The 47227-nt window shown below is 70.7% G+C and carries 44 protein-coding genes (1 of these 44 cut by a window edge); 31 read left to right on the forward strand and 13 right to left on the reverse strand.

Annotated elements, in window-relative coordinates; translation table 11 throughout:
• Positions 1 to 82 carry the 5' portion of a hypothetical protein gene (locus IRX98_RS15130; protein ID WP_224278124.1) on the reverse strand. 569 nt of this gene lie to the left of the window's left edge, so only the first 82 of its 651 coding nucleotides appear in the window; its start codon is at positions 80 to 82; the stop codon falls past the left edge of the window.
• A gap of 203 nt (positions 83 to 285) precedes the next feature.
• Here IRX98_RS15130 and IRX98_RS15135 point away from each other — a divergent pair, with 203 nt between their 5' ends.
• Together IRX98_RS15135 and IRX98_RS15140 are read left to right on the forward strand one after the other, a co-directional pair.
• Complete coding sequence (locus IRX98_RS15135; RefSeq protein WP_224278125.1) at positions 286 to 1275, forward strand: MauE/DoxX family redox-associated membrane protein; 990 nt, start codon at positions 286 to 288, stop codon at positions 1273 to 1275.
• 27 nt (positions 1276 to 1302) lie between these two features.
• Positions 1303 to 3186, forward strand: coding sequence for a glycosyltransferase family 2 protein (locus tag IRX98_RS15140; RefSeq protein WP_224278127.1), 1884 nt, complete (start codon positions 1303 to 1305; stop codon positions 3184 to 3186).
• A gap of 62 nt (positions 3187 to 3248) precedes the next feature.
• Here the strand turns inward: IRX98_RS15140 and IRX98_RS23555 are convergent, their stop codons facing one another.
• Positions 3249 to 4451, reverse strand: coding sequence for a glycosyltransferase (locus IRX98_RS23555; protein ID WP_224278129.1), 1203 nt, complete (start codon positions 4449 to 4451; stop codon positions 3249 to 3251).
• 367 nt (positions 4452 to 4818) lie between these two features.
• Between IRX98_RS23555 and IRX98_RS15150 the strand changes: the two genes are divergently transcribed.
• Complete coding sequence (locus tag IRX98_RS15150) at positions 4819 to 6696, forward strand: ABC transporter ATP-binding protein (protein ID WP_224278131.1); 1878 nt, start codon at positions 4819 to 4821, stop codon at positions 6694 to 6696.
• Here IRX98_RS15150 and IRX98_RS15155 read toward each other — a convergent pair.
• Positions 6674 to 7546 (reverse strand): glycosyltransferase family 32 protein, encoded by an 873-nt coding sequence (locus IRX98_RS15155; protein WP_224278133.1) that lies wholly within the window; start codon positions 7544 to 7546, stop codon positions 6674 to 6676. The genes IRX98_RS15150 and IRX98_RS15155 overlap by 23 nt on opposite strands.
• Complete coding sequence (locus IRX98_RS15160) at positions 7543 to 8328, reverse strand: glycosyltransferase family 2 protein (protein ID WP_224278203.1); 786 nt, start codon at positions 8326 to 8328, stop codon at positions 7543 to 7545. Before IRX98_RS15160 ends, IRX98_RS15155 begins: the two co-directional genes overlap by 4 nt.
• A gap of 252 nt (positions 8329 to 8580) precedes the next feature.
• On the opposite strand from IRX98_RS15160, the gene IRX98_RS23560 reads away from it, so the two are divergent.
• The 13 genes from IRX98_RS23560 (at position 8581) to IRX98_RS15225 (ending at position 22692) form a co-directional block, all read left to right on the forward strand.
• On the forward strand, positions 8581 to 9372 hold the full coding sequence (locus tag IRX98_RS23560) for a class I SAM-dependent methyltransferase (RefSeq protein WP_224278135.1): 792 nt from the start codon (positions 8581 to 8583) through the stop codon (positions 9370 to 9372).
• Positions 9357 to 10241 carry a glycosyltransferase family 2 protein gene (locus tag IRX98_RS15170; RefSeq protein ID WP_224278137.1) on the forward strand — a complete coding sequence of 295 codons (885 nt, stop codon included), beginning with the start codon at positions 9357 to 9359 and terminating at the stop codon, positions 10239 to 10241. Before IRX98_RS23560 ends, IRX98_RS15170 begins: the two co-directional genes overlap by 16 nt.
• A gap of 123 nt (positions 10242 to 10364) precedes the next feature.
• Complete coding sequence (locus IRX98_RS15175; protein WP_224278140.1) at positions 10365 to 11216, forward strand: glycosyltransferase family A protein; 852 nt, start codon at positions 10365 to 10367, stop codon at positions 11214 to 11216.
• 98 nt (positions 11217 to 11314) lie between these two features.
• Positions 11315 to 11851 carry an acyltransferase gene (locus tag IRX98_RS15180; RefSeq protein ID WP_224278204.1) on the forward strand — a complete coding sequence of 179 codons (537 nt, stop codon included), beginning with the start codon at positions 11315 to 11317 and terminating at the stop codon, positions 11849 to 11851.
• 5 nt (positions 11852 to 11856) lie between these two features.
• Positions 11857 to 12861 carry a glycosyltransferase family protein gene (locus IRX98_RS15185; protein WP_224278142.1) on the forward strand — a complete coding sequence of 335 codons (1005 nt, stop codon included), beginning with the start codon at positions 11857 to 11859 and terminating at the stop codon, positions 12859 to 12861.
• Positions 12846 to 13910, forward strand: coding sequence for a hypothetical protein (locus IRX98_RS15190; RefSeq protein ID WP_224278144.1), 1065 nt, complete (start codon positions 12846 to 12848; stop codon positions 13908 to 13910). The genes IRX98_RS15185 and IRX98_RS15190 overlap by 16 nt, the downstream gene beginning before the upstream one ends.
• Positions 13907 to 14578 (forward strand): acylneuraminate cytidylyltransferase family protein, encoded by a 672-nt coding sequence (locus IRX98_RS15195; RefSeq protein WP_224278146.1) that lies wholly within the window; start codon positions 13907 to 13909, stop codon positions 14576 to 14578. The genes IRX98_RS15190 and IRX98_RS15195 overlap by 4 nt, the downstream gene beginning before the upstream one ends.
• A 72-nt stretch (positions 14579 to 14650) precedes the next feature.
• A complete protein-coding gene (locus IRX98_RS15200; protein WP_224278148.1) occupies positions 14651 to 16924 on the forward strand; it encodes an N-acetylneuraminate synthase family protein in 2274 nt (757 codons plus the stop codon).
• A complete protein-coding gene (locus IRX98_RS15205) occupies positions 16915 to 18003 on the forward strand; it encodes a glycosyltransferase family 4 protein (RefSeq protein WP_224278150.1) in 1089 nt (362 codons plus the stop codon). Before IRX98_RS15200 ends, IRX98_RS15205 begins: the two co-directional genes overlap by 10 nt.
• A complete protein-coding gene (locus IRX98_RS15210; RefSeq protein WP_224278152.1) occupies positions 18000 to 19151 on the forward strand; it encodes a hypothetical protein in 1152 nt (383 codons plus the stop codon). The genes IRX98_RS15205 and IRX98_RS15210 overlap by 4 nt, the downstream gene beginning before the upstream one ends.
• Positions 19144 to 20166 carry a glycosyltransferase family 4 protein gene (locus IRX98_RS15215; protein ID WP_224278154.1) on the forward strand — a complete coding sequence of 341 codons (1023 nt, stop codon included), beginning with the start codon at positions 19144 to 19146 and terminating at the stop codon, positions 20164 to 20166. Before IRX98_RS15210 ends, IRX98_RS15215 begins: the two co-directional genes overlap by 8 nt.
• The gene (locus IRX98_RS15220; RefSeq protein ID WP_224278157.1) at positions 20163 to 21275 is read left to right on the forward strand and encodes a glycosyltransferase; all 1113 of its coding nucleotides are present in this window, start codon (positions 20163 to 20165) and stop codon (positions 21273 to 21275) included. Before IRX98_RS15215 ends, IRX98_RS15220 begins: the two co-directional genes overlap by 4 nt.
• A gap of 1 nt (position 21276) precedes the next feature.
• Complete coding sequence (locus IRX98_RS15225; RefSeq protein ID WP_224278158.1) at positions 21277 to 22692, forward strand: sugar transferase; 1416 nt, start codon at positions 21277 to 21279, stop codon at positions 22690 to 22692.
• A 17-nt stretch (positions 22693 to 22709) separates the two neighbouring features.
• Here the strand turns inward: IRX98_RS15225 and IRX98_RS15230 are convergent, their stop codons facing one another.
• Positions 22710 to 24251, reverse strand: coding sequence for a tyrosine-protein kinase domain-containing protein (locus IRX98_RS15230; protein ID WP_224278160.1), 1542 nt, complete (start codon positions 24249 to 24251; stop codon positions 22710 to 22712).
• Between the two features lie 81 nt (positions 24252 to 24332).
• On the opposite strand from IRX98_RS15230, the gene IRX98_RS15235 reads away from it, so the two are divergent.
• Entirely contained in the window at positions 24333 to 25190 is an 858-nt protein-coding gene (locus IRX98_RS15235; RefSeq protein WP_224278162.1) for a nucleotidyltransferase family protein, read from the forward strand.
• Positions 25187 to 25477 (forward strand): PqqD family peptide modification chaperone, encoded by a 291-nt coding sequence (locus IRX98_RS23565; protein WP_224278164.1) that lies wholly within the window; start codon positions 25187 to 25189, stop codon positions 25475 to 25477. The genes IRX98_RS15235 and IRX98_RS23565 overlap by 4 nt, the downstream gene beginning before the upstream one ends.
• Here the strand turns inward: IRX98_RS23565 and IRX98_RS15245 are convergent.
• Positions 25413 to 25853 (reverse strand): VanZ family protein, encoded by a 441-nt coding sequence (locus tag IRX98_RS15245; protein WP_224278206.1) that lies wholly within the window; start codon positions 25851 to 25853, stop codon positions 25413 to 25415. The two genes, IRX98_RS23565 and IRX98_RS15245, sit on opposite strands and share 65 nt — an antisense overlap.
• Positions 25854 to 25885: 32 nt before the next feature.
• Between IRX98_RS15245 and IRX98_RS15250 the strand changes: the two genes are divergently transcribed.
• The 5 genes from IRX98_RS15250 (at position 25886) to IRX98_RS15270 (ending at position 32149) form a co-directional block, all read left to right on the forward strand.
• On the forward strand, positions 25886 to 26968 hold the full coding sequence (locus tag IRX98_RS15250; protein ID WP_224278166.1) for a hypothetical protein: 1083 nt from the start codon (positions 25886 to 25888) through the stop codon (positions 26966 to 26968).
• A gap of 154 nt (positions 26969 to 27122) precedes the next feature.
• On the forward strand, positions 27123 to 28283 hold the full coding sequence (locus IRX98_RS15255) for an acyl-CoA dehydrogenase family protein (RefSeq protein ID WP_224278168.1): 1161 nt from the start codon (positions 27123 to 27125) through the stop codon (positions 28281 to 28283).
• A 202-nt stretch (positions 28284 to 28485) separates the two neighbouring features.
• Entirely contained in the window at positions 28486 to 29436 is a 951-nt protein-coding gene (locus tag IRX98_RS15260) for a type IV toxin-antitoxin system AbiEi family antitoxin domain-containing protein (protein ID WP_224278170.1), read from the forward strand.
• A 178-nt stretch (positions 29437 to 29614) separates the two neighbouring features.
• Positions 29615 to 30142 (forward strand): type 1 glutamine amidotransferase domain-containing protein, encoded by a 528-nt coding sequence (locus IRX98_RS15265; RefSeq protein WP_224278172.1) that lies wholly within the window; start codon positions 29615 to 29617, stop codon positions 30140 to 30142.
• Between the two features lie 90 nt (positions 30143 to 30232).
• Positions 30233 to 32149 (forward strand): pectate lyase-like domain-containing protein, encoded by a 1917-nt coding sequence (locus IRX98_RS15270; protein WP_224278173.1) that lies wholly within the window; start codon positions 30233 to 30235, stop codon positions 32147 to 32149.
• 7 nt (positions 32150 to 32156) lie between these two features.
• On the opposite strand, the gene IRX98_RS15275 is transcribed toward IRX98_RS15270, so the two are convergent.
• Positions 32157 to 32834 carry a dihydrofolate reductase family protein gene (locus tag IRX98_RS15275; protein ID WP_224278174.1) on the reverse strand — a complete coding sequence of 226 codons (678 nt, stop codon included), beginning with the start codon at positions 32832 to 32834 and terminating at the stop codon, positions 32157 to 32159.
• A gap of 30 nt (positions 32835 to 32864) precedes the next feature.
• On the opposite strand from IRX98_RS15275, the gene IRX98_RS15280 reads away from it, so the two are divergent.
• Positions 32865 to 33767, forward strand: coding sequence for a dihydropteroate synthase (locus IRX98_RS15280; RefSeq protein ID WP_224278175.1), 903 nt, complete (start codon positions 32865 to 32867; stop codon positions 33765 to 33767).
• 13 nt (positions 33768 to 33780) lie between these two features.
• Here the strand turns inward: IRX98_RS15280 and IRX98_RS15285 are convergent, their stop codons facing one another.
• On the reverse strand, positions 33781 to 34545 hold the full coding sequence (locus IRX98_RS15285; protein WP_224278176.1) for an N-acetylmuramoyl-L-alanine amidase: 765 nt from the start codon (positions 34543 to 34545) through the stop codon (positions 33781 to 33783).
• The gene (gene galE / locus IRX98_RS15290) at positions 34542 to 35555 is read right to left on the reverse strand and encodes a UDP-glucose 4-epimerase GalE (RefSeq protein WP_224278177.1); all 1014 of its coding nucleotides are present in this window, start codon (positions 35553 to 35555) and stop codon (positions 34542 to 34544) included. The genes IRX98_RS15285 and galE overlap by 4 nt, the downstream gene beginning before the upstream one ends.
• 42 nt (positions 35556 to 35597) lie before the next feature.
• On the opposite strand from galE, the gene gmd reads away from it, so the two are divergent.
• Positions 35598 to 36578, forward strand: coding sequence for a GDP-mannose 4,6-dehydratase (gene gmd, locus IRX98_RS15295; protein ID WP_224278179.1), 981 nt, complete (start codon positions 35598 to 35600; stop codon positions 36576 to 36578).
• Positions 36575 to 37510, forward strand: coding sequence for a GDP-mannose 4,6-dehydratase (locus tag IRX98_RS15300; protein ID WP_224278181.1), 936 nt, complete (start codon positions 36575 to 36577; stop codon positions 37508 to 37510). The genes gmd and IRX98_RS15300 overlap by 4 nt, the downstream gene beginning before the upstream one ends.
• A 114-nt stretch (positions 37511 to 37624) precedes the next feature.
• On the opposite strand, the gene rfbA is transcribed toward IRX98_RS15300, so the two are convergent.
• Positions 37625 to 38491 (reverse strand): glucose-1-phosphate thymidylyltransferase RfbA, encoded by an 867-nt coding sequence (gene rfbA, locus IRX98_RS15305; RefSeq protein ID WP_224278183.1) that lies wholly within the window; start codon positions 38489 to 38491, stop codon positions 37625 to 37627.
• A 55-nt stretch (positions 38492 to 38546) separates the two neighbouring features.
• On the opposite strand from rfbA, the gene IRX98_RS15310 reads away from it, so the two are divergent.
• The 4 genes from IRX98_RS15310 to IRX98_RS15325 all read left to right on the forward strand — a co-directional run bounded on the left by IRX98_RS15310 (position 38547) and on the right by IRX98_RS15325 (position 44820).
• On the forward strand, positions 38547 to 40439 hold the full coding sequence (locus IRX98_RS15310; protein ID WP_224278185.1) for a DUF4012 domain-containing protein: 1893 nt from the start codon (positions 38547 to 38549) through the stop codon (positions 40437 to 40439).
• Between the two features lie 70 nt (positions 40440 to 40509).
• Positions 40510 to 42393, forward strand: coding sequence for a DUF4012 domain-containing protein (locus tag IRX98_RS15315; RefSeq protein WP_224278188.1), 1884 nt, complete (start codon positions 40510 to 40512; stop codon positions 42391 to 42393).
• 10 nt (positions 42394 to 42403) lie between these two features.
• The gene (gene rfbB, locus IRX98_RS15320; protein WP_224278190.1) at positions 42404 to 43402 is read left to right on the forward strand and encodes a dTDP-glucose 4,6-dehydratase; all 999 of its coding nucleotides are present in this window, start codon (positions 42404 to 42406) and stop codon (positions 43400 to 43402) included.
• On the forward strand, positions 43399 to 44820 hold the full coding sequence (locus IRX98_RS15325; protein ID WP_224278192.1) for a sugar nucleotide-binding protein: 1422 nt from the start codon (positions 43399 to 43401) through the stop codon (positions 44818 to 44820). Before rfbB ends, IRX98_RS15325 begins: the two co-directional genes overlap by 4 nt.
• A gap of 4 nt (positions 44821 to 44824) precedes the next feature.
• Here the strand turns inward: IRX98_RS15325 and IRX98_RS15330 are convergent, their stop codons facing one another.
• The 3 genes from IRX98_RS15330 to IRX98_RS15340 form a co-directional block, all read right to left on the reverse strand.
• Positions 44825 to 45118 carry a DUF2516 family protein gene (locus IRX98_RS15330; RefSeq protein WP_224278194.1) on the reverse strand — a complete coding sequence of 98 codons (294 nt, stop codon included), beginning with the start codon at positions 45116 to 45118 and terminating at the stop codon, positions 44825 to 44827.
• A gap of 100 nt (positions 45119 to 45218) precedes the next feature.
• Entirely contained in the window at positions 45219 to 45941 is a 723-nt protein-coding gene (locus IRX98_RS15335; RefSeq protein WP_224278196.1) for a hypothetical protein, read from the reverse strand.
• A 49-nt stretch (positions 45942 to 45990) separates the two neighbouring features.
• Positions 45991 to 46407, reverse strand: a complete 417-nt coding sequence (locus IRX98_RS15340) for a helix-turn-helix domain-containing protein (RefSeq protein WP_224278198.1) — start codon at positions 46405 to 46407, stop codon at positions 45991 to 45993.
• Positions 46408 to 46592: 185 nt separating this feature from the next.
• Between IRX98_RS15340 and IRX98_RS15345 the strand changes: the two genes are divergently transcribed.
• Entirely contained in the window at positions 46593 to 47012 is a 420-nt protein-coding gene (locus IRX98_RS15345) for a VanZ family protein (RefSeq protein WP_224278199.1), read from the forward strand.
• Positions 47013 to 47227 lie beyond the last annotated feature (215 nt).

A 47227-nucleotide genomic window follows, 5' to 3' on the forward strand; every position in this document is an offset into this window, starting at 1 on the left:
CCACCGGCAGCAGCGCGGTCCTGTTCGCGCACGGGGACGCCGCGAACGCGGGAGCCGTGGCAGCAACGGCGACCACAGGCACGCTCCACGCCGCTCCCCTCACGACGCTGCGTCGGGACGGATTGACGTGCTGAACCATCGATGTCCCCCCGGACCATCCGCATCGAACGAACCGTCAAGATTTTACTAAGGAGCCCTAGGTCGCAACAGCCGGAAAGCGCATGACCTCGCTGCGCCTGGCCGCTTCGCCCGCCGCTGCGGCGGACACCACCTACGATCACGCCCATGTCATCTGCTCCGGTCGCCGCGGTCCTGGTCGCGCTGACCCTCGCGGCGGTGCTGGCGACGAGCGGCGTCGCCAAGCTGCGCGACCGGGTCGCCACGCGGGACGCCTTCGACGCACTGCGAGTGCCGGGCGTCGTGCCGAAGGACGCTGCGGCCGGGGCGCTCCCCTGGGCGGAGCTCGCCCTCGCCGCCCTGCTGCTCGTGACCCCCGCTCCCCAGCTCGCGCCGGTCGCGGTCGCCGTGCTCGTGCTGATGCTCGCCTACACCGCTCTCATCGCCCGCGCGCTGGGCTTCGAGGAGCCGGTCGCCTGCTCGTGCTTCGGCAGCATCGGTCGCCATGACGTCGACCGCACGACCCTCGCCCGCAACCTGCTCCTGACCCTCCTGGCCGCAGCCCTCACCTGGTTCGCGTTCGCGGGCGTATCGGTCCCGGCAGCCGCGGTCGACCTCGACACCGGCGGGTGGTGGGCGCTGCTCGCCGCTGCAGCGGGGGCCACGGTCGCCGTGCTGGTGGTCGGCGCTCCGTCGCCCTCCGGCGCCGCGCCCGAGGCCGAGCTGCTCGACTACGAGCGGCAGGCCATCCCCTACGGCGTGCTCGCGCTGCCCGACGGGCGGACGTCCTCGCTGGTCGAGCTGGCCTCGACGCAGGCGCGCCTGCTCGTCGTGCTCAGCCCCGGCTGCGGTCCCTGCGTCCGCACCGCCGAGCACCTCGACGACTGGGCCGCGCGTCTCGCCCCGGCCGTCGGGCTGCTGGCGGTCTATCCCGACGTCGCCTCGGCGGCCGCGGCCCCGCAGCACGCGCGCGAGCTCTCGGCCTCCGAGCCCGAGCTCAACGTGCGCCGCGTCTTCTCCGCGGGGACGCCCTCAGCGGTCCTCCTCGGCGCCGACGGCTACCTCGCCGGCGGCCCCGTCGCGGGCGAGGACGCGGTCGCGGAGTTCGTCGAGGACGTGCTGTCCGTCCTGGCCGACGAGCCCAGTCCGGCCGAGTAGCCGGCCGCGGCTCCCTAGGATCGTCGCGTGCCCGAGCCTGCCCTGTCCGTCGTCGTCCCCACCCGGGGCGGCGTACGCCGGCTCCCGGTGCTGCTCGACGCCCTCGCCGCCCAGTCGCTCGTCGAGCCCTGGGAGGTCGTGGTCGTCCTCGACGGTGACGTCGACGGCAGTCGCGCGCTCCTCGAGTCGTACGCCGACCGCGTCCCGCTGCGCATCGTCGAGCACACCGGCGGGACCGGCGTCGGCGCGGCGCTGGCCGCGGGCTACGAGGCAGCTCGCGGCGAGATCGTCATGCGCTGCGACGACGACCTCACCCCCCGGCCAGGCTTCCTCGCCGCCCACCTCGCGCGCCACCGCTCCCGACCGTCCGGGTCGCCCCCGCTGGGCGTCGTCTCGATGACGCGCGACGTCTTTGCTGACACGGCGTACGCCGCGGCGTACGGCCGACCGGCCAACCAGCGCCTGCTCGCGCAGGCCTACGCCCGCCCCGCCGACGAGCGCTGGCGGCACTGGGCGGCGTGCAACTCCGTGCCGCGCGCGGCCTACGAGGCGGTCGGCGGCTTCGACCCCACGCTGGGCTACCGCGAGGACTCCGAGCTCGGACTGCGGCTCGCGCAGGCGGGCGTCGAGATCGTCGTCGACCCCGACCTGGAGGTCGAGCACCGCGCTCCCGCGCCCGACACCGCGACCCGCGCCGCGCGCGCCTTCACCTCCGGCGCCTCGACCGTCGCCTTCGACGAGCGGCACCCCGGCACGCACACCGTCACGAGCCACGCGCCGCGCGATGCATGGGGTAGGGCGGTCGCTGCGGCAGCCGGTCGGATCGGGTCGCGCGAGCGTGCCGCCGCCCTCGGTCGCCACATCGACCACGTCCTCCCCCGCCTCCCCGAGGCGGCACGCGGCAAGGCGATCGCCTGGGCCGTCGAGGCGGCCGCCGTCGCCGGTCGACGGGTCGGCGACACCATCTGGGTGCGCGACGTGCCCGGCGCCCCGCTCGACACGGTGAGCGTCGTGGTGCCGCACCACGGCGACCCCGCGCCCACGCTCGCGCTGGTCGAGCAGCTGCTCGCGCAGACGCACCCCGTGCAGGTCGTCGTCGCCGACGACGCCTCACCTGTCCCCTTCCCCGACCGCGAGGGGATCGAGGTCGTGCGGCGCGCCACCAACGGCGGCTTCGGCGCCAACGTCAACGCCGGCGCGGCCGCGGTCACCGGCGAGGCGATGCTGGTGCTCAACAGCGACCTCGACCTCGAGCCGACCTTCGTCGCCGACTTGGTCGCCGCGGCGCGCACCCACCCGCGCGCTGTGCTCGCGCCGCGCATGGTCGACGAGCGCGGCACAGAGGCGTGGGTCGGCCGCGACTTCCCTCGCGTGCGCCACCAGGTCGCCGCCTGGCTGACCCCGCTCGCCCGCTTCCGCAGCACGACCGCCTGGCACCGGGCAGTCGGCCACGACGTACGCGCCCACCGCACCGAGGCCGAGGTCGACTGGGTCGTCGGTGCCGCGATGTGGATCCCGGTCGCGGACTTCCGCGCCGTCGGCGGCTTCGACGAGCGCTTCTTCATGAACTCCGAGGAAGTCGACCTCCAGCGGCGCCTGCGCGAACGTGGCCTGTCGGTCGTCGCGCTCCGCTCACCGACCGTCGTGCACGCCGGCGGCGGGTCGTCACCGTCGGAGTCTCGACGGCGGTGGCTCGTCGAGGGCCAACTGCTCTACGCCGACAAGTGGGGCTCGCGTCGCGCGCTGCAGGCCGCCCTCGGCGCCGCGACCGGGGTCAATCTCGTGTTCAACGCGGCGCGACGCGCGGCAGGCAGCGAGGTACGACCCCTCGAAACGGCGCGCCACGAGATGTCGATGACGCTTGGCGACCGAACGCACCAGCCGCGTTGCGCATCCCGTCCCGAGCACTGACGGCAGTTATGCAGGAGCACATTGCCGATCCAGTCGACAATCCGAGCGTACGTCGACTTTCTTCAGCTCGGCCACGCTTTGCGCAGGTCGGCGTCGAACGTGTCGACCGAGTAAAGCGACCACGCCCATTGTTGCGCTCGGTCGGCCCGCTCTTGGTGGTCGGAAGGACTACGCAGGACGTCGCTGATCGCCGCTCCCATGCCCGCGGCCGAATCAGTGCAACGTACGAACAGCTCGGCGCCTCCCACCCCTTCAGCGCCGACGGAGGTCGTCACCACAGGAACGCCGTGAAGAAGGGCTTCCACCGTCTTGAACTTGACCCCCGCGCCGCGCATGACGGGGACAAGCACAACAGTCGCCCGCCGATACTCAGCCGGCAGATCTTCGACGTACCCCGCGATCTCCACGGACGGGTAGCCGGCGGAGCGCTCCCTGAGTACCTCACTGGCGCCCTTGCCCACGAGACGTAACCGCGCCTGCGGATGGTCAACGACGACGTCAGGCCAGACGTGTGTCAAAACCCATTGTGCTGCCTCGTCGTTCTCGGGTCGCGACAGATAACTCACCACCAGCACGGTTTCCTGCTCGCCCGGACGGTGCTCGACCGGGGCACCCAGCCCCAGCGGCGGCCTGATGACCCGAGCGTGTGGCGGATGGTCCAGAAGAGCAGCATCCTTGTCACTGAACACCACCACCTCGTCCAACCGGTCGACCATTCGACGCTCGTGTCGGCGCGCCTGCCACGTGAGGAATCTCCTTCGCACGGCTGAGGAGCGCCCGGAGACAGGCCTCCGGGACAAGGACTGTGAGAGCACGTCGTGGAAGGTTCCCGAAACGAACGCTCGAGAGTTGATCGACTGGACGAGACGAAGCAAACGGATCGAGTCGGCCCACTGCAGATCAATGACATCGGCACTCCGCAGCGCATCTCGGGCGGATCGAGACGTCAACAGCTCGGCGACTAAGGGCAGGTAAGGCATGCCGGGATCGAAGCGACGTAGCCACGTGTCTAGATTCAGGGAGAGCCGGTTCATCGCTGCTTGGCGCCTGGTCATGGCTGGCGTCAGGCCCAGGGGAACAACACACTGGGGCGCGCCGGGCTGTAGCGCGGCCTCACGGTTGGTGCGCGTTCCAGGGACGAAGACGGTCAAGTCCGCGTCCGACTCCACTGTTCGTGTCCATTGCGACAGATACCTCCCTCCAGCATGGGGAACTTCGTCGTACCCCAAGGTCGAAGCCAGTTGGACCACCTTGATGCGCGCCACGTGATTCATGCTGACAGGCTGCGGCGGCCGGCGCTTCGGTTTACGTGTTCCCCGCAGATCGCCGCGCGCTCACAGAAGGGTCGGCTACCTCTCAACACGCTCCGCAAGCTACCAGCGCGCCGGCGACGCGACGTGCTGCTGTCGAGCCCTTAGTAGCACACGTGCCTATCGATGCATCGACATCGCAGAGACGATGACGACAAGGAATCGATGTGTCGCACTGCGAAGCGAAGACCCCTGATAGGGCACGGCAAAGCGTTGTTGCTGCTTCAGTCAGGAGTCGACAGGGCTACCGCCATGAAGCGGATCACGTCTCGATTCGAGCAGGATGCCCCGGCGGTGAGAGGCCAGCAGGCAGACTGTCCACGTGCTCAGCCTCTCTGGAACCCCGCTCCGCCGTCTGGCTGGCCTCCTCGGGTTTCCTCCTGGGACCGGCGAGCTGATCGACCATCCCACCCGGCGCCGCCTGATGCTGTCGATCGTCCTGTCCGTGGTGCTCGCGCTGCTGGACATGCTGGGCGTCGTCGCGATGTTGCCGATGATGCAGTACGTGACGGGCCAGTCTCCGGACTCCGGTGCACTCGGCTGGGTGAGCACGCTGCTGGGCGACCCGTCCGCGCGCGTGCTTGTGCTGTCGCTAGCGCTGATCATCTTCGGCACCTTCGTGGTGAAGGACGTCGCTGCGCTGCTCGTCAGGAGCTGGCAGTTGCGCTTCATGGCCACGCAAAACGTCAAGATCTCGACCGCGCTGCTGGAGGGATACCTCACAGCTCCGTACTCATGGCACCTCCGACAGAACACCGGCGACAAGCTGTGGACCGTCCAGGGCGCCGTGTCGATGGGGTACTCCGGCGGCCTCACCTCAGCGTTATCCGTCCTCACCGAGCTCATGACAATCGTGTTCGTCTTCGGATCGCTCCTGCTGATCTCCCCCACGATCGCGGTGTCGGCGGCGGTCTACTTCGGGGTCGCCGCGTTCGTCATCCAACGCGTCATCCGGCCCCGGATCCAAGCGGCTGGCGAGCGCACGCGTGAGGCCTCCCAAGCCGTTTCGAAGTCGAGCCTGCAGTCGCTCAGCGCCGTCAAGGAGATTCGACTCCGACGTGCACACCAGGCGTTCGTCGACGAGTTCAGCGAGAAGAGCGCCCAGGGCGCCGAGGCGGACGTGCGTGCGTCCATCCTCACCTCGATCCCCTCCTACTTCCTGGAAATCGTCTTCGTGCTCGGCATCGGCGTACTTGCCGCGGTCGCGACTACCGGAGGGTCGGCAGAGGAGGGTCTTGTTCTCCTGGGGCTGTTCGTAGCAGCCGGCACACGAGTGCTACCGAGCTCAGTCCGGCTCATCAGTGCTTTGGCCGGCGTGCGATATGCGCATGCACCGCTGGAGCACCTCATCCGGGTTAGTCGTGCCATGCGCACGAGCGCCGTCGAGGAGACGGCGCGGGTCGTCACGCAGGAGGTTCCGTCGGGCGACATCTCGATCACAGGTCTCCGCTACGCCTACCCGGACCGACCGGACGTCGAGGTGCTTGCGGGTGTCGACCTGGACATCTCGCACGGTTCTTCCATAGCCGTGATCGGCATGAGCGGCGCTGGGAAGAGCACGCTCGTTGACCTGCTGCTCGGTCTCCACCTTCCTACGGCCGGAGACATCACGGCTGGCGGGACCTCGGTCTTCGACAACCTGCCCGGCTGGCAGCGCCAGCTCGCCGTCGTTCCTCAGGAGGTAATGCTCCTGGACACAAGCATCCGCGAGAACATCGCGTTCGACGAGGAGCTGGCCCCAGACCGGCTTGCATTGGCCATCGAGCGCGCCCAGCTCGACGACCTGATCGATGATCTGCCCGACGGCCTCGACACATCCGCAGGCGAGCGGGGCATGCGCCTGTCCGGCGGACAACGCCAACGCATCGGCATCGCCCGAGCCCTCTATCGCAATCCGTCGCTGCTCGTGCTGGACGAGGCGACGTCCGCGCTGGACAACGAGACCGAGCGTCGCATCACCGACACGATCGAGGGTTTGCACGGAATGGTGACGGTCGTGGTCGTGGCCCACCGCCTCTCCACCGTCCGACACTGCGACCAGCTGGTCTTCATGGAGGGCGGGAGGGTGGCATCGTCGGGAACGTTCGACGAGGTGCGTCGGAGCAACGAGACCTTCGCGAGACTGGTGCAGCTCGGCTCGCTCGACGCCCCGGGCGCGTACGTCACGGCCGAGCCTGTCAGCGGTAGTCCTCGAAGTTGAGCAGCATCCGCTCGTCGTAGCGGACGTGGTCGAGGTACTTCAGCGTCAATGGGTCAAGCACCCTGCCGAGGAGATCGGTCCATGAGATGGGGTAGTCGGCGTCGTCGCCAAAGACGCCGCCCGGGTGCTTCGCGAGGCGCTCGGCTCGGGTGTCCAGCACGGCGTCCATCTGCGCGACCCAGGCCGCCGTGAGCGGGGTGTACGAGCGCATCATGAACCCGCCCTTGCCGAACATCAGCCTGTAGTGGACCAGGATGTCGAGGCCAAGCCGCCCCTTCAGCTTGCCGATCCAGTTCGCGTGGCTTGAGGAGTAGCTGGTGACCCAGACCTGCGGATCGGCTGCCATACGGTCGTAGCCGGGCCGCCACGATTCCAGTGGCTGCTTGACGTCGACATAGGCGCCGCCGTGGTGATGCATGAGGTAACCGCGCAGGTAGTCCGATCGGTGGACGAGTGACAGGTGTTCGTACGCAGCCGGCAGTGGGTGCTCCGGCACGATCCACTGGTCAAGGGTCGACGGCGTCACCAGCTCGACCGGCAGCCCGATCCTCTCCCTGATGAGGTCCAGGTTGGCCTGCCGGTTCGGCGTCAGCGGGTTGTTGCCTGTCCAGACGACGAATGCCCGGGCCGGGAACTCGCTCCGCTCGGTCAGCGCTACCTCGCCCGCGAGGAAGGTGTCGGCGTAGCGCGATGGCCGGTAGGTGTAGCGGCGGACTCGATCGACGTGCTTGAAGGCGGCCGTGGCGGCATCGAACTTGAGCTGCTTGGCCCTGCGCGAGGATCGCTTGCGCGCGACGAAGACACGGTGCTTCGCCTCCCTCACCAGTGACAACGGCGACGACTTGCTCACGCGCCCAGCACCTTGTCGGGGTCCCACTCGCGAGACCACGACGCCAACGTGACGGGCCGCAGGTCTCCGGTCGGAGACCACTCGAGCTTCGGGTGTCCGTGACCTTCCAGCATGTCGCGCCAGATCTCTCTCAGTTCGTCGACGGACTCGTCGTCGAGGTCACGCCAATGATCCACGCCGGCGCCTGCCCCACGTGGACCCGCCAGTCGCAGGGCGGCGGCTCCGTTCGCGATCTTGGAGCGGAACTGCTGCTCGCTCCGCCACGGGACGTGGAGGATCCGCAGCGACTGACTGACTCTCCCCGGTCGCGAGACCCCGTGGTTGCCATGGTGGAGCGCTGCCAGCAGGTGGGGGCGGTAGGCGACCTTCTCCAGCCGTGCAGGATTGGTGTCGATGCGCCAGCCGGAGGCGACGGCTCCGGACGACCCGGGCTCGGGGAACACGTTGTGGATGACGGCCGCGGCGATCGGCGTCGTGGAGGCCCGGAGCGTCTCGACCAGTGACCCCTCCGAGCCGAACCACCACTCGTCGGCGTCGAACGGCACGATCCAGTCGGCACCCTGACGAGCAGCCCACTGCGAGAGGAACTGCATCTTCGGCGCCTGGAAGTACGCCGGCTCGCGGTCGTCGCCGGTGAAGAGGAAGGCACCGTCCGCTCTTTCACGCAGGAGCTCGCCCGTCCCGTCGGTCGACCCGTTGTCGACGACGAGGACTCCGTCCACGCCCTGGCGACGCAGGTGGTCGATCGTCTGACCGAGGATGTCGGCCTCGTTCTTCACCATGGCCACGGCCCACACCGAACCGGGGACCCTCCGGCGAGCAGGGAGCACAGGCAGATCCATCCCATGCGCGACTCGCCTGCGCACGTTCCTTCCCGACGGTCCCCACCGTCGCGAAGCGGCGTCCCTCGCGGCGCGCGCATCCTTCGCCAGCAGCAAGGACCGGTGCTTGGCGCGCTGCGCGAGTCGAACGGGGGAAGACACCACGACAGGATAGGGCCGCGGCGACGCCAAGCGTGTGCCAAACTTCGCGGCGTGACGGTGACGGACGACGATCTGGATTCCATCCCCGGATGGTTCGGCCCCATGGACCGAGAGCTGTTCCGTTGGTTCCTGACCGCGGGTCGTGCCACATCTGGCACGGGGAACATCGCCGAGCTCGGCGCCTACATGGGCCAGTCGGCAGTCCTCCTCGGCGACCACCTTGAGGGCGGCGAGGAGTTCACGGTCATCGATCTCTTCGAGGCCCAAGCCGACGACCCGGCCAACCTCGAGGAGAACGCCGACTCCTACCCGGGCCTGAGCAGGCAAGGCTTCGAGGCGAACTACACGCGCATACACGCGCAGCTTCCTCGTGTGGTGCAGGACTTCAGTGAGCGCATCGTCAACCACGTTGGCGAAGGCAGCTGCCGCTTCGTCCACGTCGACGCGTCCCATCTCTATGACCACGTCGTCGGCGACATCAAGGCGGCCAAGGCGCTCCTGTCGGCGGCCGGCGTCGTGGCCTTCGACGACTACCGTGCCACCCACACTCCCGGCGTCGCGGCGGCGGTTTGGGAGGCGGTCGCATCCGGTGGACTGCACCCGATCGTCCTGAGCCCCAAGAAGCTCTATGCCACGTGGGGTGACCCGGCTCCGTATGTCCGAGCCATCCCCAGGCAGACGTCCCGCTGGACGTCCGAGATCCAGTCGGTCGCGGGCGCCGACGTGCTCGTGCTGTCACCCGCTCATCACGAGACCTACAGGTGGATCAAGTACCTGCCACCGGCCACCGTCCCGTACGCGAAACGGGCCCGTGCACGATTGTCGTCGTGGACCGAGAAGTAGACGGCCTCGTCGAGTGCTCCGTCATCATCCCGACCTACAACGCCGCCCACGTGATCGGCGAGCAGTTCGCGGCGCTTGCCGCGCAGGTCGATGCCCCTGACTTCGAGGTGGTAGTCGCCGACAACGGGTCGACCGACGACGTTGCAGGGGTGATCGAGTCATGGCGCGCCCGCCTTCCGCGGCTGCGCCGCGTGGACGCCTCCCGCGGACGAGGTGTCTCCGTCGCGCGAAACGTCGGGATCGAGTCTGCCGTCACAGACCGCATCCTGATCTGCGATGCAGATGACGTTGTCGGCCCAGGATGGGTCAAGGCTTTTCACGAGGCACTCGACGAGAACCCTCTGGCAAGTGGTCCGGCCGAGACGGTCACGTTGTCCGGTCCGTCTGCCGCCTGGGTGCCGATCGACCAGATGAGCACCGGCCTGTACGACACTTGGGGCGGGCGGACGTATGGGCTGGGCGGCAACACTGCAATGCACCGACAGGTGTGGGAGCGCGTCGGAGGCTACGACGAGCAGTTCCCGGCTGGCGCGGAAGAGATTGACTTCGCTTGGCGGGCGTGGGACCTCGACTACCGCTTTACGTATGTGCCAGAAGCGCTGCTGCACTACCGAATCCGCACCGACTTACGCGGGGTGCTGCGACAGCAATACAATTCAGGGCGCGGCACAGCCACGCTCTACGCCAAGTTTCGTCCGCCGGAGGTGGTGCCGAAGTCCTTGCTGCGACGGATCCACCACGAGCTACTGCTGCTCAGGCAGTTCCCATGGAGGGGCAGCGCGGACCAGCGCCGCATGTGGCTCACAGTAATGGCCTTCGAAGTCGGCAAGTTGGTCGAGTCGAGACGCATCGGAGCGCCCGCTCCCTAGAAACTTCTGCTGCGGTCCAGCAATCGGGCGGATCACGCCTGGGTCTTGTGCCGATGAGTCGGTCGCTCTCGACGCTAGATTGCTCAAACCCGAATCCCCGTCGACCAGACTTGCAGGAAGCCCGTGACCGAGACCCGCGTCGGAATCGTCATTCCATCGTTCAACTCCGGCACCATGGTCGCCGAGGCCGCAGCAAGCGCGCGCGAGTGCTTGGGGGGCGTCGAGAACATCGTCATCGTCGACGATGGGTCGACAGACCGACAATCACTGAAAACACTGGGTTCGCTCCAGCGCACTGGATTCCAAGTCCATCGCCAGGAGAACGCAGGAGTCAGTGCGGCACGCAACTACGCATTGACGCATCTTCGAACGCCCTATGCCATCGCCTTGGACAGCGACGACCTGATCGAGCCTGGCGCGGCCTCAATCGCAGCCGACGTCCTCGACGCTCACGATGACGTCGTCATCGTCACAGGATCGGGTATCAACTTCTCAGACGGTGCATCTCCGCAACAGTCAGCTCCGATCACGCCCGGGGCGTTGACTCGTGAGGACATGTGGCGATCCACGATGATCGCTACTGCGTCGGCGTTCCGGCTCAAAGATTGGCACCGGGTGGGCGGTTTCCCAGAAGGGGTAGCGGTCGGTGAGGACTGGGTCTTCTGGCTTCGACTTCTTCGCGGCGGTGGTCGCATCTCGACCTCAGATGCCGTATTTGTCCGTCACCGCAATCACGACGCCCAGATCACTCGAGGCGAGATCGATCCACGCGAGTCGTCCAAAGCGGCGAATCTGGTGCTGCGAGAGAACGTCGACCTTGCCCTAGCGCATTCGGAAGATCTCATCGACGAGCTCTGTCGGACGAGAACGACCCTCGCGGCCTATCGGCATGCCTACCGTCGAATCGACCAGGCGAAAGTCCGGCTAAAGAGTCTTGGGGCGCGACTGCGCCGCGTTCAGCCGCGCCAGAGTTGACAGTAGCGAGGAGAGCACCTGCCTCGATCACCCGATGGACTGCTCGCCAAACTTGAGGGACTGTGTTCTGCGCCATCACTAGAGTGGCGGCTGTGACGATGATGCGCAGGCTGGCCGAGGCGCGCCCCGGCCTCCGCTGGCGCGCGGGACAGGTCGCGACCGGGATGGTTTACCGCCGTGCCTTCGGCTCGATCGGCGCAGGCACCGTCATCGTCCGGCCCCACAAGCTGCAGGGCGTCGAGCGCATCCACCTCGGCACCGGCTGCTCCGTCTTCGAGGGCGCCTGGCTCGTCAGCGAGCCGGGTGGTGGCGCGCTGCGCATCGGCGACCGCACCTACCTCGGCCACGACGTCCACCTGCACGCGCTCGACCCGGTGACCGTCGGGTCGGACTGCGTCATCGCCGACGGGGTCTTCGTCGGGTCGTCCGACCACGACCGCGAGGACCGGCACCAGGTCCACGGCACCGGTCCCATCACGATCGGCGACCGGGTCTTCCTCGGGCAGCGTTGCGTGGTGCTGGGCGGCGTCACGATCGGCGACGGTGCGACCGTCGGTGCGCACGCTGTCGTCACCAAGGACGTGCCCCCCGGCCAGACCGTCGTCGGCATCCCCGCTCGACCCGTCGGGCACTGAGGCCCGTGCGCGTCCTGCTGGTCAGCCCCGGCTTCCACGGCTACCACTCCGCCATCGCGGGCGCTCTCGCTGCGCGGGGGCACGCCGTCTCCACCCACGTCTACGACGCCCACGGCGGGCTCGCCGGCCGCGCGTGGCACCAGCTGCGCCACCAGCTCCCGCGGCGTCTCGGCGCCGGGTCCCTGCGACGGCTGGCGCGGGAAGAGACCGCCGGCGCGGTCGCGGCCGTGGCGCGCAGCCGCGCGCAGGCCGTGGTGGTCGTGAAGGGCGACACCCTCGAGCAGGAGTTCTGGGACCGCATCGCCGGGCTCCCCCGTGTGACCTGGCTCTACGACGAGGTACGCCGCACCCGCTGGAGCCTCGACCGGTTGGCGGGGGTCGGCCCCGTGGCGACGTACTCCGCGCACGACGCGGCAGCCTTCGCCTCCGGCGGCTTCGACGCCCGGCACCTCCCTCTCGCCTTCGACCACCGGCTGGTCCCCTCGCCGACGCAGCGACGCACCGGCGACGTCACCTTCATCGGGGCCCGCTACCCCTCACGCGAGGAGGTGCTCACGACCCTCCACGACCGTGGTGTGCCGGTCCACGCCTACGGTCGCGACTGGTCCGGCCACCCGGTCGACCGGCTGCGCACGTGGCGCGTCGGCTCGCCCACGGTGCCGGCCGAGCGCGACGTCTCGCGCGCCGGGGCGTACGACGTCATGGCCGCCTCGGCGGCCACCCTCAACCTCCACGGCGACCAGGACGGCTTCACGATGCGCACCTTCGAGGCCGCCGGCGTCGGAGCGGTGCAGCTGATCGACCGCGCCGACGTCGCGGGTCTCTACGACCCCGGCACCGAGGTGCTCACGTGGCACGGCACCGACGAGCTGCTCGACCTGTGCCGCCGCGCCGTCGCCGACGTCGCGTGGGCCGACGCGATCCGCGCCGCAGCACGCTCGCGCACGCTGGCCGAGCACACCTTCGACCACCGCGTCGCAGTTCTGGAGGACGCATGGGACACGGTCTGAGGCACCCCGCCGACCTCGTCGCCTGGCGACGCTGGCACGAGTCGCGCCACCCGGTCCGCGGTGCGGTCCGGTCGGTGCGCGCGCGGCTGCGCCCCCCCGCGGACACGCAGGTCGACCTCCTCTCACCCGGGCAGGACGCCGACCTGCTCGTGGCGGTCGAGGCCACGCACGCCAGCGTCGCGCGCGCCGTCGTCGCACCGCTCGACCACCTCGAGCCCGGTCGCACGACAGTTGTCGCCCCCGTCGGCTGGCAGGCCTCAGCGGCGTACGCCACCCACCGTCGCCGCACCGTCGCGCTCTCCGACCTGGGCGACCTCGTCAGGCCGCGCGCGGTCCTCGCCGCCGGCCACTACACCGAGATCGGCGCCGCGGCCTTCGCCGTCGCCGACGACCGGGACCTGCCCTTTCTGGTCTCGCAGCACGGTGCGCTCACGCCGTACGCCCCTCCGTTGCCGCGCGCCGCCCGGCTCCTCGCCTGGAGCGAGGCCGACGGCACCTTCTGGACCACGGGGCGACACGACGTGGAGGTGACCGTCGTCGGCAGCGAGCTCCTGTGGCAGGCGGGTCTCGTGACAGGACGTCGTCCTCCCTCGACCAGCGGGCCCAGCGACGGGGCCGGGCGACTGGTCTACCTCGGCCAGGGACACGCTGCGGAGATCTCGCGGGCCCGGCTCGCGCAGGCGGCCCTGAGCACCTGCCGCAAGCACGACGCGACCTACCGCCCCCATCCCTCCGAGCGCGACGTCACCTCTCGCGCGGCCCTGGCGGGCTATCGCCGCGCCGGGATCACCGTCGACACCAGCGGCGTGCCGCTCGTGGACCTCGAGGCACCGATCGTCAGCGTCTTCTCCACCGGGGTGCTCGAGGCGGCCACCCGCGGTCGCGAGGCGTGGGTCGACTTCCCCCGTCCGCCCGCCTGGCTGGGTGAGTTCTGGGAGCGTTACGCCATGCACCGTCTCGGCCACTCCACACCCACGCCCGCACCCGACCGGCCCGCCCACCAGCCGGCCGAGCGGATCGCCGCGATCGTGACCGGGGCAGCGTCGTGACCCTCTGCGTGATCCCCGCCCGCGGCGGCTCCAAGGGCGTGCCGCGCAAGAACCTCCTCGACGTCGGCGGCAAGCCGCTCATCGTCTGGACGATCGAGCAGGCGCTCGCCGTGCCGGAGCTCGACGTGCTGGTCTCCACCGACGACGAGGAGATCGCCGAGGTCTCCCGCGCGGCCGGCGCGCGCGTGCCGTGGCTGCGGCCCGCCCAGCTCGCGCAGGACACCACCCCTACGGAGCCGGTCGTGCGCCACACCCTCGAGCAGGTCACGGCCGAGCGGGGACGTCCCGAAGCGGTCATGCTGCTCCAGGCCACCTCGCCGGTCCGGCACGACGACACCCTCGCCCGGGCGCTGGCCGAGTTCGCCGCCACCGGGGTGGACTCGATGGTCGGCGTCGTCGAGCAGCCGCCCTTCGTCTGGCAGGCCGGCGACCCGCCCACGGCGGCGTACGACGTCGCGGCCCGGCCACGTCGGCAGGACCTTACGGACGCGACCCGGCGCTACCGCGAGACCGGCTCGCTCTACGTCACGCGCACCGAGGTCTACGAGCGCCACGACAACCGCCTCGGCGGTCGCATCGGCCTCTTCGTGATGGCCGAGGACGAGGGCATCGACATCGACACCGAGCTCGACGTGGCACTGGCCGCGAGGTTGTTGGCCGCACGTTGAGCGGTGTCACCACGCGGAGACCATCCGCTGGTTACGGTGGTGCGGACCGCACCACGATCGGAAGGCCCAGCGTTGATCATCGAGCGTGACCTCACGCCCTACGTCGTCTATTCGGGCGACCCGGTGCTGCGGGCCCTGGAGAAGATCACGGCCAACAAGTCGCGGGTGATCTTCCTCGTCGACTCCCACGGCCACCTCGACGGAGTGCTGTCCGACGGCGACTTCCGCCGCTGGTTGAGCCGGGCCGCAAGCCTCGACGTCGACGTGCCTGCGATCGAGGCAGCCAACACCTCACCGCGCAGCCTGCCGGTCGGCAGCAGCCCTGCCGAGATCGCTCACGCCTTCGGCTCCGGCATCGACCACGTCGCCCTCCTCGACGAGCGCGGCCACCTGGTCGCCATCGCGATCAACCGCGCCGACGAGCTGCGCATCGGGCGCCACGTCGTCGCCCCCGACGCCCCCGCGCTGCTGATCTCCGAGATCGGCATCAACCACCAGGGCGACGTGTCGCTGGCCAAGCAGCTCGTCGACCTGTCGGTCGAGGCCGGCGCCGACATCGTGAAGTTCCAGCTGCGCGACATGGAGTCGGTCTACCGCCAGGGCACCTCCGGCTCGGGCGGCGAGGACCTCGGCCCGCAATACACCCTCGACCTCCTCGCCAAGTACAACCTCGGCGCGGACGGCCTCTTCGAGGTCTTCGACCACTGCAAGGACGTCGGCATCGACGTCATGTGCACCGCCTGGGACCCGGTCAGCGTGGACCGGCTCGTCGACTACGGCATCCCCTCGCTCAAGGTCGCCTCCGCCGACATGACCAACCACGCCCTGCTGCGCCACATGGCCGCCAGCGGCACCCCCATGGTCATCTCCACCGGCATGTCCACCGAGGGCGAGATCCGCGAGACCGTCGACGTCGTGCGCAGCACCGGGGTGGCCCACGCGTTCCTGCACTGTCAGTCGACCTACCCGGCGCCCTTCAAGGACATCAACCTCGCCTACCTGACGCGACTCGCCGAGCTCACCCAGGCGCCGGTCGGCTACTCCGGCCACGAGCGCGGCTTCCACGTGCCGGTCGCCGCCGTGGCACTCGGCGCGCGCATCATCGAGAAGCACTTCACCGTCGACCGGGGGCTCGAGGGCAACGACCACAAGGTCAGCCTGCTCCCGGACGAGTTCAAGGAGATGGTGCAGCGGGTCCGCGAGGTCGAGGAGGCGCTGGGCACCAACGCGCCCCGTGTGGTCTCCACCGGCGAGATGATGAACCGCGTCAACCTCGCCAAGTCGCTCGTCGCCACGCGCCGGATCGAGGTCGGCGAGACCCTGCTGGCCGCCGACATCGACATCAAGAGCCCCGGCCGCGGCCTCCAGCCCAACGCGTACGACAAGCTGGTGGGGCGCACCACCTCGCGCGCGCTCGACCCGGGCGACTTCTTCTACGCCACCGACCTCGGCGACGCCGCCCCGCGCGGGCGCGACTACTCCTTCCGCCGCCCTTGGGGCCTGGCCGTCCGCTACCACGACATCGACGCGATGACGAAGGACACGACCCCCGACTTCCTCGAGTTCCACTTCTCCTACAAGGACCTCGACCTCCCCGTCGCCGACGTCTTCGCGAAGTACGCCGGCGGCCTGCCGATGGGCTTCACCACCCACTCCCCCGACCTCTTCGCCGGCGACTTCCTGCTCAACCTCGCCTCGGAGGACGACGCCCACTGGGAGCGCTCGATCCGCGAGCTCCAGCGGGTGGTCGACACGACCCGCGAGATGCAGCAGCACTTCACGAAGGGCGCTGACGCAAAGGCCGACAGCGCCGGTCCGGTCATCGTGGCCAGCCTCGGCGGCTTCACCACCGACGCCTTCGTCGCGCCGGCCGAGCGCGAGCAGATGTACGCCCGCGTGGCTGCGGGCCTCGCCCGCGTCGACGACTCCGGCGTACGCCTCTGCGCGCAGACGCTGCCGCCCTACCCGTGGTACATGGGTGGCCAGCTCTACTGCAACCTCTTCGTCGACCCGCGCGACACCGCCGCCTTCGCCGAGGAGCACGACCGCAGGCTGTGCTTCGACGTGTCGCACTCCAAGCTGTCGGCCAACTACCTCGGCATGTCGTTCGCCGAGGCCACCGACCTGCTCGCGCCCCACACCGAGCACCTCCACCTCGTCGACGCCACCGGCGTCGACGGCGAGGGCGTGCAGGTCGGCGACGGCGAGATCGACTGGGCCGTGCTCGCCCAACAGCTCGACGCGATGGCGCCCGGGGTGAGCTTCATCCCCGAGATCTGGCAGGGCCACGTCAACGACGGCGAGGGCTTCTGGATCGCCCTGGAGCGGTTGGAGCAATGGTTCTGAGGGCATCCCCTTCGCCGACGGCGCTCTGGGTGGTCCCGGTCAGCGACCTGGCCGGGGTGGCCCGCCACGTCCTCGACGTGGCCCGCGCGGGCATCCCGGGCTGGCGTCTCGTCGTGCTCGCGCCTCCCGGTGCGCTGCCGGAGCGGCTGCGCGACCTCGGCGCCACGGTCGTCGAGGTTCCCTTCGGCCCCGACCACGGGCTGCGCGCGTCCGTGGCGTCGCTGCGCGAGGTCGTACGCCGCGAGCGCCCGGCCGTCGTGCACAGCCACCTGTCCTACGCCGACATCGTCGTCGCCCTCGCGAGCGGCCGCGGCCCTCGGCTCGTCACCACCGAGCACGGCATCGCCCGCGACGACGTGGTCTACCACCGCTCCAGCGCCAAGGCGCGCGTGATGGCGGGCGTCCACACGCTGCGGCTGCGGCGCTTCGACGCGGCCATCGCGGTCAGCCGCGCCACCGCCGACGCGATGCGCGAGAAGTGGCACCCGCGAGTGCCGGTCACGGTCATTCCCAACGGGGTCGATGCGGTTTCGAGGCCCGCTGCGCTCGCACCTCAACCACCGAGGGTGCCGGGGCTGTGCATCCTGTCGCTGGCCCGGCTGTCGCCGGAGAAGCGGCTCCCCGCGCTGGTCGACGGCTTCGCCGAGCTGCACCGCTCACGACCCGAGGCCCGGCTCACGCTGGCCGGCACCGGCCCCGAGCAGGAAGCGCTCACGGCGCAGCTCGAGCGGCTCGGGCTCGCGGGCGTCGTCTCGATGCCGGGCTTCGTCGACCCGGAGGCCGCGATGGCCGAGCACGACGTTCTGGCCATGCTGTCGGTCTGGGAGAACTGCTCCTACGCCCTGCTCGACGCCGCAGCGCGCGGGATGGGCGTCGTCGCCAGCGACGTCGGCGGCAACCCCGAGATCCTCCCGTCCGCCTCGCTGGTGGACGCCGGCGACACCGTCGCGGTCGCGAAGGCGCTCGAGCGCCAAGGCCTCGACCTGACGACGCGACCTGGCCTTGACGACTGGCTCGGCGTCGACGACATGTGCGCGTGGATCGCGACGGCGTACGCATCTGCGGGAGCCGGGCGATGAGCCGCACCGACTCCCCCTGGGAGCTCCCCGACCGCACCCTGGCCAAGGCGGAGCAGGCCGATCGCGAGATCCGGATGTCGGACTTCGCGTTGATGGCGCTGCTTCCGTTCCGCGCGCTCGAGGTCTCGGGATACCCGGTCAACGAATTCGCAATGGCAGGGCTCGTCGTTCTCTGTCTCTTCAGGCCGGCCCGCGGTGGAGCTCGGCTGCCGGCGCTCGCCGTCATCGTGCTCGGCGCGCTCCTGGCGCTGCTGATCTACTCCGGCGTCACCAATGACGTCGAGTGGACCCGTCGGGTCGGGCACGTCGGGATCCTCGCTGGCCTCATCTGGGCGGGCGGGACGGGACGGCTGTCCCTGCGGTCGGTGGGCGCAGGGCTGGCTGCCGGCCTCATGGCCGTCATCGGTCTTGCGATCGTCGGGGTCGGTGGTGACACCTATGGCGACCGGCTCACCGGGTTCCTCGGCGACCCCAACGCCGGCGCCTACTTCATCGCAGTGCTGGGCACGCTGGCCATCTTCTTCTGCGACGATCGCTGGAAGGTCCGAGCGGCGGTGGCCGTGCCGATGGTCGTCGGCCTGGTGCTGTGCTTCTCGCGCACCGGACTGCTGGCGGGGGCGTTCGTCGCCGTCTGGGTGCTGATCGGCCGGCGACTGGGGACCTTCGGCGGAGCCGCCATGGCCGCCGCCCTGGTCTGGCTGGTCGACAACATCCCACAGGGCCTGACGACCGTCGGCCCCTTTTCCGACCGCTCCGGCAGCGATGCGCTTCGTGACCGCATCATCGCCCAGGAGCAGGTCGAGCTGGCAGGGGCGCCGTGGTACGGCAACGGCCCCGGCACCGCGATCGTGAACATCCGCGACCTCGACTTCTTCTTCCACAACAGCTATCTCGCCACCCGGCAGGAGGGCGGCTGGGGCGCTCTCCTGCTCGTGCTGGCCCTGCTCGTCCTTGCCTTCGTCCGCCTCTCGGACCATTCTCGGGCGGGCGACCTGGTGGCCGCGGGCGCGCAGGGCGCGATCATCGGCATCGGCGTCATGGCGATCACCCTGGGCGAGGTACTTCTCGACACACCGATGGCCGTCGCGGTGGCCCTTGCCCTCGGCCATGTGCTCCAGTCACCCGCGGAGGTCCCGCCGGATGCCTGAGCCGATCCACCTCGCCGCCAATCATGCGGTCCTCGGCGGCGGCGAGCAGGTGCTCGTCCGGTGCGCCGCGGCGCTGGTCGCGCTGGGCCGTTGCGTGGTCGTGGTCGCGCCCGACCGGCCGACCGACGTCCTCGACGCGGCGGCCGCGGTCGGCGCCGAGGTCGTCGCTCTCCGGGCCGGCGACCGCCGCGAGCACCTCCACCGCCTCCGTGCGTGGGACCGCCGCGATCGCACGGGGCTGCTCTGGTGCCACGGGCTGGCGCCCTCCCTCGCCACCGCCGGGCACCGTCGCCGTTTCGTCCACCTTCACCAGCTGCCACGCTCGCGGGCCCAGCGCGTCGCGCTCGCGGTGGCGCGCGTCGGGGCCGAGCGAGTCCTGGTGCCCTCGCACGCCCTCGCCTCGCAGGTCACGGGCGCCCAGGTGTTTGCCAATTGGACCGACACGGTCGAGCCCGAAATCCGTGGCGGGTCGCAGAGCCGGGTGGGATTCATGGGCCGGCTCTCCACCGACAAGGGCGCCGACCTCGTCGCGCGTGCCCTCTCTGCGCCCGACCTCGCCGGCACCACCCTCGTCGTGGCTGGCGACGACCGCTGGGTGCCGGCCGAGCAGCAGCTGCCCGTCGCCGAGGCACTGACCAGCATCGGCGACCGCGTGCGCCGCCTGGGCTGGGTGACGCCCGCGGCCTTCTTCGCCGAGGTCGACCTGGCGGTCTTCCCGAGCCGGGTCGCGGAGTCCTTCGGCCTCGTCGCCGCCGAGGCGATGGCTGCCGGCGTCCCCTTCGTCGTCTCCGACGCCGGCGCGCTGCCGGAGGTCGCCGGGCCCGAGCACCCCTGGGTCGCCCGGGCCGGCGACGCCGACGACCTCGCAGCCGTCGTCGCCCGCGCGCTCGCCGCGACGCCCGAGGAGGTGCGCCTCGTGACCGACCGGGCGCGCGAGCGTTGGGAGGATGAGTACTCACCGCAGGCCGGCCGGTCGCGGGTGGAGCGACTGCTGACGGACCTGGGGGTGTCATGAGCGCGCGAGCGAGCGTGGCGATCGCCCACGACTACCTCACCCAGCGCGGCGGAGCCGAGCGCGTGGTGCTGAGCCTGATGCGCGCCTTCCCCGAGGCGCCGGTCCACACCACCCTCTACGACCCCGACGGCACCTACCCCGACTTCGCCGGCGCCGACATCCGCACCTCGCCGCTCAACCGCATCGGTGCCTTCCGGCGCGACCACCGCCTCGCGCTCCCGCTCCTGGCTCCCGCCGCCTCCCGGATGCGCGTCGACGCCGACGTCGTCGTCGCCTCGAGCAGCGGCTGGGCGCACGGCTTCGACGCCCCCGGCCGCACGGTCGTCTACTGCCACAACCCGGCCCGCTGGCTCTACCAGACCGACGAGTACCTCGGCGGCACCGCGTGGCGCTCCCCCCTCGGCCCGCCCCTGCTGGCGATGCGGCCGATGCTCAAGCGCTGGGACCGCGACCGGGCCGCGCAGGTCGACGTCTACCTCGCCAACAGCCGCGTGGTGCAGCAGCGGATCGCGACGACGTACGGCCGTGACGCCGAGCTCCTGCCGCCGCCCCACGGCATGGACGCCTCGGCCCCCCGTGAGGCGGTGCCCGAGCTCGCGGGCTGGGACCCCGGCTACGCGCTCGTGGTCTCGCGGCTGCTGCCCTACAAGAACGTGGACGCCGTCATCGAGGCCGTACGCGGCACCGGACGGCGCCTCGTCGTCGTCGGACGCGGCCCCGAGGAGGCACGGCTGCGGGCCACCCTGCCGGCGAACGTGCGGCTGCTCGGCGGGCTCAGCGACGCCCAGCTCCGCGCGGTGTACGCCGGCGCGGACGTGCTCGTCGCGGCCAGCCACGAGGACTTCGGCCTGACCCCGCTCGAGGCTGCGGCCTTCGGTGTCCCGGCGGTGGCGCTGCGCGGCGGCGGCTTCCTCGAGACCGTCGTCGAGGGCGAGACCGGGATGTTCTTCGACAGCCCCGAGCCCGAGCTCATCACCGCCGCGCTCGAGAAGTCCGACCACCACGGCTGGGACCCTGACAGACTCGTGATGCGGGCCGAGGAGTTCGGGGAGGCCCGCTTCATCGACCGGATCCGCTCGATCGCACTGCGGGAAGACAGGGGGCTCTGACGTGCGGCCAGAAGGCATCCGCCTCCTCCCGTGGTTCATCGGGGTCATCGACCTCGTCATGATCACGGCCGCGACTGCGATGGCCATCCGGTTCCGGCTCACGCTGCCGATCTTCGCCACCTCCGGCGACGTCCTGGAGAACACGGTCCTGGCGAGCGGCTTCTTCGTCGCGACCTGGATCGTCATGCTCTCGATCTTCGGCACCTACGAGCGCCACGTCTTCGGCGCGGGCACCGAGGAGTTCAAGCTCGTCGTCAACGCCTCCTTCTTCACCGCGGCCCTCGTCGCGACGATGGCGTTCCTCATGCAGTACCCCCTCTCCCGGGGCTTCTTCGTCCTGCTCTTCCCGATCGGCGTGCTGCTGCTGCTGATCGGGCGGCTCATCTCGCGCCGGGTCATCCAGCGCCTGCGCAGCACCGGGCACTTCAACGAGAAGGTGATCCTGGTCGGGACGCCGGGCTACATCGGCGAGATCCACACGGTGCTGGCGCGCGAGTCGTGGCTGGGCTACTCCGTGATGGGGTGCCTGGTGCCGAGCGACTACGCCGGGCTGGAGCGCACCTCCACCGGCCTCGAGGTCCTCGGGCACAGCGAGGACGTACGTGCGGTGGTCGACGAGCTCGCGCCCGACATCGTCTTCTTCACCGCAGGCGCCGTCAGCTCCTCCACCGCGCTGCGACGCCTGGCGTGGGACCTCGAGGACCACGCCAACGTGCAGATCATCGTGGCGCCCAACGTCACCGACGTCTCCAGCGAGCGGGTCCGGATCCGACCGGTGGCGGGCCTGCCGCTGATGCACCTGGGCCGCTCGCGCTCGCAGCTGGCCACCAACGACGCCAAGCGCGCCTTCGACGTCGTCGGGGCACTCACCATCCTCCTCCTCGTCTGGCCGCTGCTGGCCTTCCTGATGATCTGGGTCAAGCGCCACGACGGCGGTCCGGCGCTCTTCCGCCAGACCCGCGTCGGGCGCGAGGGTGCCGAGTTCACCTGCCTCAAGCTGCGCTCCATGTCGGTGGACGCCGAGCAGCGCCTTGCCGACCTCGACCCGCGCGCCGACCACGTCCTCTTCAAGTCGACGACCGACCCGCGCGTGACCCGGCCTGGGCGCTTCATCCGCCGCTTCTCGCTCGACGAGCTGCCCCAGCTCTGGAACGTCGTACGCGGCGAGATGAGCCTCGTCGGCCCGCGCCCGCCGCTGCCGGCGGAGGTCGAGAAGTACGAGGACGACATGCTGCGCCGGCTCAACGTGCTGCCCGGCATGACCGGCCTCTGGCAGGTCTCCGGGCGCTCGGACCTCTCGTGGGAGGACACCGTGCGCCTCGACCTCTACTACGTCGACAACTGGTCGATGGTCCAGGACCTGCTCATCCTGGCGCGCACGGTCACCGCTGTGCTGGCCAGCCGCGGGGCGTACTGACCCTGTCCCTCGCGGGGTCAGGACTTCGCGGCCTTCTCCGGCGCGTCGGCGTTCTTCTCAGCCTTGGCCTCGGTCTTCGACTCGGCCTTCGACTGGGCCTTCGCCTCGGCCTTGGCCTCGCTCTTCGCCTGCTTGCGCCGTCGGCCCTTGCCCGCGGTCGAGTAGGCCTCGCGGGAGCCGTACTCCGCCTTGTAGCCGCCATAGCCTCCGTAGCTGCCGTAGCCACCGCCGTAGGCGATCGCGGCGGCGCCCTTGACCGGCGCCTTGTTGAGCACGACGCCGAGCAGGCGGCTGCCGACCTGGTCGAGGATGCGGCGGCACTGCTGGCTCTGCTCGATCTGCGTCTTGCCGGCCGCCTGGACCAGCAGGGCACCGTCGCAGAAGGCCGACAGGAGACCGGCGTCGGTCACCGGCAGCAGCGGCGGGGCGTCGAGGATCACGAGGTAGTCGACCGAGAGCTCGTCGACGAACTGCTTCATCCGCAGCGAGCCGAGCAGCTCGCTCGGGTTGGGCGGGATCCGCCCGGCCGGCAGCAGGCTCAGGTTGGGCATGCCGGACTCGATGATGACCTCGCGCACGTCGACGTCACCGGCCAGCGCCTGGGTGAGGCCGACGGCCCCGTCGACCTCGAAGGTCGTCGCGATCATCGGGCGACGCAGGTCGGCGTCGATGAGCAGCACCGGGGTGCCGGCCTGGGCGACGAGGCGGGCGATGTTGGAGGAGACCGTCGACTTGCCCTCGCCGGCCAACGCGGAGGTGACCACGATGCGCCGGGGCTCGTTGTCGACGTCGACGAAGCGCAGGTTGGTGCGCAGCTGGCGGAAGGCCTCTGCGGCCCGTCCCAGGTCGCCACGCACCCCGCGGTGGACACGGCCCAGCGCGTCCTCCTTGGGGATGATGCCCAGCACGGAGGCGCCAGTGGCGTCCTCGACGTGCTTGGCGGAACGGATGCGGCGGTCGACCAGGCGGCGGCCCACGAGGAAGGCGTAGGCCAGCGCGAGGCCGCCGATCGCCCCCTTCATCGCGGCGTTGCGGTAGTCCGGTGTGAACGGCGCGCTTGGCAGCTGCGCCTGCTCGAGCGGGATGATCCGCGTGAGCGGCTCCTCGCGCGGGTTCTCCTCGCCGGTCTCGATCTGCTGGGCGACGACGACGACCGCCTCGACGACGGCGTTGGCGAGGTCGCGCGCCTCCTCGGGCGTGCTGCCGACGGCCGAGACGGTGAGGGAGTTGACCTCTGCGTCGACCGAGGCCGAGAAGCGTCCCGCGATGGCGCTCGGCGGGATGGCGAGGTCGAGGTCCTCGACCACCTGCTCGGCGACCGGGGTGGTCGAGACGAGGAAGGCGTAGAGGTTCGCCTTGTCTTCGGCGAGCGTGGCGTTGCCCTGCTCCTCACCGGCCGTGGTCGCCTGGCCGACCCGCACCAGTCCCGAAGAGGTCGCCGAGTAGAGCACCGGGTCGCGGGTGGTCTTGCCGATCATCAGGAGGGCGCCGAGGATCGTGCAGCCGACCAGCACCCACACGTAGGCGCGGCTCAGCCGAACGAAGTCCCCGAACGTCATGCTCGCGAGTGTAGGCCGTGCACCGCGACCGCCCGGCCGATTCGGCGACACTCGCCGAGGCGCGGCTGGCACGATGGCCGCATGAGCGAGGATTCGGACGTACGGGCGGCGCCCATCGCCGCACGTGTCCACCTCGCCCACGCCGTCGTCCAGAAGCTCGCCGACGACGCCGGCATCGACCTGCTCCACCTCAAGGGACCCGCCGTCCTGCCGGGGCTGCGGGCTGAGGGCCGCCACTCCAGCGACGTCGACGTCCTGGTCCGCCCGAGCCACCTCTCCCGTCTCGTCGCCGCCGTGGAGTCGGTGGGCTTCGAGCAGCGCACCGGCTTCGCCACCGGGTCCGTCTTCGCCCACGCCGCGAACTGGTGGCACGACGACTGGGGCTGGGTCGACGTGCACGTCAGCTGGCCGGGGGTCACCGTCGACGCCGAGCAGGCCTTCGACGTCCTCGCCCGCGACCGCGTCGTACGCCCCATCGCCCACCGCGACTGCCACGTGCCCGACCGCACCGCCCAGCGGCTGATCCTCGTGCTCCACTCCGCACGCTCGGGCGGCACCGCCGACCTCGACCACGCGTGGAGCGGCGCCGAGCCGCACGAGCAGGACGCCGTACGCGCCCTCGCCGCCGAGCTGCGCGCCGAGGTCGCGCTCGCCGCCGGCATCGGCGAGCTCGAGCTGCACCGCGACGACCCGACCTACCTGCTCTGGCGCCACGTCACGCAGGGCGGGAGCCGGCTCGACGAGTGGCGCGCCCGCCTCGCCGCGGCGACCACGGTGCGCGCCAAGGCCGAGCTGCTGACCGCCGCGATGCGGGTCAACCGCGACCACCTGCGCATGGAGCTCGGGCGCGCACCGACCCGCACCGAGGTGCGGGCCCGACAGCGGCTGCGGGTGCGACGCGCCGTCACCGAGCTCTCGAGCCGGGTGAGGCGCACGTGAGCGAGCTCCACTACCGCATCGCCGACGACATCGCGTGGGTCAGCGAGGAGGACCTCGACGGCGGCGAGGTGCCCACGGCCTACCTCACCCGCCTGCCGAAGGGTCCGCCGATCCTGCTCGAGGGCTCGGGGTGCGTGGTGTGGCTGGCGATCGCCGAGGGCGGCACGCTGGCGGAGATCACCGCCGCCGCCGCGGCGATGACCGACGTCGCGCCCGAGGAGATCAGCGAGGACGTGGCGACGCTGGTCGACCAGCTCGTCGTGATCGGTGTCGTCTGCGAAGAGTGAGCGCGAGCGCGCCGAGCGCCGCACCCAGGGTGTTGGCGACGAGGTCGTCGACGCTGCCGATCCGCTCGAGCCAGCGCGACTGGACGACCTCGATGGCTGCCGAGCACACCCCCGCCACCAGCACCGCCGTCCACCACCTCCCCCGCAGGAGAGCGACCAGCAGCGCGCCCACCGGCACGAAGAGCAGCACGTTGAGCAGCACGCCGTAGTGGTGCGGCAGCGCCCATTCCGGCGCGATCGGCCAGTCGTAGCGGAAGAACGTGTAGCACCGCACGGTCAGGTCGTTGAGGTCCTGGCCCCAGGGCCCGGCCACCAGCACACCGAGCCCGACGGCGTACGCCACCGACGCGACCACCAGCATCCGGTGATCGCGCATCCAGCTCACGGCGCCACCCTAGAGTGGGCGCCGTGAGCACACAGGCAGGTCCGCCGGCCGTGGTGGTGGCGGCCCTCGGGGTGCCGATCGGGATCCCCGTCACCGGCGACGCCGTCGACCGCCTGCGCGGGCAGTGGAGCCGCGCGCTCACCGACGCCGCGCCCGTCACGGTCGTCGACCTCACCGACCTCACCGGCAACGGGACCGACGACATCGTCCACGACTACGCCATCACCTCCCGCGTCACCATGGCCGCGCTCGAGGCCACCGCCGGGCGGCGCATCAACCTCCACGCCGGCGCCGTCGCCGACCCCGAGGGCCGCGCCCTCGCGCTGGTCGGGGCGTCGGGGACCGGCAAGACCACCGCCGTACGCCAGCTGGCCGGGCGGCTGGGCTACCTCACCGACGAGACCACCTCCGTCGACGCCACCCTGGCCGTGCACCCGCACCCCAAGCCGCTGTCCGTCATCCCCGCCGGCGGGTCACCGCACCTCAAGCAGTCCCTGTCGCCCGACGAGCTCGGCCTGGTGCACCCGCCCGCGCAGGCCTGGCTGCACCGCATCGTGCTGCTGCACCGCGGCGAGGACGACGACGGCCTGGTGCCGCTCGCGCCCGCGCACGCGATCGCCGAGATGGTGACCCAGAGCTCCTCGCTGGCCCTCCTCGAGCACCCGATCCTGCGCCTGGCCGACACGATCGACGCCTGCGGCGGCGCCTGGGCGCTGCACTACCGCGAGTTCGCCGACTGGATCGACGACCTCGTCCACCTGCTCGACGTCGAGGGCCAGCCGCCCGCCCCGCGGCTGCACCACCCCGGCGTCGCCGACGTACCCGCCCCGCCGGGCGACACCTGGACCCGCGCCCCGTGGCGCGACGCGGTGGAGTACGACGACGAGCTGGTGCTGATGGTCGACGACCGGGTCCACGTGCTCGCCGGTCTCGGCGTCGTGATCTGGCTGGCGCTCGAGGTGCCCTGCTCGGCCGGCGAGCTCGTCGCCCGGGCCCAGGAGCTCTGGGGCGAGCACCCCGAGGCGCCCGGCCTGGTCTCCGACGCGCTCGCGCTCATGACCGACGAGGGGATGATCGCCCCGCCGCTCTCGTGGCCGGCGGGCTGAGGGCTCCTTCCCTGTCGTCGCGTTCCCCGGGTACCCGGGGAAACTGGAGCCTCCACCCCGAAACTTCGCGGGTGAGGCTCCAGTTTGGGACCGGAACCTTGACCCCCGGGCCGCCGACTTCGAGCCCGCGGACGACGCCGGTAACGTGCGTCACATGACCGCACGCCGCCAGCTGCCCACCGACGAGGCCCGCGACCTGCTCGCCCTGACGCGCGAAATCGCCGCCAAGGAGCTCGCGCCGCGGTCGGCCGAGGCGGAGGCCACCGAGACGTTCCCGCGCGAGGTCTTCCGCATGCTCGGCCAGGCCGGCCTGCTGTCGCTGCCCTACCCCGAGGAGGTCGGCGGCGGCGACCAGCCCTACGAGGTCTACCTCCAGGTGCTCGAGGAGATCGGCGCGGTGTGGTCCTCGGTCGGCGTGGGCGTGTCCGTCCACGCGCTCTCGTGCTTCGGCCTCGCCGAGTTCGGCACCGAGGAGCAGAAGGCGCGGTGGCTGCCCGACATGCTCGGCGGCGAGTTGCTCGGCGCCTACTGCCTCTCCGAGCCGCACGCGGGCTCCGACCCCGCGGCGATGCGTACGACCGCGCGCCGCGACGGCGACTCCTACGTCCTCAACGGCGCCAAGGCGTGGACGACCCACGGCGGCCACGCCGACTTCTACAAGGTGATGGCGCGGACCTCCGACGACCGCAACGGCATCTCCTGCTTCCTCGTGCCGTCCGACACCGAGGGGCTGTCCGCCGACCCGCCGGAGCGGAAGATGGGCCTCACCGGCTCCGCCACCGCGACCATGCGCTTCGACGACGTACGCATCGACGCCGACCGCCTCCTCGGCAACGAGGGCGACGGCCTGCGGATCGCGCTCGCCGGTCTCGACTCCGGCCGCCTCGGCATCGCCGCCGTGGCCGTCGGGCTCGCCCAGGGCGCCCTCGACTCCGCAGTGGCGTACGCCCGTGAGCGGGAGACGTTCGGCTCGCGGATCATCGACCACCAGGGCCTGGCCTTCGTGCTCGCCGACATGGAGGCCGCGATCGTCTCGGCCCGCGCCAGCATGCTGCACGCTGCGCGCCTCAAGGACGCCGGCCTGCCGTTCTCCCGCGAGGCCTCGGTCGCCAAGCTCGTCGCCACCGACAACGCCATGAAGGTCACCACCGACGCCGTGCAGGTCCTCGGGGGCTACGGCTACACCCGTGACTTCCCCGTCGAGCGCTACATGCGTGAGGCGAAGGTGATGCAGATCTTCGAGGGGACCAACCAGATCCAGCGGATGGTCATCTCGCGTTCGCTGGCGAAGGACAACGCCGGCGCCATCGGCTGAGGCGGGCTGCCTTCCCCGCCGTCGCGTTCCCCGGGTACCCGGGGAAACTGGAGCCTCCACCCCGAAACTTCGCGGGCAAGGCTCCAGTTCGGCACCCGAAGCCTCCGCGTCGAGGCCGCCGACGAACCTGCCGAAGCGGCGGTCTGTCCACAGGCGCCAGATCGCGGGGTTCGGCACCCCGGCCGCCGGGCAGTCGGCTTGCATGTCCACCACCGACCTCATCGACCTCACCGGCGTCGTCGTGCTGAGGCGCGAGCTCCTCGACTCCGGCTACACGGACCGCCAGATCCGCACGAGGGTCAAGAGCGGCGAGCTGCACCGCGTACGGCACGGCAGCTACTGCGACGCGACGCTGTGGGACTCCCTCAGCCCGGCCGACCGTCACCGCGTGCTGTCGCGGGCTGTCCTGGCGCGAGCCCATCCCAGCACGGTGCTCACCCACGTGTCCTCGGCGATCGAGCAGGGCGTTCCCGTGTGGGGCCACGACCTCACGAAGGTCCACACCACCCGCACCGACGGCCGCGCCGGGCGCAAGGAGTGCGACCGCGTGCAGCACGCCGGCTCGATGCCGGGCTACCACGTCAAGGTGGTCAACGGTGTGCCTGTCTCCCTCGCCACGCGCTGCGCCGTCGAGATCACGACCGTCTCCACCGTCGAGTCTGCGCTGATCACCGTCGACGGCCTGCTCCACGCAGGGCTGACGACGACGAGCGGCGTACGCCAGTTCGCCCACCGCACCCGGTGGTGGCCCAACAGCCTGCGCACCAACGTCGTGCTGCGCCTGGCGGACGGGCGGCGGGAGTCGGCGGGCGAGTCGCGTACGGCGTACTTCTTCTACAGCCAGGGGTTGCTCATGCCCGAGCCCCAGGTCTGGATCCTCGACGAGCGCGGCGCGAGGTTCGCGCGGGTGGACTTCGCGTGGGTCGAGCTCGGTGTGTTCCTGGAGTTCGACGGGAGGATCAAGTACGAGCTCCATCGGCGGCCGGGCGAGACGCTCGAGGAGTTCCTGCTGCGGGAGAAGGAACGCGAGGAGCGCATCTGCCAGCTCACCGGCTGGGTCTGCATCCGCGTCACGTGGGCCCAGCTCGGGGCGCCCCAACAGCTCGCGGCGCGGATCCGCAAGATCCTCGAGTCACGGCGCAGGGCCGCCTGAGCGCACGGGCGCGGAGCTCACTGGCTCAAACTGGAGCCTCCACCCCGAAACTTCGGGGGTGAGGCTCCAGTTTCCCCGGGTACCCGGGGAACGCGGCGCGAGACGCGACGCAAGGCCACCCCCAGCCCCCACCCCGAAGGCGGTTGTCGCCCACCCACCCGCGAGCGAGCGTGGAGGCATGTCCAAGCGAATCGCATTCCTGACCGCATCCGAGGGCGTCGAGGAGGTCGAGCTCACGAAGCCGTGGCAGGCCGCCGTCGACGCCGGCCACACCGCCGAGCTCCTCTCGCTCGACGAGGGCGAGGTCCAGCTCTTCCAGCACCTCGACAAGTCGAGCACCCAGCGCGTCGACCGTCGCGTGGCCGACGTGGCCGTTGCCGACTACGACGCGCTCGTCCTGCCCGGCGGCGTCGCCAACCCCGACGCCCTGCGCATGGACGAGGAGGCCGTGGCCTTCATCCGTGACTTCGTCGACTCGGGCAAGCCCGTCGCCGCGATCTGCCACGCGGCGTGGACGCTCGTCGAGGCCGACCGGGTGCAGGGCAAGCGGGTCGCGAGCTGGCCGAGCCTGCAGACCGACATCCGCAACGGTGGCGGCGAGTGGGTCGACGAGGAGGTCGTCGTCGACGGCAACCTCATCACCAGCCGCAACCCCGACGACATCCCGGCCTTCTCGCAGGCGCTGCTCGACACCCTCGCGGGCTAGTCCGTCTCAGGGGCGGACCCCCGGGTGTGGCGGTGGTCACACGGATGGTGCATCCTGAGTGGAAGCGCTCTCACACCCGGGAGGTCCCCCATGTCCCATCCGCTTCCGCACCCCCGCCGACGTCGTCGTACGTCGTTGCGTGCCGCTCTCACGGCCCTCGCCCTGACCGCCGTCGGGCTCACCGCTCCCACCATCGCCCCCAGCAGCGCGGCACCCGCCGCCGCACCCGTCGAGGCGCCTGACCTCGGCGACCGCGTCATCGTCTTCGACCCGAGCATGCCGACGGCGGAGATCCGCGAGCAGGCGGACGCGATCTGGCAGCAGCAGGTCGACGCCGAGATGTCGGAGGAGCGGTGGAGCCTGCTCTTCCTCCCCGGCACCTACGGCACGCCCAGCGAGCCGCTGCAGATCAAGGTCGGCTACTACACCGAGGTCGCCGGCCTCGGCGCCGACCCGTCCGACGTCGTGATCAACGGCAAGGTCGAGGTCTACAACCGCTGCCTGACCGACGGCCCGACGCAGCCCTACTGCGTCGCGCTCAACAACTTCTGGCGCTCGCTGTCCAACCTCACGATCGACGTCAACGGCACCGGCCAGGACGGCTGCCGCGCGTCGGCGAACTTCTGGGCGACCTCGCAGGCCGCCTCGCTGCGCCGCGTCGACATCCGCGGCGGCAACCTCTCGCTGATGGACTACTGCACCGAGGGTCCGCAGTTCGCCAGCGGCGGCTACCTCGCCGACTCCCGCGCCGGTGAGGTGATCAACGGCTCGCAGCAGCAGTGGCTGACCCGCAACAGCGAGGTCGCGAACTGGTCCAACGGCGTGTGGAACCAGGTCTTCGCCGGCACCATCGGCGCCCCCTCCGAGGCCGGGTTCCCCACCCCGCCCTACACCACGCTCGACCAGACCCCCCTGAGCCGCGAGAAGCCCTACCTCCACCTCGGTGACGACGGCGACTGGCAGGTCCGCGTGCCGAGCGTGCGCACCGACTCGCGCGGCACCAGCTGGGCCGGCGGCACCACCGCCGGCAAGGACCTGCCGCTCTCGGCCTTCCACGTCGCCAGCCCGGACCAGTCCGCCCGAACGATCGCCAAGGCGCTGGACCGCGGCAAGAACCTGCTGCTCACCCCCGGCGTGTACGACGTCGACCGGAGCCTGGTGATCCGCCGTGACGACACCGTCGTCCTGGGCCTGGGCCACGCCACCCTCACGGCCGTCGGCGGCGCCACCCCCGTCGTCGTACGCCCCGAGGCGACCGGCGTGGTCGTCGCGGGCGTCACCATCGACGCCGGCACCCGGCTCTCGCCGAACCTGATGCACATCCAGGGCCGTCCCGGCCGCTCCGGCGACAACCGCCCGGCGGCCGCGGCGCCGACCACGACGCTCAACGACGTCTACTTCCGCGTGGGCGGCCCCCACATCGGCAAGGCCGACGTCTCCCTTCGCATCGACGCCGACGACGTGCTCATCGACCACGCGTGGGTGTGGCGTGCCGACCACGGCGTCGAGGGCTTCACAGCCGGTGCGGTGGGCGACACCGACCGCTGGAACACCAACATCGGTCGCGTCGGCGTGATCGTCGACGGTGACCGCGTGCGGGCCACCGGCCTCTTCGTCGAGCACTACCAGGAGTTCAACACCATCTGGAACGGCGAGCGGGGCGAGGTCGTGCTCTACCAGAACGAGCTGCCCTACGACCCGCCCTCGCAGGCCGACTGGACCCGTCCCGACGGCACGCTCGGCTGGGCCGGCTACAAGGTCGCCGACGACGTTCGCCGCCACCAGCTCTACGGCGGCGGGGTCTACGTCTTCAACCGCAACGACCCCTCGATCACCACCGAGAGCGGCTTCGAGGTGCCCGAGCGCGCCGGCGTACGCCTCCACCACGTCCTGACGGTCAACCTCGAGGCGGGCAGCATCGAGCACGTCGTCAACGACACCGGGGCGCGCGTGGACAGCAACGCGCCCGGCGTCCCGAGCTACGTGGTGGACTACCCGGCTCCCTGATCCGGGATCACTCCACCAGCCAGCGCCCCAGCAGCGTCCCGTCCTGCTCCAGCAGCAGGGCGGGACGCAGCGCGACCTCCACCTCCGCGCCGGTGGCGATGCGTACGGCGTCGCCGCCGGTGAGGGCCGGCACGATCGTCCAGCACAGCTCGTCGACGACCTCGGCGGCGAGCAGGTCGGCGAACAGCGACGGCCCGCCCTCGCACAGCTGCTCGCCCCAGCCCCGCTCCGCCAGCGTGGCCTTCAGCAGGGCCAGGTCGATCTCGTCCTCGCCGAGCACGAGCACGTGCTCCTCCCCCAGCTCCTCGCGGACCTTCGCCAGCCCGTCGGCCGACGCCACGGTCGCCATCAGGATCCGCCCGCGCGGGGCGTCGGCCAGCGTCGGCGGCAGGTCGGCCGAGCGGCTCACGACCACGAGCGGGATCGACGGGACGTCGTACCCCTCGTCGCGCAGCGTCCCGGCGCCGACCACCAGGCAGTCTGCGCGCCTGCGCAGCGCGTCGAAGACCCGCTTGTCGGCGTCGTTGTTGATGCTCTTGCTGACGCCGTCGGAGCCCTGCGCGGCACCGTCGACGGTGCTCACGAAGTTGACGCGGAGCCACGGCTCCCGTGACGGCGTGTACGCCGCCGCCAGCTCGTCGTCGGACAGGTCGGCCAGCCGCTGCAGCTCGAGGGATTCGCTCACCGCTTCATCCTGCCCCCTACCCTTTCAGGCGTGATCACCCTTGCGGACCTGGCGGCGCTGCAGAACGACCACGGCGCGGCATGGGAGCACCCGGTGGCGCCCGTGGTCCTCGACGGTCCCCGCGGTCCCGTCGTCATCGGCGACGGCCCGCTGACCCTGATGGGGTGCGTCAACCTCTCCCGCGACTCGACCTACCGCGAGAGCGTGGCCACCAGCCCGGCTGACGCGGTCCGGATGGGCCGGATCCAGGTCGCGCAGGGTGCGGGCGTCATCGACCTCGGTGCCGAGTCGAGCAACGCGAAGGCTGCCCGGGTCTCCGCCGAGGACCAGGTCGCGAGCCTGGTGCCGGCGGTGAAGGGACTGGCCGACGAGGCGATCGTGTCGGTCGAGACCTACGAGCCCGAGGTCGTGCGCGCCTGCCTCGACGCCGGCGCCCGCATCCTCAACATGACCGGCCGCCAGCACGAGGACGAGATGCTGGCGCTCGCCGCTGAGTACGACGCCGCTGTCGTCATGTGCTTCGGCGAGACCGCCAACGTCCGCGAGATCGCCGACGTCCCGCCCGACGCCGACCCGATGCCGGTGCTGCTCGACCACTTCGCGCCCCGCATCGCCCACGCCCGCTCGCTGGGCGTCGACAAGGTCGTCGTCGACCCCGGCATGGGCTTCTACTACGGCAACCTCGTCGACCCGCCCACGCGCGCCCGCCACCAGGCCCGGGTGCTGGCGCAGGTCTTCCGCCTGCGGCCCCTCGGCGTGCCCGTCTGCAACGCGGTCCCCCACTCCTACGACATCTTCGGCGACGAGTTCCGCAAGGCCGAGGGCTTCTACGGCGTCTTCGCCGCGCTGGGCGGCACGCACCTGCTCCGCACCCACGAGGTGCCGCACCTGCGCAGCGTGCTCCGGGGCGTCGCCGAGCTCGCGGTGCGCTGACGCCGGCCGTGCCTCAGCCCAGGAAGGCCCGCACCCCGGACACCAGCCCGCGGGCGTAGCGGGCGCGACCCCTCGGCGAGGTCATCACCCGCGCCTCGGCCGCGTTGCGCATGTTGCCGAGCTCGACCACCACCGTCGGCACGTCGGAGAGGTTGAGGGTGGCCAGGTCGGAGCGGACGTCGAGCCCGTCGCCGCCGGCGACGTAGGTGGCGAGCCCCAAGCGATGCGCCAGCAGGGCCGTACGCACCCGCGCAGCCAGCACCATCGAGGAGTCGTGGATGTCGTCGGTCCACGGAGCCCGGTCGGCCGGCGCGATGACGTGGAAGCCGCGCGCGCCGGCGGCGTACGACCCGTCGGCGTGGATGGACAGCTTGAGGTCGGCGTCGATCGCGTTGCCCGCCCGGCCGCGCGCGTCGACGCACGGTCCCCAGCGGTCGTCGCGGTTGCTGTGGCGCGTCAGGCGCACGGTCGCCCCGAGCTCGCGCAGCTGCCGGACCACGCGGCGCGAGACCTGCCAGTTGAAGGTGGCCTCCGGGTAGCCGCCGGCGGTCGCCGTACCGGTCGTGTTGCACGGCTTGGTGAAGCCCCCCGCCGGGACGGGGGCGTTGATGCGCGCGGGGAAGTTGCGGTTGCCGAGCTGGTGGCCGGGGTCGACGACGACCGTGCGCTCCGCGAGTGGAGCGGCGGCCCGCTGCGCGTCCACCGGCACGGCGGACGCCGGCGGCGCGAGAGCAACGCCCGACGCCAGCAGGAGGGCGGGGACGAGCCGCCGCCTCACCCGGCGAACCCGCGCGGGTTCTGCTCCTGCCAGCGCCACGCGTCGGCGGCCATCTCGTCGATCGTCTTCCTGGTGCTCCAGCCCAGCTCGGCGTTGGCCTTGGACGGGTCGGCGTACGACGTCGCCACGTCGCCGGGGCGTCGGGCCACGACCTCGTAGGGCAGCTCGCGGCCGACGGCCCGCTCGAAGGCGTGCAGCAGCTCGAGCACGCTGGTGCCGTGGCCGGAGCCGAGGTTCCAGGTGTTGACGCTCTCGGTGGTGGTGGTCAGCGCCTCGAGCGCGGCCACGTGCCCGGCCGCGAGGTCCTCGACGTGGATGTAGTCGCGCACACCGGTGCCGTCGACGGTGTCGTAGTCGTCGCCGAAGACCGACAGCTTCTCGCGCTTGCCCACCGCGACCTGCGCGATGAACGGCATCAGGTTGTTGGGCTTGCCCGAGGGGTCCTCGCCGATCGTGCCGGACTCGTGCGCGCCGACCGGGTTGAAGTAGCGCAGCAGCGCCACGCGCATGTCCGGGTCGGCGGCGGCGACGTCGCGCAGGATCTGCTCCTGCATCACCTTGGTCCAGCCGTAGGGGTTGGTCGCGAAGGTGGGCTGGTCCTCGGTCGCCCCGGCCTGGTCGGTGCCGTAGACGGTGGCGCTGGAGGAGAAGACGAGCTTGTGCACGTGGTGCTTCTGCATCGCCCGCACGAGCGAGAAGGTCGAGCCGAGGTTGTTCTCGTAGTAGTCGAGCGGCTTCTCCACGCTCTCGCCCACTGCCTTGTAGCCCGCGAAGTGGATCACCGCGTCGAAGTCCTCGGTGGCGAAGAGGTGCTCGGTCTTGTCGTGGTCGCACAGGTCGAAGGAGTGCATCGGCAGGCTGGTGCCGGTGAGCGACTCCATCCGCCCCAGCACCACCGGGTGGGAGTTGCTGAAGTTGTCGACGATGACGACGTCGTGGCCGGCGGCGACGAGCTGGATGACGGTGTGCGAGCCGATGTAGCCGGCGCCGCCGCTGACGAGGATCTTCATGCCGATCACCCTAACGACCGCAGGCTTTGACAGACTGCGGGCATGCCCAGCGCTCTCATCACCGGAATCACCGGCCAGGACGGCCTCTACCTCGCCGAGCTCCTCCTCGAGAAGGGGTACGACGTCCACGGGTTGATCCGCGGCCAGAACAACCCCCGTCGCGAGCTGGTCGAGAAGGTCGTCCCCGACGTCCAGCTCCACAACGGTGACCTGACCGACCTGTCCAGCCTGATGCGCGCGATGCGCGACTCCCAGCCCGACGAGGTCTACAACCTCGGCGCGATCTCGTTCGTCGCCTACTCCTGGGAGAACGCCTTCGTCACCAGCGACGTGACGGGCATGGGCGTGCTCAACATGCTCGAGGCCGTACGCCTCCACGCCGGCGACGACCCGTCGTCGATCCGCTTCTACCAGGCCTCGAGCTCGGAGATGTTCGGCAAGGTGCAGGAGGTGCCCCAGTCGGAGAGCACCCTGCTCTGGCCCCGCTCGCCCTACGGCGTGAGCAAGGTCTACGGCCACTACATGACCATCAACTACCGCGAGTCCTACGGCATGCACGCCTCCTCGGGCATCCTGTTCAACCACGAGTCGCCGCGCCGCGGCCCCGAGTTCGTGACCCGCAAGATCAGCCAGGCCGTCGCCCGGATCCACCTCGGTCAGCAGGACTCGATGGCGCTCGGCAACCTCGACGCGCAGCGCGACTGGGGCTACGCCGGCGACTACGTCGAGGCGATGTGGCGCATGCTCCAGCAGGACGAGGCCGACGACTACGTCATCGCCACCGGCGAGACCCACTCGATCCGCGACTTCCTCGACCTCGCCTTCGCCCACGTGGGCATCGACGACTGGACCAAGCACGTCACGCAGGACCCGCGCTTCATGCGCCCCGCTGAGGTCGAGCTGCTCATCGGCGACGCCTCGAAGGCCAAGGACAAGCTCGGCTGGACGCCCACGGTGTCCTTCCCCGAGCTCGTCGCGATGATGGTCGACAGCGACATCGCGGCGGTCAAGGCGGGCTGGTGACGGCTCGGGCCCTCATCACCGGCATCGGCGGCCAGGACGGCACCTACCTCGCGGAGCGTCTCGTCGGCGAGGGCATGGAGGTCCACGCCCTCGTGCTGTCCGCCGACGGGCACCCGGCGCACTGCCCCGACGAGGTCGTCCTCCACACCGGGGACCTCGGCGACCTCGCGGCGACCCGCGACCTGGTGCGCGAGGTCGCGCCGAGCGAGGTCTACAACCTCGCCGCGATCAGCTCGGTCGCGCAGTCGTGGGACGAGTCCGACCTCACCGCCCACGTCAACGGGCAGGCAGCCGTCGCGCTGATGGAGTCGGCGCGCCTCGTGGGCGACGTACGCCTCGTGCAGGCCTCCAGCGCCGAGATCTTCGGCGAGCCGGCCGAGTCGCCGCAGACCGAGTCGACGCCCGTCGCGCCGCTCAACCCGTACGGCGCCGCCAAGGCCTTCGCGCACCTCTCCGCCCGCGTCTTCCGCCAGCGCGGCCTGCACGTGTCGAGCGCGATCCTCTACAACCACGAGTCGCCGCGCCGCCACGAGCGCTTCGTGACCCGCAAGATCACCTCGACGGTGGCCGCGATCGCCCGCGGCGACGCCGACGAGCTGGTGCTCGGCAACCTCGACGCCCGCCGCGACTGGGGCTGGGCGCCCGACTACGTCGACGCGATGGTGCGCGCCGCGCGGGCCGACGAGCCGTCCGACTACGTCGTCGCGACCGGGCGCGCCCACTCCGTGCGCGAGTTCGTCGCCGCCGCCTTTGCGGCCGCCGGGGTCACCGACTGGGAGCACCTCGTGCGCCAGGACGAGCGGTTCTTCCGCCCCGCCGACCCGACCGAGCTGGTGGGTGATGCGTCGAAGGCCCGCGAGGTCCTCGGCTGGGCGCCGACGGTCGGCTTCGAGGAGATCGTGGCGCGGATGGTCGCCGCCGACCTCACCTGAGCGTCGTACGCCCGGGGTTCACGCCTCAACCTGGAGCCTCGCCCCCGAAACTTCGGGGTGGAGGCTCCAGTTTCCCCGGGTACCCGGGGAACGCGACGGCACCGGGGAACGCCCTCACCCGTGCTGCAGCAACCCCAGCAGGTACTCCCCGTAGCCGCTCTTGCGCAGCGGCCCGGCCCGCTCGACCAGCTCGTCGTCGGAGAGCCAGCCCATGCGCCAGGCGACCTCCTCGGGCGCGCCGACCTTGAAGCCCTGGCGGCCCTCGATGGTGCGCACGAAGTTGGAGGCGTCGTTGAGGGAGTCGAAGGTGCCGGTGTCGAGCCAGGCGGTGCCGCGCGGCAGCACCTCGACGTGGAGGCGCCCCTCCTCGAGGTAGCGGCGGTTGAGGTCGGTGATCTCGAGCTCGCCGCGCGCCGACGGCTCGAGCTCGGAGGCGTACTGCACCACGTCGTTGTCGTAGAAGTAGAGCCCCGGGACGGCGAAGTCGCTCTTGGGGTGCTCGGGCTTCTCCTCCAGCGACAGCGCGCGGCCCTGGTCGTCGAACTCGACGACGCCGTACGCCCGGGGATCGGCCACGTGGTAGCCGAAGACGGCGGCGCCGTCGAGCTCGGAGAAGCGCAGCAGCTGGTGGCCCAGGCCGGAGCCGTAGAAGATGTTGTCGCCGAGCACGAGCGCGGAGCGCTGGTCGCCGATGTGGTCGGCGCCGATGACGAACGCCTGCGCCAGCCCGTCGGGCGAGGGCTGGACCGCGAAGGTCAGGTTGATCCCGAACTGCGAGCCGTCACCGAGCAGCCGGTGGAAGCCGTCGGCCTCGTGGGGCGTCGTGATGATCAGCACGTCCCGGATGCCGGCGAGCATCAGCGTGGACAGCGGGTAGTAGATCATCGGCTTGTCGTAGACCGGGACCAGCTGCTTGCTGATGCCCTGGGTGATCGGGTGCAGTCGCGAGCCGGTGCCACCGGCCAGGATGATTCCACGCATGCGCCCCACCCTAATGTGGCCATGGCGCTCGGTGCCCTGCGGCACCATGTGAGACATGCCGTCCTCGCGTCCGTCCTCCGCACGACGGCTGGTGCGACCCTCCAGCGTCATCGGCGGCCTCTTCCTGCTCGTCGTCGTCCTGGGCCTGCTGGCGATCCCCTTCCTCAAGGCGCCCGGCAACGCCGAGAGCGCCCGCGCCGACCTCGAGTCCGCGCGCACCTCGCTCTCCAACGGCGACGTCGATTCCGCGGAGGCCAGCATCCAGAGTGCGCGCCGCCACGCCGACGAGGTGCAGGACGCTATGCAGGGCATCGGCGGCGACGTCTGGAGCCTGGTGCCCGTGGTCGGCGAGCCGGTCTCGGACGTACGCCACCTCGGCAACGCCCTCGACCACCTGACCACCGCCGCCGAGGTGGCGGTCGAGGCGTGGCCGGCCATCAACGGCGACCGGGCGACCCTCTTCGAGGACCGATCCGTCGACATGCCGACCCTCCGGACGCTGGTGGGCGCGGTCGACGAGGCGAGCCTCCACCTCGACACCGCGCAGATCGAGCTGAGCGAGGTCAACGACTCCGCGCTCGGTGTCGGCACCCGCCTGGCGGAGGCGCGCGACGAGGCCACCGACGTCGTCGAGCCCCTCGCCGCCAGCGCCCGCCGCGCGAAGCCGCTCGCCGCGGCGCTCCCCGACCTCTTCGGCGCCGACGACGACCGCACCTACCTGCTGGCCCTGCTCAACCCCAGCGAGCAGCGCTTCTCCGGCGGCGCGCCGCTGACGCTCGCCCCGATGCGCGTGAGCGAGGGCCGGCTGACGATCGGCGAGGCGCGCGACACCACCGACCAGGAGCTCTACCGCGTGGGCAGGTGGGAGCGCGTGGCGGACAACCCGTTCCACAACGGCAAGCTGCGGTTGTCGACCTCGACCTACGCCCCCGACTGGTCGGTCTCGGGCGAGGAGCTGCTGCGTGGCTGGGAGCGCATCGTCGGGGAGGAGACCGACGGCCTGATCGCCGTCGACGTCGTTGCCCTGGCCGATCTCCTCCGCGTCACCGGGCCCGTGGACGTCCCGATCTACGGGCGGATCGACTCCTCCAACTTCACCCAGAAGATGGTCGGCGACTACGACGCCTTCCCCGACAACGAGGCCCGCCACGAGCTGAACCTCGCCCTGGTCCCGCTCTTCGCCGACCAGCTCCTCGGGCCGGGCCAGGGCCTGGAGAAGGTCGAGTCCCTGCGCGACTCCGCCCGCGGGCGCCACTTCGCGATGTGGATGCGCGACCCCGACGTGCAGTCCGCGGCGGCCGAGGTCGGGCTCTCCGGCGAGCTGTCCGGGACCGACCACGACTACATCGGCGTCTTCAACCAGAACACCAACCGCAGCAAGTCCGACTACTGGCAGCGCCGCGCGGTGACCAGCGACGTCCGCCTGCGCGAGGACGGCTCGGCAGCGGTGACACTCACCATCTCGGTCTTCAACGACTCCCCGCCCTACGCCAACGAGCTCTACGGCGACCCCCGCGGCGGCGCCGCCCGGACGCGTTGGAACGGCATGCGCCTGGGGGTCTTCCTGCCCGAGGGCGTCGAGGTCGATCGCGCAGTGGTCGCCGGTCGCGAGGTCGGCACGAAGGTCTTCGACTACTACGGCCGCCCCTACAAGCTGCTCGGCATCACGCTCCCGCCGCGCACCACCCGCGAGGCCGTGCTGGAGTACGTCGTCCCCGCCGCCGCGGTCGCCCGCGACGACGGCACCCTCACCTACCGCCTCGACGCCACCCCGCAGGGCATGGTCGTCCCGCAGGCGCTGAAGGTCAGCGTGCAGTGGCCCGAGGGCTACGACGTCAGCGACCTGCCTGAGGGCTGGACCCGCTCCGGGCCCGGCCGGGCGACGTACGACGACCCGGGCCTGGTCACCCAGCCCAGCTTCAGCATCACCGGCGTCACGACTCCGTAGCCCACGAGCACGTCTGGGGCACGGGCCGGGCTTTTGGGAGCACGTGGGGTGCTTTGCGACCATGGCACCCATGGGTCTGTTGCGCCGTGCCACTCCGTCTTCCACGCGGGGGCGCCTCCTGCTGATCGGCGGGGGGCTCTTGCTCGTCGTCGTCGCGCTCGGGCTCCTGGCCCTCCCCTTCCGCCACGCTCCCGCCGCCGCAGAGGCCGCCCGGGCTGACCTCGAGACTGCAAAGGCCGCCCTCGAGTCCGGCGACGTAGAGGCTGCTGAGCAGGCGGTCAGGAGTGCCCGCTCCCATGCTGATGAGGTGCAGGGTGCCGTGCAGGGCGTGGGCGGCCACGTGTGGAGCTGGGTCCCGGTCGCGGGTGGCCCGGTGCGCGACGTACGGCGCCTGGGCAACGCCCTCGACGACCTCACGTCCGTGGCCGAGGTCGGTGTCGGCCTGGTCTCGCGCGTGAACAGCGACCGGTCGACGTTGGTCGACGACGGCAACGTCGACCTCGAGGTCCTTGCGACCGTGATCGACGACGTCGACGAGGTCGACTCGCTGGTGGACCAGGCCGGTGCTGAGCTGGACGACGTGGCGGATGACAGGCTCGTGGCCGGCGACCGGCTCGGCGAGGCGCGCAACGAGGTGGTCGAGCAGATGCAGCCACTCGTCGACGGCCTCGCGACCGCGCAACCGCTGCTCGCCGAGCTCCCCCTGATGCTCGGCTCCCAGGCCGACCGTCAGTACCTCGTGGCGCTGCTGAATCCGTCGGAGCTGCGCTACTCCGGCGGCACTCCGCTGACCTTCACCACGATGGACCTGTCCCAGGGCCAGTTGTCCATGGGTGACGTCGTCGACACCAGCACCGCGCCAGGCACGGCTCAGTCGATCTACTGGAAGAAGGTCAAGGGCAACCCGTTCCACCGCGGACGCCTCAAGGTCCTGACCTCGACGATGGCCCCCGACTGGCGGGTCTCGGGCAACGAGCTGGCCAACGCGTGGCGCAGCCTTCGCGGGCGTCGCCTGGCGGGCGTCGTGGTCATCGACGTGCCCGCCCTCGCCGACCTCGTCGCACTGACCGGGCCGATCAACGTGCCAACGCTGGGGACGATCACCCCGGACACGTTGGTGGAGACGCTGGTCGGCAGCTACGACGAGTACAGCGACCCGGCGCAACGCAAGGAGATCAACCGCGCTCTCGCGCCGCTGTTCTCCGAGCGGCTGCTCTCGGGAGACCCGCTCGACACTGCCAAGGCCCTCGCCCGGGCAGCGGACGAACGCCGCTTCGCTGTCTACCTCCGCGACCCGGAGGAGCAGGCGGTCTTCTCCGATCTCGGCCTCACCGGTGAGCTGGGTGACGCGGAGCGGGACTACATCGGCGTCTTCACCCAGAATCGGGTGCCGAGCAAGAGCGACTACTGGCAGCGACGAGCGGTCCGGTCCGAGGTCGACGTGCGGAAGGACGGCAGTGCCCGCGTGCGGCTCACCGTGCAGATCCACAACGACTCCCCCCCGTACGCCCAGGAGGGCGTGGACCCGCAGTTCGGCTACTTCACCAGGTGGAACTTCAGCAGCGTGCTGACGGTGCTGCCCGAGGGTGCCGAGTTCACCGGCGGGACCATCGACGGGGAGCCGGTCAGGGTCCGCCGAGGCAACTTCTACGACCAGACGTTCCAACGCCAGTCCATGGAGCTCGCGCCCCAGGCGCGCCGCGAGCTCGTCGTCGAGTACGACGTCCCGGCCGCGGCCACTGTCGAGTCAGACGGCAGCCTCGCCTACGGCCTCACCATCGACCCTCAGGCGACCGTGAACCCGCAGTCCGTCGAGGTCCGGCTGCGGTTCCCGCAGGGCTACGAGGCCGGTGCGTTGCCGGCAGGGTGGACGCCGTCGGGACCCCGCACCGTGACCTACCGCACGGACGCCCTCGAGACCACCGAAGTCTTCGAGATCGTCGCTCGCCCCTAGACTCCCCCGCATGGAACGCCTTCTTGTGACCGGGGGCGCGGGGTTCATCGGGTCGAACTTCGTGCACCACCTCGTCGACCACACCGACCTGCGCATCACCGTCCTCGACAAGCTGACCTACGCGGCCAGCAAGGAGTCGCTGGCCGGGCTGCCCGAGGACCGGGTGCAGCTGGTGGTCGGCGACATCGCCGACGAGGACGTGGTCGACCCGCTGGTCGCGGCCCACGACGCGGTCGTCCACTACGCGGCGGAGTCCCACAACGACAACTCGCTCAACGACCCGAGCCCGTTCATCAAGACCAACATCCTGGGCACCTACACGATCCTCGAGGCCGTGCGGAAGCACGACAAGCGCCTGCACCACGTCTCGACCGACGAGGTCTACGGCGACCTCGAGCTCGACGACCCGAAGCGCTTCACCGAGGACACCCCCTACAACCCGTCCTCCCCCTACTCCGCCTCCAAGGCCGGCTCCGACCACCTCGTCCGCGCCTGGGTGCGCAGCTTCGGCGTCCGCGCGACGGTGTCCAACTGCTCCAACAACTACGGCCCCTGGCAGCACATCGAGAAGTTCATCCCGCGCCAGATCACCAACGTCATCGACGGCATCCGCCCCAAGCTCTACGGCTCCGGCGAGAACGTCCGCGACTGGATCCACGCCGACGACCACTCCTCGGCCGTGCTCACGATCCTGGAGAAGGGCCGCATCGGCGAGACCTACCTCATCGGCGCCGACGGCGAGAAGAACAACCTCGAGGTCGTCCGCCTGATCCTCACCATGATGGGCAAGGACGCCGACGACTTCGAGCACGTCAACGACCGCGCCGGCCACGACCTGCGCTACGCCATCGAGTCGGGCAAGCTGCGCCAGGAGCTCGGCTGGGCGCCGCAGTTCCAGGACTTCGAGTCCGGCCTGGCCAACACCATCGAGTGGTACCAGACGCACGAGGACTGGTGGCGCCCCCACAAGGACGCCGTCGAGGCGAAGTACGCGGAGAAGGGCCAGTGAGCCTTCCCTCGCTCGAGACGACCCCCATCCCGGGCCTCGTCGTCGTACGCCTCGACCGCCGCGACGACGACCGCGGGTTCTTCAAGGAGAACTGGCAGCGGGAGAAGATGCTGGCCATCGGCCTTCCCGACTTCGGCCCGGTCCAGAACAACGTCTCCTTCAACTCCGACCGCGGCGTCACGCGCGGCATCCACACCGAGCCGTGGGACAAGTTCATCTCGCTGGCGACCGGCCGGATCTTCGGCGCGTGGGTCGACATGCGGGAGGGCGAGACCTTCGGCGCGACCTTCACCCTCGAGATGGACACCTCGGTGGCAGTCTTCGTGCCGCGCGGGGTCGGCAACAGCTACCAGACCCTCGAGGACGCGACCGCCTACACCTACCTCGTCAACGAGCACTGGCGCCCGGGCATCTCCTACCCCGCCCTCTCGCTCGACGACCCGACGGTCGCCATCGACTGGCCGATCCCGCTCACCGAGGCGATCATCAGCGAGAAGGACCAGAACAACCCGGCGCTCGACCCCTTGACGGCCATCGCGCCCAAGAAGACGCTCATCGTCGGTGCGCTCGGCCAGCTCGGTCGCGCCCTGCACGCCGCCCACCCGGGTGCCGACCGGGTCGACCTGTTCGCCGGTGAGGGCGTCACCGCGCTCGACCTGACCGACAGCGAGGCCGTCGCCGCCTGGCCGTGGCACGAGTACGCCGTGGTGCTCAACGCAGCGGCGTACACCGCCGTCGACGCCGCCGAGACCGCCGAGGGCCGCGTCGCGTCGTGGTCGGCCAACGCGACGATGCCCGCGCTCCTCGCCGGGCTCGCCCGCCAGCACCGGTTCACGCTGGTCCACTACTCGTCCGACTACGTCTTCGACGGCACCGTGCCCCTCGACCCCGGCCACACCGAGGACGAGCCGCTCTCCCCGCTCGGTGTCTACGCCCAGTCCAAGGCCGCCGGAGACCTCGCCGTGGGCCTGGCCCCGCGCCACTACCTCATCCGCACGTCATGGGTGATCGGCGAGGGCAAGAACTTCGTGCGCACCATGCAGTCGCTGGCGGAGAAGGGCGTCTCCCCCAGCGTGGTCGACGACCAGGTCGGCCGCCTCGCCTTCACCGAGGAGCTCGTCCGCGCCACCACCCACCTGCTCGACAGCGGCGCCGACTTCGGCACCTACAACCTGTCCAACGGCGGGCCGGCGATGTCGTGGCGCGAGATCGCGCAGGCCGTCTTCGAGCGCTCCGGTCGCAGCGCCGACGACGTCTCCGGCACCACCACCGAGGCGTACGCCGAGGGCGTGCTGGCGCAGGGCAACCCGTTCGCCCCACGCCCGCTCAACTCCGCGCTGTCGCTGGCGAAGATCCGGGCCACCGGCTTCGAGCCGGAGGACGCGCTGGTCGCGCTCGACCGCTACCTCGCCCGCTGAGCGATCAGCGGCGCGAGGTGACCTCGGCCAGCGCGGGGCGTACGTCGGCGAGGTAGACCAGCGACGCGATCGTGAAGACCAGGTGGATGATCCCCAACGGCGAGTAGCTGATGAGGATCAGCTGCGCGGCGAAGCCGAGGCCCGTGATCGCGCACCACGCCTGCTTGGTCAGCTTGCCTGCGGCGTCGTAGGCCTCGGCGGAGTAGGTGAGGGAGTTGATGAACGCGAATCCCTTGACCGCGAGCAGCACGACGAGCACGACCAGCATGAGGGTGCCCTGGAACGCGTAGATGGTCACGAGGACAAGAGTAGGCGAACGCAGAAGGCCCCCGTCCTCGCGGACGGGGGCCTCGTGCGTGTCAGAACAGCATCAGCTGCTGCTCATCGGCTGGTGCTCTTCAGTCGCCGACCTTCTCGGCGGCGTCGGCGACGGCCTTGACCGCGGTGGTCGCGGTCTTGGTGGCGGCGGTCGCGGTGGCCTTGGCGCTGCTCTGCGCGGTGGCCGTCTTCTTCGCCGCGGTCTTGCGCGCGGTGGTGGCGGCGGCCTTCTTGCCGGCAGCCTTCTGGGTCGCCTTCTTGGCGGTCGGCTTCGGCTTGGGGGCGACCTTGGTCGCGGCGGTCTTGTCGGCGGCCGCGACGTTGGCCTCGGCGGCCTTCTTGGCCTGGGTGGCGGTGGTCTTGGCCTTGGTGGCGGTGGTCTTCGCGGACTTCACCGTCGCCTTGGTCGACTCCTGGCGGCGGATGCGGCCCACGAGGGACTCGCCGCGCTTGACCAGCTCGGTGTAGGTGGCGTTCGCGGCCGCGACGTTCTCGTCGACCAGCGTGGTGACCTGCGTGGTGACCTTGGCGGGGTACGCCTTGGCCTCGGCCTGCAGCTCGGCGACGCGGGCCTCGACGGCGGCACGGCGGGCCTGGGCCTGCTTGCGCAGCGCCTTCGGGTCGGTGGCGGTCTTCTGGACGTCGTTCACGCGGGTGGTGACGTCCTTCTGCACGGCGGAGACGCGCTTCTGCACGTCGGCGACGGCCTCGCGGACGGCCTCGACGGCGAGGTCGGTCACGCCGACACCGGCGAGGACGGGCTTGAGGGCTTCGGTCTTGATGTCGAACTTGGCGGTGGCCATGTCCTGCTCCTTCTGGTGGATGTCCCGACCCGGGTGGTCGGGTCGGGTTTCAGTCCTGGATGGCTTGGGGGGCGTCGCGCTCGTTCAGGGCGAGGAACGACGCGTAGACGTCGAGCAGCGAGTGCTTCTGCCGCTCGGTGAGACCGGGGTCGGCGAGGATCGCCAGCTCGACGGAACCGGCCTGGCCGGGGTCGGGGTGGACGATGCCCGCGCGGACGTAGAGCTGCTCCGCGGAGACCCGCAGTGCGCGGGCCAGCTGCTGGAGCACCTCGGCGGAGGGCTTGCGCAGGCCCCGCTCGATCTGGCTGAGGTAGGGGTTGCTGACGCCGACCTGGTCGGCCAGCTGCCGCAGCGAGAGCTGGGCGGCCAAGCGCTGCTCCTTGAGGTAGTCGCCCAACGAGTCGCCCAGCGAGCCCAGGGAGCCGACGACAGCCTTGCTCGTCTTGGTGCTCTTGTCCTTGGCCATGTCTCCATTGTGCTAACACCTGTTAGCAAAAACCAAGTCCTGGCAGGGTGACTGCGCTCACAACTGCTAAATTGTATGCATCTTCAGCGCTAGCTGGAAGGCAGCAAGTCCCATCTCGTGGCATGCGGAGCCATCCGCACGCGAGGCGATTCCGCACCCGAGCAGCGGACGCCTAACCTTGCTCCGTGCCGGCGTCCTTCCGCTTCCTCGTCGGTGTCGCGCTTCTGGCCTACACCGGCGCACTCGCCTACGTGCTCCTCACGCCCTCCGGAACCGTCCCGTCGGGGCTGGTGCAGGACGCGATGTCGGTCGGGGCCCGCCTCGATGCTCCGGCCGAGCTCCTGCAGCGCAGCAGGGTCGAGTTCGGCCTCAACGTCCTGGCGTTTGTCCCGCTGTCGTTCCTCGGCTACGTCCTGCGCCCATCGATCGTGGTCAGCGCCTGGATTGCTGGGGCGTTTGCCGTGTCGATGCTCGTCGAGGCGATCCAGACCACCATGCCGGAGCGGATGGCGACGCACTCGGACGTGGTGGCCAACACCGCCGGGGCAGCGTGCGGCGCCCTCGCGGCCTGGTGCCTCGTCAAGGTGCTGGCGAGCAAGGACTAGTTGTGATGCCCAGGCACGTTGGTCGAGAACGTGTGACGACACGATCTGATGTCGTAGATGGGTGAAGGCCTCCCGATGTGGAGTGGAGCTGTCTAAGGAACCGCTTCACACCCAGGAGGCCTTCGTGTCCCACGCTACCCATGCAAACGCTGCTCTGACCCCGCGCGCCCGGCTCAAGCTGGCGCGTCTGATCGTCGATCACGGCTGGAAACCGG

This window comes from Nocardioides lacusdianchii (genome assembly GCF_020102855.1).
GTDB classification, from domain to species: Bacteria; Actinomycetota; Actinomycetes; order Propionibacteriales; family Nocardioidaceae; genus Nocardioides; species Nocardioides lacusdianchii.

What these genes read in the sequence shown, in the direction of transcription:
- IRX98_RS15135 (WP_224278125.1), top strand. Translation starts at nt 286, where the DNA reads ATGTCATCTGCTCCGGTCGCCGCGGTCCTGGTCGCGCTGACCCTCGCG.
- IRX98_RS15160 (WP_224278203.1), bottom strand. Translation starts at nt 8,328, where the DNA reads ATGGTGAAGAACGAGGCCGACATCCTCGGTCAGACGATCGACCACCTG.
- IRX98_RS15180 (WP_224278204.1), top strand. Translation starts at nt 11,315, where the DNA reads ATGATGCGCAGGCTGGCCGAGGCGCGCCCCGGCCTCCGCTGGCGCGCG.
- IRX98_RS15190 (WP_224278144.1), top strand. Translation starts at nt 12,846, where the DNA reads ATGGGACACGGTCTGAGGCACCCCGCCGACCTCGTCGCCTGGCGACGC.
- IRX98_RS15205 (WP_224278150.1), top strand. Translation starts at nt 16,915, where the DNA reads ATGGTTCTGAGGGCATCCCCTTCGCCGACGGCGCTCTGGGTGGTCCCG.
- IRX98_RS15210 (WP_224278152.1), top strand. Translation starts at nt 18,000, where the DNA reads ATGAGCCGCACCGACTCCCCCTGGGAGCTCCCCGACCGCACCCTGGCC.
- IRX98_RS15215 (WP_224278154.1), top strand. Translation starts at nt 19,144, where the DNA reads ATGCCTGAGCCGATCCACCTCGCCGCCAATCATGCGGTCCTCGGCGGC.
- IRX98_RS15220 (WP_224278157.1), top strand. Translation starts at nt 20,163, where the DNA reads ATGAGCGCGCGAGCGAGCGTGGCGATCGCCCACGACTACCTCACCCAG.
- IRX98_RS15230 (WP_224278160.1), bottom strand. Translation starts at nt 24,251, where the DNA reads ATGACGTTCGGGGACTTCGTTCGGCTGAGCCGCGCCTACGTGTGGGTG.
- IRX98_RS15235 (WP_224278162.1), top strand. Translation starts at nt 24,333, where the DNA reads ATGAGCGAGGATTCGGACGTACGGGCGGCGCCCATCGCCGCACGTGTC.
- IRX98_RS15245 (WP_224278206.1), bottom strand. Translation starts at nt 25,853, where the DNA reads ATGCGCGATCACCGGATGCTGGTGGTCGCGTCGGTGGCGTACGCCGTC.
- IRX98_RS15255 (WP_224278168.1), top strand. Translation starts at nt 27,123, where the DNA reads ATGACCGCACGCCGCCAGCTGCCCACCGACGAGGCCCGCGACCTGCTC.
- IRX98_RS15260 (WP_224278170.1), top strand. Translation starts at nt 28,486, where the DNA reads ATGTCCACCACCGACCTCATCGACCTCACCGGCGTCGTCGTGCTGAGG.
- IRX98_RS15265 (WP_224278172.1), top strand. Translation starts at nt 29,615, where the DNA reads ATGTCCAAGCGAATCGCATTCCTGACCGCATCCGAGGGCGTCGAGGAG.
- IRX98_RS15270 (WP_224278173.1), top strand. Translation starts at nt 30,233, where the DNA reads ATGTCCCATCCGCTTCCGCACCCCCGCCGACGTCGTCGTACGTCGTTG.
- galE (WP_224278177.1), bottom strand. Translation starts at nt 35,555, where the DNA reads ATGAAGATCCTCGTCAGCGGCGGCGCCGGCTACATCGGCTCGCACACC.
- gmd (WP_224278179.1), top strand. Translation starts at nt 35,598, where the DNA reads ATGCCCAGCGCTCTCATCACCGGAATCACCGGCCAGGACGGCCTCTAC.
- rfbA (WP_224278183.1), bottom strand. Translation starts at nt 38,491, where the DNA reads ATGCGTGGAATCATCCTGGCCGGTGGCACCGGCTCGCGACTGCACCCG.
- IRX98_RS15310 (WP_224278185.1), top strand. Translation starts at nt 38,547, where the DNA reads ATGCCGTCCTCGCGTCCGTCCTCCGCACGACGGCTGGTGCGACCCTCC.
- IRX98_RS15315 (WP_224278188.1), top strand. Translation starts at nt 40,510, where the DNA reads ATGGGTCTGTTGCGCCGTGCCACTCCGTCTTCCACGCGGGGGCGCCTC.
- rfbB (WP_224278190.1), top strand. Translation starts at nt 42,404, where the DNA reads ATGGAACGCCTTCTTGTGACCGGGGGCGCGGGGTTCATCGGGTCGAAC.
- IRX98_RS15335 (WP_224278196.1), bottom strand. Translation starts at nt 45,941, where the DNA reads ATGGCCACCGCCAAGTTCGACATCAAGACCGAAGCCCTCAAGCCCGTC.
- IRX98_RS15340 (WP_224278198.1), bottom strand. Translation starts at nt 46,407, where the DNA reads ATGGCCAAGGACAAGAGCACCAAGACGAGCAAGGCTGTCGTCGGCTCC.